General features: G+C 70.2%; 48 protein-coding genes, 1 tRNA gene and 1 pseudogene (1 of these 50 running past the window's edge). 25 read left to right on the forward strand and 25 right to left on the reverse strand.

The window, feature by feature from the left end; all coding sequences use genetic code 11:
- Positions 1-573: 573 nt before the first annotated feature.
- The 6 genes from fxlM to O3W51_RS27060 form a co-directional block, all read right to left on the reverse strand.
- Positions 574-2652: a methyltransferase, FxLD system gene (fxlM, locus tag O3W51_RS27035; protein WP_269287596.1), complete on the reverse strand. Its 2079-nt coding sequence runs from the start codon at positions 2650-2652 to the stop codon at positions 574-576.
- A gap of 30 nt (positions 2653-2682) precedes the next feature.
- Entirely contained in the window at positions 2683-3945 is a 1263-nt protein-coding gene (locus O3W51_RS27040) for a lanthionine synthetase C family protein (protein ID WP_269287597.1), read from the reverse strand.
- Positions 3942-7013 (reverse strand): lantibiotic dehydratase, encoded by a 3072-nt coding sequence (locus O3W51_RS27045; protein ID WP_269287598.1) that lies wholly within the window; start codon positions 7011-7013, stop codon positions 3942-3944. The genes O3W51_RS27040 and O3W51_RS27045 overlap by 4 nt, the downstream gene beginning before the upstream one ends.
- Before the next feature lie 86 nt (positions 7014-7099).
- The gene (fxlA, locus tag O3W51_RS27050) at positions 7100-7246 is read right to left on the reverse strand and encodes an FxLD family lanthipeptide (RefSeq protein WP_164294782.1); all 147 of its coding nucleotides are present in this window, start codon (positions 7244-7246) and stop codon (positions 7100-7102) included.
- Positions 7247-7703: 457 nt separating this feature from the next.
- Positions 7704-7859, reverse strand: a complete 156-nt coding sequence (locus tag O3W51_RS27055; RefSeq protein WP_269287599.1) for a hypothetical protein — start codon at positions 7857-7859, stop codon at positions 7704-7706.
- Complete coding sequence (locus O3W51_RS27060) at positions 7856-8053, reverse strand: hypothetical protein (protein ID WP_269287600.1); 198 nt, start codon at positions 8051-8053, stop codon at positions 7856-7858. The genes O3W51_RS27055 and O3W51_RS27060 overlap by 4 nt, the downstream gene beginning before the upstream one ends.
- Before the next feature lie 498 nt (positions 8054-8551).
- Here O3W51_RS27060 and O3W51_RS27065 point away from each other — a divergent pair, with 498 nt between their 5' ends.
- Both O3W51_RS27065 and O3W51_RS27070 read left to right on the forward strand, forming a co-directional pair.
- The gene (locus O3W51_RS27065) at positions 8552-9772 is read left to right on the forward strand and encodes a helix-turn-helix domain-containing protein (protein ID WP_269287601.1); all 1221 of its coding nucleotides are present in this window, start codon (positions 8552-8554) and stop codon (positions 9770-9772) included.
- Positions 9769-10419 (forward strand): GNAT family N-acetyltransferase, encoded by a 651-nt coding sequence (locus O3W51_RS27070; protein WP_331284095.1) that lies wholly within the window; start codon positions 9769-9771, stop codon positions 10417-10419. Before O3W51_RS27065 ends, O3W51_RS27070 begins: the two co-directional genes overlap by 4 nt.
- Positions 10420-10505: 86 nt before the next feature.
- Here O3W51_RS27070 and O3W51_RS27075 read toward each other — a convergent pair whose 3' ends face one another.
- Both O3W51_RS27075 and O3W51_RS27080 read right to left on the reverse strand, forming a co-directional pair.
- Complete coding sequence (locus O3W51_RS27075) at positions 10506-10874, reverse strand: hypothetical protein (RefSeq protein ID WP_269287602.1); 369 nt, start codon at positions 10872-10874, stop codon at positions 10506-10508.
- An 18-nt stretch (positions 10875-10892) separates the two neighbouring features.
- A complete protein-coding gene (locus O3W51_RS27080; protein WP_269287624.1) occupies positions 10893-14855 on the reverse strand; it encodes a polymorphic toxin-type HINT domain-containing protein in 3963 nt (1320 codons plus the stop codon).
- Positions 14856-15380: 525 nt separating this feature from the next.
- Between O3W51_RS27080 and O3W51_RS27085 the strand changes: the two genes are divergently transcribed.
- The 6 genes from O3W51_RS27085 (at position 15381) to O3W51_RS27110 (ending at position 23585) form a co-directional block, all read left to right on the forward strand.
- Positions 15381-15815 (forward strand): hypothetical protein, encoded by a 435-nt coding sequence (locus tag O3W51_RS27085; protein WP_269287603.1) that lies wholly within the window; start codon positions 15381-15383, stop codon positions 15813-15815.
- A 155-nt stretch (positions 15816-15970) separates the two neighbouring features.
- Complete coding sequence (locus tag O3W51_RS27090) at positions 15971-17626, forward strand: S1 family peptidase (RefSeq protein WP_269287604.1); 1656 nt, start codon at positions 15971-15973, stop codon at positions 17624-17626.
- 326 nt (positions 17627-17952) lie between these two features.
- Entirely contained in the window at positions 17953-19197 is a 1245-nt protein-coding gene (locus O3W51_RS27095) for an acyltransferase family protein (protein ID WP_269287605.1), read from the forward strand.
- 754 nt (positions 19198-19951) lie between these two features.
- Positions 19952-22381: a helicase-associated domain-containing protein gene (locus tag O3W51_RS27100; protein ID WP_138356222.1), complete on the forward strand. Its 2430-nt coding sequence runs from the start codon at positions 19952-19954 to the stop codon at positions 22379-22381.
- 176 nt (positions 22382-22557) lie between these two features.
- The gene (locus O3W51_RS27105; RefSeq protein ID WP_443048344.1) at positions 22558-23268 is read left to right on the forward strand and encodes a hypothetical protein; all 711 of its coding nucleotides are present in this window, start codon (positions 22558-22560) and stop codon (positions 23266-23268) included.
- Entirely contained in the window at positions 23223-23585 is a 363-nt protein-coding gene (locus tag O3W51_RS27110) for a hypothetical protein (protein WP_269287607.1), read from the forward strand. Before O3W51_RS27105 ends, O3W51_RS27110 begins: the two co-directional genes overlap by 46 nt.
- 69 nt (positions 23586-23654) lie before the next feature.
- Here O3W51_RS27110 and O3W51_RS27115 read toward each other — a convergent pair whose 3' ends face one another.
- Positions 23655-23858: a hypothetical protein gene (locus O3W51_RS27115; protein ID WP_138356224.1), complete on the reverse strand. Its 204-nt coding sequence runs from the start codon at positions 23856-23858 to the stop codon at positions 23655-23657.
- Between the two features lie 75 nt (positions 23859-23933).
- Here O3W51_RS27115 and O3W51_RS27120 point away from each other — a divergent pair, with 75 nt between their 5' ends.
- Both O3W51_RS27120 and O3W51_RS27125 read left to right on the forward strand, forming a co-directional pair.
- Positions 23934-24152 carry a hypothetical protein gene (locus O3W51_RS27120; protein WP_138356225.1) on the forward strand — a complete coding sequence of 73 codons (219 nt, stop codon included), beginning with the start codon at positions 23934-23936 and terminating at the stop codon, positions 24150-24152.
- Positions 24153-24411: 259 nt separating this feature from the next.
- Complete coding sequence (locus tag O3W51_RS27125) at positions 24412-24690, forward strand: hypothetical protein (RefSeq protein ID WP_269287608.1); 279 nt, start codon at positions 24412-24414, stop codon at positions 24688-24690.
- 29 nt (positions 24691-24719) lie between these two features.
- On the opposite strand, the gene O3W51_RS27130 is transcribed toward O3W51_RS27125, so the two are convergent.
- From O3W51_RS27130 to O3W51_RS27170, 8 genes and pseudogenes are all read right to left on the reverse strand, one after another.
- A complete protein-coding gene (locus tag O3W51_RS27130; protein WP_138356227.1) occupies positions 24720-25559 on the reverse strand; it encodes a serine hydrolase domain-containing protein in 840 nt (279 codons plus the stop codon).
- A 139-nt stretch (positions 25560-25698) separates the two neighbouring features.
- Positions 25699-27303: a D-alanyl-D-alanine carboxypeptidase/D-alanyl-D-alanine endopeptidase gene (gene dacB, locus O3W51_RS27135; protein WP_198358609.1), complete on the reverse strand. Its 1605-nt coding sequence runs from the start codon at positions 27301-27303 to the stop codon at positions 25699-25701.
- A 187-nt stretch (positions 27304-27490) separates the two neighbouring features.
- A complete protein-coding gene (locus O3W51_RS27140) occupies positions 27491-29941 on the reverse strand; it encodes a SpoIIE family protein phosphatase (protein ID WP_244809262.1) in 2451 nt (816 codons plus the stop codon).
- 380 nt (positions 29942-30321) lie between these two features.
- Entirely contained in the window at positions 30322-32178 is a 1857-nt protein-coding gene (locus tag O3W51_RS48950; protein ID WP_187144935.1) for a SpoIIE family protein phosphatase, read from the reverse strand.
- Positions 32179-32483: 305 nt separating this feature from the next.
- Complete coding sequence (locus O3W51_RS27155; RefSeq protein WP_138356231.1) at positions 32484-33791, reverse strand: mannosyltransferase family protein; 1308 nt, start codon at positions 33789-33791, stop codon at positions 32484-32486.
- 127 nt (positions 33792-33918) lie between these two features.
- Entirely contained in the window at positions 33919-34440 is a 522-nt protein-coding gene (locus O3W51_RS27160; RefSeq protein ID WP_138356232.1) for a hypothetical protein, read from the reverse strand.
- Between the two features lie 118 nt (positions 34441-34558).
- A pseudogene (locus O3W51_RS27165) lies at positions 34559-35029 on the reverse strand (SigE family RNA polymerase sigma factor); the annotation flags it as partial.
- Between the two features lie 214 nt (positions 35030-35243).
- The gene (locus tag O3W51_RS27170; RefSeq protein WP_138356290.1) at positions 35244-36884 is read right to left on the reverse strand and encodes a helicase HerA-like domain-containing protein; all 1641 of its coding nucleotides are present in this window, start codon (positions 36882-36884) and stop codon (positions 35244-35246) included.
- A 197-nt stretch (positions 36885-37081) separates the two neighbouring features.
- On the opposite strand from O3W51_RS27170, the gene O3W51_RS27175 reads away from it, so the two are divergent.
- Both O3W51_RS27175 and O3W51_RS27180 read left to right on the forward strand, forming a co-directional pair.
- The gene (locus tag O3W51_RS27175; protein WP_138356234.1) at positions 37082-37378 is read left to right on the forward strand and encodes a type II toxin-antitoxin system VapB family antitoxin; all 297 of its coding nucleotides are present in this window, start codon (positions 37082-37084) and stop codon (positions 37376-37378) included.
- A 144-nt stretch (positions 37379-37522) separates the two neighbouring features.
- Positions 37523-38167: a LytR C-terminal domain-containing protein gene (locus O3W51_RS27180; RefSeq protein WP_138356235.1), complete on the forward strand. Its 645-nt coding sequence runs from the start codon at positions 37523-37525 to the stop codon at positions 38165-38167.
- A 124-nt stretch (positions 38168-38291) separates the two neighbouring features.
- Here the strand turns inward: O3W51_RS27180 and upp are convergent, their stop codons facing one another.
- On the reverse strand, positions 38292-38927 hold the full coding sequence (upp, locus tag O3W51_RS27185; RefSeq protein ID WP_138356236.1) for a uracil phosphoribosyltransferase: 636 nt from the start codon (positions 38925-38927) through the stop codon (positions 38292-38294).
- Between the two features lie 167 nt (positions 38928-39094).
- On the opposite strand from upp, the gene O3W51_RS27190 reads away from it, so the two are divergent.
- The 9 genes from O3W51_RS27190 (at position 39095) to O3W51_RS27230 (ending at position 44334) form a co-directional block, all read left to right on the forward strand.
- On the forward strand, positions 39095-39331 hold the full coding sequence (locus tag O3W51_RS27190; RefSeq protein ID WP_138356237.1) for a hypothetical protein: 237 nt from the start codon (positions 39095-39097) through the stop codon (positions 39329-39331).
- A 207-nt stretch (positions 39332-39538) separates the two neighbouring features.
- Entirely contained in the window at positions 39539-40084 is a 546-nt protein-coding gene (locus O3W51_RS27195) for a tRNA adenosine deaminase-associated protein (RefSeq protein WP_138356238.1), read from the forward strand.
- 62 nt (positions 40085-40146) lie between these two features.
- Positions 40147-40602: a tRNA adenosine(34) deaminase TadA gene (gene tadA, locus O3W51_RS27200; RefSeq protein ID WP_138356239.1), complete on the forward strand. Its 456-nt coding sequence runs from the start codon at positions 40147-40149 to the stop codon at positions 40600-40602.
- Between the two features lie 10 nt (positions 40603-40612).
- Positions 40613-40699: transfer RNA gene (locus O3W51_RS27205), tRNA-Ser, on the forward strand.
- A 264-nt stretch (positions 40700-40963) separates the two neighbouring features.
- Complete coding sequence (locus tag O3W51_RS27210; RefSeq protein ID WP_187144938.1) at positions 40964-41128, forward strand: hypothetical protein; 165 nt, start codon at positions 40964-40966, stop codon at positions 41126-41128.
- Between the two features lie 28 nt (positions 41129-41156).
- Positions 41157-41450 (forward strand): Dabb family protein, encoded by a 294-nt coding sequence (locus O3W51_RS27215; RefSeq protein ID WP_138356274.1) that lies wholly within the window; start codon positions 41157-41159, stop codon positions 41448-41450.
- A gap of 233 nt (positions 41451-41683) precedes the next feature.
- Positions 41684-42511 (forward strand): RNA polymerase sigma factor SigF, encoded by an 828-nt coding sequence (locus tag O3W51_RS27220; protein WP_138356275.1) that lies wholly within the window; start codon positions 41684-41686, stop codon positions 42509-42511.
- Positions 42512-42679: 168 nt separating this feature from the next.
- Positions 42680-43510, forward strand: a complete 831-nt coding sequence (locus O3W51_RS27225) for an RNA polymerase sigma factor SigF (RefSeq protein ID WP_138356276.1) — start codon at positions 42680-42682, stop codon at positions 43508-43510.
- 44 nt (positions 43511-43554) lie between these two features.
- Positions 43555-44334: a hypothetical protein gene (locus O3W51_RS27230; protein WP_269287614.1), complete on the forward strand. Its 780-nt coding sequence runs from the start codon at positions 43555-43557 to the stop codon at positions 44332-44334.
- Positions 44335-44371: 37 nt separating this feature from the next.
- Here O3W51_RS27230 and O3W51_RS27235 read toward each other — a convergent pair whose 3' ends face one another.
- Positions 44372-44560 carry a hypothetical protein gene (locus tag O3W51_RS27235; RefSeq protein ID WP_138356277.1) on the reverse strand — a complete coding sequence of 63 codons (189 nt, stop codon included), beginning with the start codon at positions 44558-44560 and terminating at the stop codon, positions 44372-44374.
- Positions 44561-44709: 149 nt separating this feature from the next.
- Between O3W51_RS27235 and O3W51_RS27240 the strand changes: the two genes are divergently transcribed.
- From O3W51_RS27240 to O3W51_RS27255, 4 genes are all read left to right on the forward strand, one after another.
- Positions 44710-45645, forward strand: coding sequence for an aldo/keto reductase (locus tag O3W51_RS27240; RefSeq protein ID WP_138356278.1), 936 nt, complete (start codon positions 44710-44712; stop codon positions 45643-45645).
- Between the two features lie 186 nt (positions 45646-45831).
- Entirely contained in the window at positions 45832-46362 is a 531-nt protein-coding gene (locus O3W51_RS27245) for a MarR family winged helix-turn-helix transcriptional regulator (protein ID WP_138356295.1), read from the forward strand.
- A gap of 11 nt (positions 46363-46373) precedes the next feature.
- Complete coding sequence (locus O3W51_RS27250; RefSeq protein WP_198357203.1) at positions 46374-48839, forward strand: MFS transporter; 2466 nt, start codon at positions 46374-46376, stop codon at positions 48837-48839.
- A 309-nt stretch (positions 48840-49148) separates the two neighbouring features.
- Entirely contained in the window at positions 49149-49976 is an 828-nt protein-coding gene (locus tag O3W51_RS27255; RefSeq protein WP_138356280.1) for a YceI family protein, read from the forward strand.
- 25 nt (positions 49977-50001) lie between these two features.
- Here the strand turns inward: O3W51_RS27255 and O3W51_RS27260 are convergent, their stop codons facing one another.
- The 6 genes from O3W51_RS27260 to O3W51_RS27285 all read right to left on the reverse strand — a co-directional run.
- A complete protein-coding gene (locus O3W51_RS27260; protein ID WP_138356281.1) occupies positions 50002-50466 on the reverse strand; it encodes a PPOX class F420-dependent oxidoreductase in 465 nt (154 codons plus the stop codon).
- A gap of 69 nt (positions 50467-50535) precedes the next feature.
- A complete protein-coding gene (locus tag O3W51_RS27265; RefSeq protein ID WP_164294831.1) occupies positions 50536-51288 on the reverse strand; it encodes a TetR/AcrR family transcriptional regulator in 753 nt (250 codons plus the stop codon).
- 61 nt (positions 51289-51349) lie between these two features.
- Positions 51350-52825 (reverse strand): MFS transporter, encoded by a 1476-nt coding sequence (locus tag O3W51_RS27270; RefSeq protein ID WP_232484875.1) that lies wholly within the window; start codon positions 52823-52825, stop codon positions 51350-51352.
- Positions 52826-53007: 182 nt separating this feature from the next.
- Positions 53008-55278, reverse strand: a complete 2271-nt coding sequence (locus O3W51_RS27275) for an ArnT family glycosyltransferase (RefSeq protein ID WP_269287616.1) — start codon at positions 55276-55278, stop codon at positions 53008-53010.
- Positions 55275-56576 carry a bifunctional glycosyltransferase family 2/GtrA family protein gene (locus tag O3W51_RS27280; RefSeq protein WP_269287617.1) on the reverse strand — a complete coding sequence of 434 codons (1302 nt, stop codon included), beginning with the start codon at positions 56574-56576 and terminating at the stop codon, positions 55275-55277. Before O3W51_RS27280 ends, O3W51_RS27275 begins: the two co-directional genes overlap by 4 nt.
- Before the next feature lie 25 nt (positions 56577-56601).
- Positions 56602-57671: the 3' portion of a sensor histidine kinase gene (locus O3W51_RS27285; protein WP_269287618.1), read on the reverse strand. The gene runs 529 nt beyond the window's last position; the window shows 1070 of its 1599 coding nt (coding positions 530-1599); the start codon falls outside the window, past its right edge — the gene reads right to left on this strand; it ends in the stop codon at positions 56602-56604.

Here is a 57671-nt window from a genome sequence, read left to right on the forward strand (position 1 = left end):
CTGAAAACCCTCGGAGCCGACAACATCGCCAAGACCACCCGGGCGATCCGCGACGAACCCCAACGAGCACTCCCCATCCTGGGCATCACCAACGAACCGGTCACCTAAGGAACTTGATCAAGCCCTGGGCGCTGACCACACCGGGAAAGCGCCAAAACAGAACCGGCGGCCGGGCCCCTGCCCGGTCGCCGGTTCTGCTGTACGGAGCACCGGGTGCCTCACGCTGGATCTGCCCCCGACGGCCTCCGGTTGGACGGGGCTCGTGGAGGCTCGCCGTGACGCTGGGGGCGGCGTCGGCACCGGAGGTGTCCCGCGAACGCTGTCAGACGACGGTCGGAAGAGCCTGAAGCCGGTCGCGGAACTCAAGGACCGACGGCACCCCGGCGTACGGCTGCAGGTAGTTGCTGAACTTCGTCAGCCGGACGTATGCCCGGTCGAAGCGAACGCGGTTCTCCAGCAGCTCCAGGCCAAGGCGGCGTCCGGGGCGCCGTCCAAGTCCTGGGCGGCCAGGCGTGCCGTGGCGAGGCGGCCCGCCACCGGCCGCACCCCTCAGGTCTGCGCAATCTCCACTGATTACCAGTTGATGGTCAGGCGGGTATCAGGACGGGCAATTCGAGCGCCCGGGGCGATTTGGTCCTCGGGCGTGGTGGCGGGGTATGCGGTGACGATGGGTTGTGCTGGCCTGTCCTGGCTCCAGCGGTGCAGGAGGTCGTTGACCTGGCCGACAAGTTTGCTGCTGTCCGGGCCGTGCGCGATGAGGCCCAGCTCGTTGGCTGCGTCGCTGACGGGGCGGGCGGCGATGTAAACGATCGTGCCCTCGTCGTAGAGGCCCGCGCCGGCCCATCGCATGGCAGGGTCGGCCAGGCCGAGGGTGCGGGCGGAGGCGCTGACGGACAGGCGGCTGAAGCGCAGGCCGGTGGGGAAGGTGGCGAGCCACAGGTCGAGATGGGCGGCGGGTTCGTCGTGGCGGACTTCGATCCCGGTCCACTGCTGGTGGGCGGGGTGGGTCAGGGCTTTCGCGAGGGCAACTTCGTCGGGCAGGTCGTCGGCGCCGATCTTGAGGACGACCTCGTCGGCGAGCTGGACGTGGCGCTCGCCCATCTCGGAGGCGCCGCGCATTGGCACGAATCCGCAGACTTCGGCGTTGGTGCTGAGCATCCGGGCGTCTGTGGTGCGGTCGAAGGCGAGCGAGCGGGTCAGGCCGCTGCCGTGCAGGCGAAGCGGCACGACCAGGCGTCCGCCGACAGCGAGCTGCTGCCACCAGGCGGCGGAGATGTCCCACGCGCCGGCGGTGACGATGATCCTGTCGAACGTCTTACCGCTGGGGTCACCGAGGGCGCCGTCGCCGCAGATCACTTCGACCTGGTCGTATCCGGCCGCGGCCAGACCAGTGCGGGCGCCGGCGGCCAGGTCGTCGTCGAGTTCGATGGTCACCACCGAGCCGGTCGGGCCAACCAGCTCCGCTAGAAGCGCGGCATTGATGCCGGTGGCCGCGCCGATCTCCAGGACGCGCTGGCCCCGCCGGACGTCGAGCTGTTCGAGCATGGTGGCCACCATGCTCGGACTGGAGGCGGAAGAAATCGCGCTGCCGTCTTCCGCTCGTTTGGTCACCACGGGCTTGGGGGCGTAGGCGGTCGCCAGGTCCACGCCGGGCAGGAAGACGTGCCGGGGCACGGCGCGAAAGGCGTCCTTGACCTGGGGAGTGCGGAAGTTCCCGAGGCGGTCGATCCTGGCGATGAGGGCTTCGACCAGCTCGTGGGGGTCGAGGGCCGGGGCGTCGGTGGAGTGCATGGTCACGGGCCTGACTGTAGTGGGATGAACGGGATCGTTATGGCCGCTTTGCGGTAGTGAGCTGGGTATCGGTTCCCGGTGGAAGATCACGCGGCTCGCGGCAGTGGCCAGGGCGCTTTGGTGGGCTGCGGAGATGCCGTGCCGGTTGAAGGCGAACAGCAGATGATCGGTGAGCACGGCCCGCAGGCCACGGGCAAGGCGTCCGCAGCGGGCCAGATCGGCGATAGCGGCTCCCGCGTTCTCGAAAGCGGCGGGCCAGTCGGGCGCCAGGACGAGGGGGCTGTCTTCACTATCGCTTTTGGCGGTGATGAGCGTCTGCACCGCAGCGAGCGTGCCCGGGGAGGGCTCGATGTGTCCTTGGCTCCCGCGGTGCTCGGCGACCTGGGCCCAGATGTCGCCCTGCTCGTAGAAGTCCTGGCCGGCAGCGAGCATCATGCGGGTGGCCAGCCGGACACCCAGCTCGCGGCGAAGGTCTCCTTCCCCCTGCGTACCGGCGAGATGGTGCAGGACGTGGCGGCTGTCGGTGTGGAAGAGGTTATGGGCCACGTGCATGGCTTCCGGTCCGCCGAAGCGCCGAGTCTCCGGCTCGTAGATGACGCTTTCGGCGTGGTGGATCACGGCGCGGCCGGTGAGTGTCTGGGTCAGCTCTGCGAGGAAGAGGTCCGCGTCGCGGTCACCGGCAGGCAGGACGCGCAGTCGCCATGATTCGCCTTTTCGGATGAACCACCAGGCGGTGATCTCGCCGCTGTGTTCGGCGTCGATCAGCAGTGGTCCCAGGTGGCGGGCGGCCATCTGTTCGGCGGCCTGCCAGGTCTCGCACCACAGGTTGACCTGCCGCCAACGGCTGTCGGGTTCGCGCATCGTCGCAGTCCAATCGGTGTGAGGCGGTGTTCAGCCGAGGAGAAGGCAGGCTGGCCAGCCGCCGTGCGTGCCGGTTGCGAGGGTGTGCAGCGTCAGGGCGACGCCAGCGCTTCCTTCGATCAGGCCCGGCAGGGCTCCAGGCGGGACGTGGCGGGCCTGGGTGAGGAGCGTGTCGACCAGCCGCGGAAGGTGGGCGGCGATGTCGGGGGTGGCCGCGTCGGCGGCGGCGTGCCGGACCGTCATGAGCAGGCCGGCCCAGCCGTGGCACAGGGCGGGGTCGCTGATGCGGGCAAGCTGGACGGGGTCTGCCAGGCAGCGCGCCAGAGCATCTTCGGCCGCCTGCTGGCGTGCTCGGTCGCCGAGGGCGAGGGCGGCCAGTTGCTGGGCGCGGGCCAGGCCGGGCGTGCCGTAGCACCACGAGGGCCGCAGCGGTCCGCCTTGATGAGGCTGGCCGGCGTGGAGTTCGGGCAGGCTGATCCGCTCGGGCCACCACGGTCCCGCCGGTGCCTGTTGCCTCCAGTCCTCCAGCCACCGGCAGATCCGTTCGATGGCGGCGGCCTGCCCGTCGACGGTCACCGCCTGCCGCATCGCCAGGGACAGGAGCGCGAGGAGGCCGGAACAACCGTGCGCCATACCGAAGTTGGCCTCACCGGCAGCGAAGGCGGGATCGCGGTCGCGGGCGGAGCTGTCGGAGGTCCACCAGCCCGGCGCACCTGCTCCCGCCTCGTCGGCCGCCGCCACGGGCTCGGTCAGCCGCACCAGATAGGCCAGGACTTGGCGCACCAGGTCTCCGCCGGGGTCCCGGTGGAGGAGATGGGCACCCAGTCCGACGAGTCCGCGCGTGAGGTCGAACTCGTACTGTGAGGGGCGCTGCGCAGCGTCGATGCGGGCGTGGGCGGCTGCGATGCGGGTTCGCACCAGCTGGGTGACGCCGTCATTGAGGCGGCTTGTGGCGCCCGGGTAGCCGCCGGGGGCCGCGACCTGGAGGGCGAAGGCGAGCGCGGGGGCACCGAACCACAATCCGGCGCCTGGCCCGGCGGTCAGATCGTCGCGAGTGGCGCGGGCCAGCCACGCGCGCACCGGCTTGTCGTCGGCCAGACCGTACCGGGCGCGCAGTCCGTGCAGGACGGCGACGCCCGCGGCGCCCTTGGACAGTGACTGGTCGCGCCAGCGGGGACTGCCCGGGCTGTAGTCATCGCCGTGCTCCGACGGCGGCGGCACGGTCAGGTCAGCGGCGAGGTGGTCGGCCATGGCCTCGGCAGCGGCCTGCTGCCTGGTCTCCAGCACAGTCATCGGTTGATCTCCTCCCGCTCCATCCTCTGGCCTGAGGCCCAGGCCAGGGCGATGGCCCGCGCGAGTTTGTGCGTCATCGCCTCGGCGTCGAGGCCGTGGGCGCGGATGTGGTGTAGGTGCAGCAGCGAGGTGAGGACCGAGCCGGGCGTCACCCGGGTGGTCGCGGGAGTGAGACAGGCGGCATACCGGGCTGCGGCCTGGGCCCGCGCAGCCCAGGCGGCGACGATCTGCGGGCCGCCGGGCAGCTCATCAAGGACCTGGCCGCCGGCGATCAGCAACGTCTGCTGGCGCATGTCGCGATCCCGCACAGGCTCGCCGCCTGCGAGCTGGGGGTGGTCGATGAGCCAGCGCAACCCCGCCGATCGGCTGCCCGTCATCGCGACCGTCAGGTCGGCCAGGCTTGCTGCGGTCAGGGCCTGCGGATGCAGGTCGCCGGAGAGGGACAGCGCAGCGAGCTGGGTGCAGACGGCTGCGGAGTCGGCGGCGAACAGCGCTTCGGCCGCCGCCATGGCTGCCCCAGTCCCGTACCGCCCGATCTCCGGTTGGTAGGCGTCGAAGGCAATCTCTCCGACGAGGCCGCGCTGCCGCAGTCCGTTCGCCCAGGCCACCACCCGGCCGGCCGCGAGGGCACAGTCCGCATCGTGCAGCCGGACGCGCAGGTGCGGGGCGGGATGGCGGTAGCGGACGAACCACCACTGGGGCGGCGTGACCCACCGGGCCAAGAGGGCCGGCACATGGTCGGTCAGCAGGGTGTCGAAGACCTCCGGGCGCCCGTACAGCTTGACGTACACCACGCCCTTTCCCGGGTGGCGCGCTGCCAGCGGCAGCGGTGCCGGTCCGGTCAGGAACGCGGGCGCTGGGGCGGGCGGCGCGGTCGCGACGAGCGGAATGACGATCTCGTGCGCCCGGCCGCCGAACCATCCGTGGTCGGCTGCAGCGGGCGCCTCGGTCAGCGTGACCGGGCCGGTGGCCGCGTCCAGGTGTGCGCGGAGCAGGTCGCGGTCCATGGCCTCGTCCAGGTTCAGCCGCAACTGCCGGTCGCCGGAACCGACGGCGATGTTCGTGGGAAGGCGCCGCTGTTCGCGGATCGTGTCGAGGGCCGTAGCCCATTCGCGCCGTGGCGCCGTGGGGCCGGACAGGTCGGCCGGGCGCAGGCGCCACTGGGCAGGTGCCAAAATGCTGCGGCCGTAGCGCAGACGCGGCAGGAAGGGCAGGCCGGAGGCGGCGCCCCAGTCGAAGGACATCACCTGGGGGTGAGCGGAGCGCGGGATCTCGAACAGCAGACGCGCCAGGGGCGGCATCGTGTGCTGAGCCCCGGTATGGGGGAGCATCGGCTCCACCACCCGCCGCCGGGACAGCGACACCACGTACAGCCTGTGCTGGTCAGCAGCGACCGCGAGGTCCCGCACCGGGATGCGACCGGCGCCCGGCTCACGGTGCTCGGCCAGGGTGACCATGTCTGCCAGCACACTCGGGACGCGCAGGATGTTCTCCTGCCGTACCTCCTGGGGTGGAAAGGACAACTGCGCGGCGAGCGCGCCTGCAACCCCGGGCGGCAGCTGGGCATACAGGTCGGACACCTGCTGCCCCTCGGGCTCATCCAACAGGGCCAGGAACCTGCCGGTATTCGCACCCAGCCGGCCGAACCCCCGCAGGCCCAGGGCAAAGTCGCCGCTGTCCAAGGCGGACGTCGTGGTGGCGCGGACATCAACCCACAGGTCAACGGGTGATACCGGCCGCTGACTTTCCCCGGCGGCCAGCGCCTGAAGGCGCTCCTCGTTGAGGACGACCTCACCGGCGCCGTCCAGCGCGGCCTGCTGGGCCACAGTGAGCAGGGCCTCATCGCGTAGTGACAGTTCCCGGCCACCGGGGTGTGCGAAGTGGCGGGGAACGCCGAGCCCGGTCGTGGGATCGACGAGCTGTTCGACCGCCACCAGCGTGCCTGGCCCGTACCGGCCGAGGAACCGGCCGTGGTATTCGCGCCATGACGCGTTGCCTGCGGGGGCCGGGCTCAGCCGGATGAGTGCACTGGCCGCTTCGGCTGCTTCTCGCGCTACCGCCTGGGGTAGCACCACCGTGGTCCCGAGCCGCAGATCAGCGGTGAGGGGCTGGTCGACGGCGTCGGAGATCGCACGCATCCGCGCCGAAGTCTCGCGCCTGCCACGCCACTGTGGCCATGGCTCGGAACGGTCGGCTGCCCGTAACAGGGTGTGAATCGCGTGTAGTTCACCGGCCAGCGCTTGCGTCTGGGGAAGGTTGGCCGCGTCCGCCTCGTCCAGCCGGTCCAAGAGGTACGCGAGGGCGTCGGTGGCCGTCGAGGGGGGACGCAGGCTGCTGATCAGCACGCCCTGCGTGATCAGCTCGCCCACCAGCGCCTCCAGGGCCTGCACGGAGGCGCCGGGGTATTCGGCAGCGACCTTGACGACCAGGGCGCCTGCCCGAATAGGGGACGTGGCCAGCTTCCGGATCATCCGCACCACCGGGATGTGCCGCACCGACACCTCGCCCGGCGGGCGGGCGGAGGTGGCGTGGGGGGACCAGGACACGACGAGTCGCTCACCGCGGACGACGGCCAAGTCGTTCATCTGCACCGGCAGTCGGCGCCGCAGTTCCGTACAGGCTTCGAGACGGGCGATCACGTGAGCGAGCCACACCGCGTCCACCTGAGCGCGGGTCTGGTGGGCTTCCGTCCACCGCACCGAGGCGCGCGGGCCGAAGCGCGCCGTGCTCACACCGGCGAAAGCCCCGAAGGGGGTAGCCCGGCCGCGCATCCGCACAAGGTAGCGCGCCAGAGCCAGAGCCATGCGGCGCACCTGCCCGGCATCCGTCGGCTGTCCGGCGAGCGCAGCGTCGATCTGCTCGGCCAGTACCGGGCTGGCGATCGCGACAGCCTCGGCAACTGGCCGGTTCGCCCATGCCGCAGTGAGCCATCCGACCCACTGCGCGTCGTCAACGTCCGGGGACAGCCCAGGCCAGGGCGCGGTCCCCGCCTGATCGGTGTGCACGCTCGCCCGCAGCATCGCCGTCCCGGTCTGCCGGTAATACGGCATCCGCTGCGCTGCCTTCACCTCGCGCCTCCCGGGCAACTGGTCCTTCATTCGGTGACGGGGGCCTGCGGCGGGAACTCCCGCCGCAGGCCCCCGCAGTGACCAAGTCAGCAGTCGCCGTCCGTCTTGGTGTCACAGCCGTCGTCGGTGCTGCTCAGCAGCGCCGCCGCCACAGGCCCGGCTGTGACGATCCTGACGTCCAGGTCGAGGTCGACCGCGTCGGCCGCGGGGCGAGTGGTGGTGCTGGTGTTCATGGCAGTCCTCCTGCTCGTAGGTGTGTCGCGCATTTCGGTGCTTGATGGCCAGGTGCCGCCGCACGGAGCGTAGTGACGCAACCACGCCCCGGCGGCGGTTCCCGGCCATCCCCGCACGCGGGCGTCGTGCACCGCGTGCGGAGGTCTGGCGGCTCCCTTCGGCCCAGCCGCAGAGAGCGGGTCGTCCTGGGCACAGGCGTTGACCGGCCCAGCGACGGCTGCCGCGACGTCCACGGACATCAAGTGGTTCACCTTGCGGAACGGCAGGCAGCAGTGATGGCAGTCCAGCGGTTGGCACAGGGTCGTGGGCTGCATGATGACCGCGCTCGGGACCTCGGCGAGGCGCTGGACAGTGTCCGGCCAGTGCGTGGACGGCATCGTGACCGCCATGACGGCATCTCCATTCGTTGCATGCGCGCAGTGCGGACCAGCAGATCCCGTTCCGTGGAGCGGGTGGCTATGCGGCCGGCGGGTCGAGATCCGGTACGCAGCGGGGAACGACCGGCGGAGGAGCAGCCTCCGGCTGGCCGTGGACACTGACGCCGAGAGCGACCAGGCCGAGCACGTTGCCCAGGATGATCAGGAGTCCGGCCACCGCTCCATCGCGGCTCACGGCCGGGCCTGTTCGAGGTCATCGATCTGCGCCAGATGCTCCAGGCCGCCGCCGACGGGCCGCAGCCACACATAGGACGCCTGCGGGTCGACGCAGTTGTACCCGGAGCCGATCTGCGTGATCTCCCCCTCCACGCCGACGGTCCGGTCTCTGACGAAAGCGCCCTTGTGGATCCAGGCAGGTGCATCCGTCATTACGCCTCACCCCCGACCTTGTCGGGCCGGCGCTGCTGTTCCCTGCGCAGGAACCGAGTCAGGCCACGCTCGGAGCGAGCCGTCAGCGCGGGGCTGGGTGCGCCGAAAGCCCTCCACCCGGCCTCGGCGAGATATCGGCTTCGGATGAGGTCGCCGGGGGTCCGGCGTGGGAGATCGGGATCGTTGTGGTCGGGCAGCTTCCGCCGTTCGGCGCCGATCATCGGTCTACCTCCGTAGTAGCGGGTGCCGCCCCGCCCCGTCGGGGGTGGCAAGGCAGGACGGCGGAACGGGAAGCCGCGCCGCCATGGAGTAAGGCAGGCCCGGACTGCGCGGCTCCCACGATGCAAACGCAGAGTGATCGGACGCGTACAGGGCAAAGCCAGCGCGCGCGGGCCGCACCTCACCGGACTACTTGACCGCCTCTTTACCCGCCCTCTGTGATGCAGGACACGGCAGCTCTACCGTGAGGACATGAGGAATGCGGCCCTTCAATCCCGCATGCGGGAGCGAAAGTTACGCCAGCGCGAGTTGGCCGAACTGGTCAATGACGCGATCCGCCAGCTCACCGGAAGGCCCGGTGAAGTCTCCGAGCGCGTGGTCCGACGCTGGCTCACCGGACAAACCCGTTGGCCGCAAGAACGACAAAGGCTCGCGCTGGAGGCAGTATTCGGGTGCCCCATCCTGGAACTGGGCTTCATCCCGCGAGGGGCATCCGTACCCGTACCGCCGGAGGAACCCGTGCACCGCCGCTCCTTCATCACCGCCACCGCTGCCCTGTCCGCCCCTGCGCTTGCCGCCCCACGGGTCGGATCCAGCGACATCGAACGACTGGAGACCAAGTTCGCGGCGCTCATCGCCAGCGATCACCGGCACGGCGGACGCGTCACCATTGAAACCCACGCACTGGCCCTGGCCGATGAAGCCCTCACTCTCCAGCAGTTCGGCACGGCCAGCCAGCGCATCCGGGGCGGCCTCTACGCCTGCGCGGCGGCCTTCACCTCCAGCGCCATGTGGGCCGCCATCGACGGACGGCGTTTCGACACCGCCCTACGGCACTTCGACCGCGCCTCCAGCCTCGCCGCGATGTCCGGCGACCCGACCATCCAATTCCGCATCTGGTCCCACGCCGGCACCCTCTACCGGCACATAGGCCGGCCCGCCGACGCGCTGGCGACCAACGATGTCGCGCGCAACCTGAGCATCGGTCGGCGCGACCCGATGTTCGCCTCCCTCGGACACGCCCGCCACGCCGCGATCCACGCCGTCACCGGCAACACCGGCGCGACCCAGCGCGCCTTCGGCCACGCCCAGGAAGCCTTCGACCACGCCGACCCGCACGCCGACCGCCCGCTCTGGCTCAAAGCGTTCTATGACCAAGCGGAGATCGACAGCCTCGCGCTGTCCGCATACCTCAGCCTCGGCAACTACGAACAGGCCGAAGCCCACGCCCACCGCAGCCTGGCCATCCTCCGCCCCCACATGCACCGCAGCCGCGCCATCACCACCACCCGACTCGCGCAAGCCCAGCTAGGACAAGGAGACCTCGAACCCGCGGTCGCCACCGCCATGTCTGTTCCTGCCGACGCCGCCACCCGCCACGTCCGCGTCGCCGGCATGCTCCACTCCTTCACCACCAAACTCCACGCCACTGCCCCGAACAGCCCGGCCGCCCACGACTGGGACGAGTACGCCCACGACACCCGGAGGAACCCCGCATGAACACCGCCACCGGCCTCCGGCTTCGCCACACCACCACCGTGGCGCCCGTCTGGGACACCCTCATCGGCATCTACGCCGAAGTACGAGCCGACCTCATCCACCTGCCGCACTACTCCGTCGAGCGGTACAGCGAACGCCTCGGCCGCCACGCCGCAGAGCCCGGATGGGAAGCCGTCATCGGCTACGACGGCGAACAACCGGTCGGATACGCCTACGTCAACACCCTCCAGCCCGGCGACCGCTGGTGGACACGTATGACCACCGTCCTGCCCGACGGCTACACCACTACCCCGACGGTGGCGCTGAAAGAAATCATGCTCAGAGTGCCGTGGCGCGGGACGGGAGCGGCCCGGCGCATCCACGACGATCTCCTCGCCGCACGCGCAGAGGAACGGGTAACGCTCCTGGTCAACCCGAAGGCAGGCGAGGGGAAGGTCCAGGCGCTGTACGAGACATGGGGATACCAGCCGTACAGCGAACAACAGCCTTCCCCCGAATCCCCACGGCTCGTCGCCATGATTCGCAACCGGTCCGCGTCCCCGCTCCCACCCGCAAAGCTCAGGGGCGAGCCGGGTGGCGTCGGCAAGACCGAGGCTTCCGGAGACGATCATCAGGATATTTCCGGGTGCGGATCGCCGTCTGCTTGACGACGTTGACGCAACACCCGCTTACATTGTCGGAAGTCCAAGAAGCCCCGATGGAACATCGGGGCTTCTTGGACTTCCGGTCGAAACTACTGATTCAGCTGACGGATGGCTGAGGTGAAACCTGCAGCAACCGCGAGAAGATTCTCGCGATACGCTCCGACTCGCACATGGAATGTCTCCTCGGTTGCGAAGAGGGACGGTGTGCAAGTTAGAAGCGCATGGATTGCATGCGCTTCCTCGAGGGATACATCCAACATGACGCGACTCCCGACTTCGGCACGTTCCGCGCCAGCGAGAATCCCTTCCAGCCTTCCTCCAGTCGAACCCAGCATGAGGTCGACCTCGGCCGAACTTTGAACGCTTTCCAGGAAGGCGGAAAGGGAGCTGGCCAACAGCCAGTGCTGCGATTCCGTCAACCTGATGCGATACCCACCGGGAATTTCTTCAACCTGCACTTTAGTCCTCATTAGACCTCACGGAATCAGATCGTATCGGGCTGCGAAATCGGATGGACTCATCTTATACCCGTGAATCATACGAGTCGTCTTGATTATTGCCACACCCTTGTCGGCATCGTAGAGTGCGAACGCTTGCGACGAACCCGGTTCGATCCGATTGTCGATGTGAGTGTACTTCGCATTACGGAATCCCGCGAAGTAGTCGGCCAATGCTGCGGGATCGTGACCAATCCCCGGAATGTCATGACTCGCCGCGCGCCCCAGATCCGATCCGTGCATTACCTGTTCGTTATAGTCGACGCCATCGGCGATTTGAGGTCCGTATTTATCGTCGATCGCGTTATACGCATTGTTGGAAATACCCGCTGCGCTACCAGTGCACTTGCTGTTGTGGACAAGAATCGGCGTGGCACCTGCGAGTACGTAGTACGTATGGAGGTTTTCGACCGTGAGGTTATAGGTGCGTGCGTGTTGATCGTAGGCGCGGTTGACCTGGACGTGAACGGTGGTCTTCCCAGTACTCAGGAGAGTGTCACCGGATTTGAGATCACGCGCCTCGATCCAGCGGTGTGCGGCGGGGCTCCAGAACGGATGCTCGTAGGTAGCTGTGACCTTCTGAGGACCGCTGCGGGTCACGATGGTCAGTTCGTTGAAGTGCTTGTCCCCTTCGGTGACAATCAGACGGTCAACCGTGTGCGGTTGCGTCTCTCCTGTGACCGGATTGGTTGCAAGGACTTTATCACCTTGCCTTATGTCCTCGATGTTCCGAGTTGAGGAGTTGCCCATTAGTACTTTAGTGCCGGCCAAGAAGCATTTTGTGCAACTTTGCTTCAGTGCCTGCAGTTCTTCGTATGTCCGCGCCAGGAGCTTCAGCTTTGATGCGAATATTACGTCCGTAGTAAGTTGTGCGCACGCATCAAGATCACGATATCTAGCGCAGTTTTCTAGCTCACCGAGGCCGAGTATATTCTTTTCTATTTCGACCAGTTTGCCGGCCGCATCGTAGATTGTGGGTCCCATGGAGAGAACTTCACAAGCGACCTCGTTGTGCTGGCACCACCGTCCGGGGTTCTCCATGGCATCGCAGCCCAGGACTCCGCACCGATACTGCTCCCGCGCCTGCTCGCCAGGGTCCGACTCAGCTTTCTGCTTGGCTGTGATCTCGGCCTGCCGTTGCGCTTCCTCTTCAGCTTTTGCCTTGGTGACGGCTGCGGTGAGTGCCTCCCACGCCGCAGCTTTCGCAATGGTGGCGTCCTCGCCAGCGGCGACGGCGAGAGCGTGGGCTTGTTGCGAGACGGTCCAAGCAGCGGATGCCGAGACATGCGCCAGTTCCGATGAGGCCGATGCGTCGGCGGCTGAGACCGCCGCATCCGAAGCGGATTGCTTTGCCTCAGCTGCCGCCTTGCGGGCGGTCTTGGCCGAGGCAGCGGCATTGGCGGCGGAAGTTGCAGCGCTTTTCGCATACGAGGCTGCCTGGTCGGCGGAGGTCTTGGCGTCGACGGCCGAGGACTGGGCCTGCTTGGCGTATTCGGCGGCTTCCGCAGCGGCCTTGCGGGCGGTGGCGGCGACCACGCCAGCTTCAGCGGCATTCTGCTGTGCGGTGGCCGCGATGCTGGCTGCATCGGCGATCAACCTATCGATCTGCGCAACGTGAGTGGCAGCCAGCAGATCCTCTCGCAGTGCCTTGTACTGGCCGGCCTGGATGAAATCGTGCAGCAGCTGCGGCGGATCCTCCAGAGCGATACGGGCCGCGGCCTGGACTTCGGGACCGCCGCTGTCGACGAGCTGGGCGGCGCGCACCCGCTCGTCCTGTTTGCGGGCCTCATACTGGCCAGCGGTGATGAACGCACGGTACTTGTCGAGGGACCCCGAGGTCAGCGCGGCATTGCCCGTTTCCTGGACGACGGGCCCGCCGACGGCGACGACCTGGGCGATGTACACGCGGAAGCCCTGTTCGCCAGCTGTGTACTGACCTGCGGTCAAAAACGCGGAGACCTGGGCGTCGTCTCCCTTGAGAGCCGTATCGGCGGCAGTGCGGACCGAGCTGAGGCTGCTCTCCACCGACAGATGCACGACCCGAGTGCGATCGTCCTGCTGCCCGGCCTGCTTCCACCCGGTGCGGATATACGCCACAACGTCGGAATCCGACCCAGCGAGGGCGGCCTCGGCCGTGGCACGACTCCACGGGCCACGGGTCTTCACAGCCTCAAGCGCGATCTTGCGTCCCTTCGTGGCAACGCTCGCGACGTCGGCGCCGGGCTGGGATGCCTCGGTGGCCAGATTCTGCGCCGCGGTATCGAGGTCCTTGTCCTGCTGTGCCGCACTGGCATCGGCGGCTTTGCTGGCGTCGTCCGCAGCCTTCAGGTCTTGGGCCGTCGCGATGCCCTCGTTGGTGCGGGTGGTGAGTTCCTCGGTGTCGACCTGGCGTGCGAGGTCGTGTGTCGCCTTGGCCTGGACGACCGCCGCACTGGCCGTGTTGGCAGCTTCCTTGGCAGCCGTGGCGTGGCGGGTGGATTCAGCTGCAGCGGTGGCGGCTTCGCCGGCGTGAATAGCGGCAAGATCGGCGGCGGCTGCTGCCCCCCTGGCGTGAGTGGCCGCCGATTGGGCAGCATCATGTGCCTGGTTTGCGGCAGTCGCGGCCTGGCGGGCCAGAGCCCCGGCAGCATTGGCCGCCCGAGTGGCTTCCTTCGCATGGCGGCGCGCGGATGCGGCTGCGGCTTTGGCCTCAGTGGTGCGTCGGTCGGTCTGATTGGCATATCCGCTGGCCTCGTCAGCCGCATCCGCGGCGGCCGTGGCGTTGGCACCAGCACTGGCGGCTGAGGTTGCGGCAACGGCTGCGTCTGTTGCTGCGATCCCGGCCTGTTTGGCAGCCTCCGCAGCCGTGTCCGCGCCGGTGGCGGCAGCGCGGGCAGCATCGGCCGCCGTACTTGCGGCATGACCCTGGGAGGCGTCGGTGGCTGCTGCGGCGGCGGCGCTGCGGGCCCGCGAGGCGGCCTGCGCGGCACCCGCTGCGGCCGAAGCGGCCTGAGAGGCTGCGGTTGCTGCGACACGGGCCGACCTGTTGGCCGCGCTGGCGGCATCGACCGCCTGCTGGGCAGCGGTTGCGGCCTGGCGCGCGGCCGTGGCGGCGCGCTGGGCGGCCGACGCGGCCTTCTCGGTGTCTCCCTTGGCTGCGGCTGCTTCCGCGGCGGCCTGCTTGGCGGCGTCCTTGGCCAGCTTCGAGGCGGTTACCGCGCGCGCCGAAGCGTCCTTGGCTGCCTGAGTCTCGATGCCCGCCTGACGGCCTGCCTCAGCGGCCTGGGCGGCGAGTTGCGCCACCGTGGCGTGTTCCTGGTCACGAGCACGTGCCACGTATTGGCCGACCTGGAGGAACTCGCTGATGTCGTCGGCTGAGCCGTTGAGCGCGAGGTCGCCAGCTATCTGGACATTGGTTCCACCGGTGCTGATGATCTGCGCGACCTGCACCCGGTTGTCCTGCGCGCGCTGGGCGTACTGGCCAGCGTTCAGGAACTTGTTGATGTCATCGGCCGTACCGTTGAGCGCAGCATTGCCCGCCGCCTGAACGTTTGGCCCACCAGCGCTGATGATCCGCGCGACCCGGACCCGCTTGTCCTGCCCCAGCGGAGCTTGCCAGCCATCACGCAGGAATGCTTCCAAATCAACGGGAAGCCCCGACAGAGCCTTGTCAGCGGCTGCCTGCACGCTGCTGCCGCCTATGCTGGCGATCTGGGCAGCAGCAACCCGCTCATCTTGGACGGTGAGGGCTGCCGCCTGGCTGAGGAATTGCAGAACGTCGTCGTCACTGCCTGTCAGAGCGACTTCCGCAGCAGACTTGACCCCAGGACCTCCAGATCTCCAGAACTCGACGACCTTGCCGCGATTTGTGAGCCCGTACACGCCTTGGCTCGCACCGGCGGTGTCTTCGGCGGTAGCGGGGCTAGATCCGAGCAGGCCCAGAAGGAGCGCCATGGGCAGCAGGCTCAAGCATATCGACCGTATCGCGAGGGCCATCCTCCTCCTGGTGTCGTGTGGCTGGACTCTTCGTCTCAAGGGGTCGCCCGTCTCTTCGATTGGCAACTTCCGTTGCCGGATGCCGAATATCGGCCCGCTGAGCATAACCATGCGGGCTTTACACAGACTTCACACTTCAGCGCAATCGAAGGGGATGAATCGGGATCTCTCGCCTATCCGCTGAGACGTCTCGACGTGTGCCGGGCAGTCCCGGCGATCAACTTCCACCCTCCCTATGGATGTCGCTGACCTGCAAAGATTCCCATTCTTCCATCGCATGCGGCGTTGGTTGTGCCGCGCGGCAAGCTGGACCGGTGATCAAGTCGTGCTATTTTCCTACAGCATCTTTACTCGCTCATTACATCTGTGGGGGGCCGCGGATCGGCGCTCACCCATGCCCGGAAGGATCCGTCGGTGTCATCTCGCGCCCGTAGATCGCTACTTACTGCTGCACTCCTCAGCGCAGTTGCTGCCTTGGTGGGGGGCATTTCCTTGGCCTCGACCGCTTCCCCTGCCGTCGCAGCCGACGACACCGCACCGCCCTCTGCGGTTGAGGACTTCGCGTACCCGAATGCCGCAAAGGTTCTGGCGGACAAGGGCATCAAGCTCATCAAGGGAGACGGCCACATCCTGCTGGTCGACTGCGCCGACGCTGCGGCACAGATCAAGGTCATGACCGTCGAGGACGAGACGGTAGGCAGGGCCGGAACCTACTGCTTCAAGGTGAACGCCAAGACTGGTTATCTCGCCTTGGAAGTCCCCCGGGTGTTCTACCTCAAGACCCAGGACCACCCGATCACTGCCGGCCTCACCGCAGGGGGCGAGACTCAGACGGTCGACGTACCCCAGGGCGGCTTCAAGGGCGTCGGCGAAGGCACCGTCGGGGGCGCCCAATCCGTTCTCGTGGCACTCCACGTTACTGGCTGATCGGCCCTGTGTTGCCTCCTTGGGTGTTCGCCCCGCTGACACAGCGGCGCGCCGTCCGACCTCGCAGGCAGTGGCTCGTACCCGCCCGCAGCTTTTGCTGACGCGCGTCCCTCTCCTGCCTTCGAGCAGATGTGCAGATGTAAGGAAATAACATCGTGTTTGACAGACGCTCACGCGCCCCGTGGATACCCGGGCTTCTCGCCACGTGTGCCCTGGCCGCCACCTTGACCGGTGCCCCCGCTGCTCACGCGATTGACGGCGACCCGGCCACCGGCACGTCGTCCGCGTTCACCGCCAAGCTCGCCATTGGTACCGCTGACACCAGCCGCAGCTGCACCGGCACGCTCCTGAATAACCAGTGGGTCATCACCGCGGCAAGCTGCTTCGCCGACGACCCGGCCCAGCCGCTTGCGCTGGCCGCCGGGGCGCCGAAGTTGAAGTCCAGCGCGACGATCGGCCGCATCGACCTGACCGGTAGCGCCGGCGTGGTGCGCCAGATCGTGGAGCTCGTCCCCCGGACCGACCGGGACCTGGTCCTGGCCAAGCTCGACACCCCGGTCCCCGGTGTCCTTCCGCTGCATCCAGCTACGACGGCACCGGTCGTGGGTGAGGCGCTCAAGGGGGCCGGTTACGGCCGTACCAAGGACACCTGGGTTCCCGACACCCTGCACACTGCCACGTTCACCGCCACCCAGGTCAACGCCACCTCCGTGAACCTCGACGGCACCGCGGTCTGCAAGGGCGACACCGGCGCCCCGGCCTTTCGGGACGTCAGCGGCCGTCTCGAACTGGCCGCGGTGGCCAGCACTTCGTGGCAGGGTGGTTGCCTGGGATCGGACGAGACCCGTACCGGAGCCGTCGCCACCCGCGTCGACGACATCGGTCAGTGGATCAAGGACAGTACGGCCAGCACGCTGACGCCCTGGAAGCTGCAGATGCTGACCACGACCAGCAGCGGCCTGTTCCACACCTTCCGCGACAGCAACGGCGACTGGTCCGCGTTCGGTGACGTCCAGCAAGCAGCCGGCAGCATCGGCGACGTCAAGGTCGCCGCGGATGCCGCGATCTCGGGGCAGAACTACGTGTTCGCCATCGGCGGGGACGGTCACCTGTACGAAGGAACCCGGCGCCCCAACGGAACGTGGGTGAAGTTCCGCGACCTCACCGCCGAGACCGGCGCCCTGCCCGGACTCACCCGCATCGCGGTCACCTCCACCGGCAGCGGCCTGGGCTTGATCGCACTCGCGAACGGCCGGATCTACCACAACGTCCAGGACCCGGCCGGGAAGTGGATCAAGTGGGGTGACGTCAGCGCGGCGGTCGGTGTGCTGGGCAATGCCACTCAGGTCACCACCGCACAGGTCGGCACTGAGACGCATGTCGGCGTCGTGGCGGACAAGAAAGCCTTCCATGCTGTCCGGCACGCCAACGGCACCTGGACCGCATGGGGCGAACTCACCCCGAAGGTCACCACCGTCGTGGGGCCGGTCGCTGGCATGGCCTTCGCCGGCACCGGCACCGACCTGCAGACCGTGATCACCGGCACCACCGGTGGCATCGCCCACGGAGTACGTGCCGCCGACGGCACCTGGACCGCGTTCGGAGACCTCAGCGGCGTCATGGGCCACAACGCCGGCACCAGCATCGACGCCGCTGCCGTGGACGGGGAATTCCAAACCGCCCTCGTCACCACCGACGGACACATCCGCCACACTCTGCGCCACGCCAACCGTCAGTGGGACCCCGCCGACGAACCCACCGGCATCCCCGGCACCCCCACCACCGTCGCCATCACCGGCAGCTGGAACTAACCCCCACGCTGTTCGCCGACCCCACATACGAGGCGGGCATGCTCTCTGGAGAGCATGCCCGCCTCGTATGTGCGCCTCCGGCCGGACGACGCTTTACAGGGTCAGCCACTATGCCGACGAGCCGACGCTGGGCGAAGTCATGTCTGGGAGCGTTCTGTCTTGGGTGGCTGGGAGCGGTGGCCTGGGACCGGGGACGCGGTAGGTCGCGACGGTATAGGGCCCGCAAGCTGTGATCTTCCTTTGACACCCATACGTTCTCCACACAAACTGATCATTCCTGTCACAACAGCAGAGCGCCCCTCCGGGAACCGTTCGCGAGGAGCGCCATGCACGGCCGCAGTGCCCTTTTGTCCCGTTTCCGCTGGTCGCATGGCCCGGTCTCAGATTTGTTCTCCGGTCGGGCCAACAGCCTGGGCCTGTTGCGGCTGCTGTTGGCTTCCGCCGTCGTGGTGTCACATGCGCGGATCCTCGGATTCGGTGGCCGTGAGTTCGGCCACACGTTCTCGGGCGGGCAGATCGACCTCGGAAAGATGTCCGTGTTCGGATTCTTTTTCCTGTCCGGCATTCTCGTGACGCGCAGCGGAAACCGGCTCCCCGTCGGGCGCTTCCTGTGGCATCGCGGACTGCGACTGCTGCCCGGCCTGTGGGTATGCCTGGCGGTCACGGCGTTGGTCGTGGCGCCGCTCCTGTACTGGCGCCAGCATGATGACATGGCGGGCTTCTGGGACCACGCGCACGGACCCTTTGCGTATCTGCGGGCGAACTGGGCAGTCGGCGTCGATCAGTGGGGCGTATCCGGTGTCATGGAGACGGCCAGGGCCAAGGGATTGGCATTCAACGATGCCTTCGACGGGGCGCTGTGGTCGCTCAAGTACGAGGTGCTCTGCTACCTCGGTGTGGCGCTGCTCGCCCTGACCGGATCCTTGACCCGCGCCCGGCGCGCCGTCCTTGCCGTGACCGTCCTCATGGGCTGGCTGGTCCTGAGCGATGCGATAAACAACCGCTACATGTCCGGAGCCGCCGCCGCACAGCACGGCGGGCCCTTCGACGTTCCGCTGATGGGCGTCCTCGACGTGGACTGGGTTGTCTACCTGGGCTTCGCCTTCGCCCTCGGTGCGCTGATCGAGCTGTACAAGGAGCGCGTACCGGTCAGCGATCCATTGGGCGTAGTTTGCGGCCTGGTTCTCCTTCTGACGCTGCGCTACGGCGGTTTTTTCGCTTTCGGTGTCCCGGCCTTCGCCTACCTGTTGTTGTGGCTGGCGATCCGGCTGCCGAAGCCGTTCCAGCGAATAGGCCGCAAGCACGACTACTCGTACGGCATTTACATCTACGGCTTCGTCGTGGAACAGGCCCTCGCCGCGCTCGGTGGCGCACGCTGGGGATTCGGCGCCTACCTGGGACTCGCCCTGGGCGGCACCCTGATCGTGGCCATGCTCTCCTGGCACCTGGTCGAACGCCCGGCCATGCGGCTGAAAGACCTCGGAGCCCGCCGCCAGAGCGTTCGACACCACCAGGCGGCAACGCCGGACCACAACACCCAGACGGTTCCTCAACCCTCACCCGTGAATTGAGGCGGAGACTGCCGCGCACCTGCTGATCGCCGGCCATCGAAGTTGTGGGCCTTCCTACCGTTCGACACCGTCCGAACGACCATGCCGAACCACTCGGCCAGAGGTCAGCATGCCCCTGATCTTGCCCGGACCCCCGGGCGGACAGTTGGAAGGTCGGGGACTGCACCGCATCGCCGCCGCGATCCACCACTCCAACGAACAGGTCCGCGCCATCCCCACCAAGGCCCCTCCTTACGAAACGGCACTCGGCACTCCACATCCCGGCGAATCCGGATGAGCGCCTCGCAGCTCGGAGGGTTGCAGTTCGGGTTGCATTCGCCCCCGTTCAAGTGCGTCCAAGTGGCGCTCTGGCCAGTGCTGCTCCCCAGCTCAGAACGGTGACGAACCCAGGCGTACCTCAGGACGAACAGTTGGAAAGCGTGTTGGGGGCAACCCCTCACGAGTTCGAATCTCGTATCCTCCGCACTTGCCTGAACAGGCAAAACGAGAAGCCGAGCCGCGACCCCGGCTCGGCTTCTTGGCGTGCACCGGTTGCACTCCTGGTTGCTCTTACCAGCTCCCAATCGGGACATTTCGGTGAACGGTCGGCTCGCTCGCGGCGCAATTTGGAGGTGGCCGACAAGCCGCCAACGCCCGTCAGCGGTGAACCTGCCCTCATGCGGCACCGAGGATCCCGGTGATACGCCATCCTTGAACCGGTCCCGGGGGCTTCGGCCCCGTCACGAATTTCCCTGGTCTGGCGAGGTGTCCCCGCATGAAGTCCCGATCAACGCTGGCGACATGGCTGGGCAGCCTCGACGGCTCTCATCTGGTTCGCGTGCTCGGGACACGGCAGGACGCCGTTTCCCCTCCGGAGCCGCGCTCGGTGGGGGAGTTGGCGGACCGGCTGCAGCGCCCGGGATCGGTGGCACTGGCTCTGCCGCGACTCGCGCTGCCGCACTTCCAGGTGGCCGAGGCGCTGGCAGCGCTGGGGGTGCCCGCATCGCGCGATGCTCTGGCGGAGCTGCTGGGAGCGGCGGACGACGAAGCCGCTCGCCAGCTGGACGACGTGCTGGAGGTGTTGGCCGATCATGCTCTGGTCTGGCCGGACGGCGCGGGGCAGCTCCGCATGGCCGGACCGCTGCGGCAGGCATGGGACGCACCCCTGGGGCTTGATGCTCCGCTGAAGGAACTGCTGGCGGGCACGACGTCCCAGGAGCTGCGCGGCATGCTGGCGGCACTGGGCGTCAAGCCACCGGGCACCAGGCCGCAGCGACTGGCCGCGCTAATGGAGCACCACAGCGACCCGGAACGGATTGTCTCGGTGGTCGCGAAGGCCCCCGCGGCGGCGCGGAAGCTGCTCGAACGCCAGGCGGCGGCCGGGCCGGGGCAGCCCTCGCAATTCGTCGTGTTCGGCACTCCCGATCCAGGGCTTGAACCGGGCGAGCGATGGGCATCGGACCGGGGGCTCCTGATCCAGGACCGTCACCGCTACGGTCCGGCCCGTATGCCCGCCGAGGTGGCGCTCGCGCTGAGGGGGCCCGGCCGGCACGCCCCGTTCGAACCCGTTCCGCCCTACGCGCCGCTGACGCCTGTCACCCCGCAGGAGGTGGACCGCGAGGCGTCGGCCGCGGCTGCGGCGTTCACTTCCCGTGCTGTCTCGGTCCTGTCGGTCTGCTCGGCGACTGCGCCGGCCCGGCTGAAGTCCGGCGGGATCGGTGCGCGTGAACTGGCCCGGATCGGCAAGGCCGCCCAGGCCGACGACGCCGTCGTGCGCCTTACTCTCGAAACTGCGTACGCTGCCGGGCTCCTGGACCGGAACGGCGATCGCGTGGCTCCCACCGAGGCGTACGACGCCTGGGCGGAACAGGAACCCCCGGAGCAGTTCGCCGTACTGCTTCAGGCGTGGCGGAACCTGCCGCTCACCCCCACCCAGGCGCGCGACGAGGACAACAAGGCGCTTCCCGCTCTCGCCGGAGCACCGCCCTGCAACGGCTGCGTGCAGGCCCGCCACGGGCTGTTGGCCGCAGCCGCACAGCTCCCGGCAGGGCAGGGCGCGAGGGTCACGGCGGATTTGGGACCCCTGATCGCCTGGCAACGCCCGCTCGCCGACTCGTCGCCCCAGGACGGAACGCCGTTCGCCGCCGTGATCCGTGAGGCCGAGCTCCTCGGCGTACTCGCTCGCGGCGTCGTGTCCGTCCTCGGCATCCACCTGCGGACGGACGACACGGAGGGGCTGAGCGCCGAGTGCCGGCGTTTGCTGCCCGCGGCCACCGCAGTGGCCCGGATCGGCGCCGACCTCACCGCCGTCGTCACCGGCACACCGTCCGCGCGGCTTGCCTCGCTCCTGGACTCCGTCGCCGAGCGGGAGGCCAGCGGCACGGCATCAGTGTGGCGGTTCAGCGCCGGCAGCGTCCGCCGAGCCCTGGACGCCGGCCGTATCCCCGACGACATCGCGGCCGACCTGGCCGCCATCGCCGCCGGGCCCCTGCCACAGCCCTTGTCCTACCTCATCGCCGACACCGCACGCAGCCACGGCCGCGTGCGCGTCGCCCCCGCCGTCTGCGTCATCCACGGCGAGGAGCCCGCGCTCCTGGCCGAACTCGCCGCCCACCGCAAGCTCTCCAGGCTCGGCCTGCGGCAGCTCGCCCCGACGGTGCTGCTCAGCCGCAGCCCGGTCGAAGCGACCCTCACCGCCCTCCGTGCCGAGGGCTACGCCCCCGTCGCCGAGACGGCCGAGGGAACCGTACGCATCGAGAAAGCCCGGCCTCAGCGGGCCGCCACTCCCATCCCGGCCCCCCGCAGAACAGGTGGTAGGGCGGCCCTCCGGAGCGCGGCCAATCGCGCGGCGAAGGCCCCGGCACCTGTCGACCTGAACGCCGTGGCCGCCCAGCTGCTCACCGCCCCACCGACCGCCCCGGCCCCCGACCCATTCGGCAGCGGAGTGCCCTACGGCACGGACACCGAAGAAATCGTCTCCGGGTATGCGAAGCAGCTGTCGTACAGCGATGTCCGCCAGCTCGCCCATGCCCTCGACGCCGGTACGGCCATCACGGTCGAATACGTCGCCGCCTCAGGAAGCCGCACCGTACGCACCCTCAGCCGCCTCGCTCTCGACCCGCCCTTTCTCGACGCCTGGTGCCACCTGAGGGACGACGAGCGAGTCTTCACCCTCTCCCGGATCCACGGCGTCATGCCCGCGTAGACCGCGCATACGTCCGCGTACAGCACATCTCGCCATGGGCGAGATACCCCATAGGCGGCGTTACGCGCATCGAGCCGAACGAAGCCGGTCTGGCCGTCGCGCTCACCGATCCGACCGGGAGCACCGAGCGCTACGACCGGGACGCGTTCGGCCGGGTCGTCGGAACGCGCGACCCGATGGGCGGCCTCACCCGCCTGGGCTGGACAGTGGAGGGCCTGCCGGCGTGGTCGGTGGCGTCCGACGGTGCCCGGGAGACCTGGACCTACGACGCGGACGGCAATCCCGCGGAATACCGCGATCCGGCGGGTACGGTCACGAGCACCGTCACCGCCGGCTTCGGCCTGCCGGCTTCGCGCACCGATCCCGACGGCACGGTTCACTACACGTACGACCGGGCGACGCGGCTCGTCGCCGTCTCGAATCCGGCGGGAGCGACGTGGTCGTACACGTACGACGCGGCCGGCCGACTGATCCGTGAGGTCGACTTCAACGGACGTGCGGTCGAGTACCGCTACGACGCGGCGGGGCAGTTGGTCGAACGGGTCAACGGCGCGGGCCAGAGCGTGCGTTACACCAGGGACGCCCTGGGCCGGGTGGTCGAGAGCCGTACCGACGCGGCGACCGCGTCCTTCGCCTTCGATGCCGCGAACCGCCTGCTGCGCGCGAGCAACCCGGACGCGGAACTGACATACCTCCGAGACGCCGCGGGCCGGATCCTCACCGAGACCCTGAACGGCAGCGCGATCAGCAACACTTACGACCGGTTGGGCCGTCGCACCAGGCGGAGCACACCGGCCGCACTGGGGACTGGCGGTTGTTCGAGAAATTCAGCAACCTGGCGGTGGACACCCACCCCGAGGGACTCGCCGCCGTCATCATCCCCGTGATCGCCGACGGAACGGCGCCGGCCAACTACGAGGACCTCGTCGAGATCCTCGGCGAGGTCGCCAGCGACGACGCGGACCCGAATGCCGTACCCGCCCTGCATGCCCTGCTGACGGCTCGCCTGCCGACCGAGACTCCTCCGTACGCCCTCTCTCTCAAGACCCTCCAGGCGCTCGGTGCGATCGGTGGCCGGCGCGCCGAGGAGATCCTGCGTGCCGTCGCCATCGGCGACCACCCCAAGGTGCTGAAGTGGGAGGCGGCCGTCGAGTTGGGCATCGAGGACGACCTCGGCTTTGACGAGGACGAGATGACGAGCTGACGAGCTGACGGGCCGTGGCTTCGGCGCAATCGGACTCGCCGGCTTCGGCGTCGGCTGTTGTGTGTGGCGTCAGTACCGCAAGGCGCTGAGGACTTCGGCGGTGACCGTACCGGTCAGGGTCCGGTTGCTCCGGGCGGTGGCGTCGGCGGTGGCGCCTGCGGCGACCTCGGGAACGTTGAGGGCACTCACGTCGACCACGGTGCCTGACTGGTTCTTGAAATTGACCAGGACGGTGTAGCGCCTGGACTTTGCGTCGTGGTTGGTGACCTTCACCGGGACGTCCGTCCGGCCGTCGGATCCGGTCGTCAGGGGGCCGAGAGTGACGTCTGCCTTCGCGTCCAGGCCGCCTTGACGTTGTCCAGCGCGGACGACGCGGCCGCTTGGGCGGAGGCGGCCGCGGATGCCGCCGCGCTGCTGGCGGCGGAGGCGGCGGACGACGCCCCCGACCTGACCGCGGAGGCTGCCGAGGACGCCGGGGCGCTGGCAGGGCTGTCCGACGAGCAGCCGGTCAGTCCGGCCCAACCGAGCATGACGGCCAGCGCGGCAGCGGCGCATCAGTTGATCTGACGTTTCATGGCTTCTCCCGGCTCGACGGCATTCTCCCGTCCAGCGTCGGCCAGCCCGGCCCTCCGTACGAGCAGGGCACGCGCGGCACCCGGGTGACGTCGGGGGCCGGAGGACCGGTACGGAGACTCGCGTAGCCATCGGTCGGTCAAGATCTCTTGAAGACCGTTTCACTGATTCCGCCGATGTCATGCCCTGCCGCCGGAACGACGACGCGACGCGATGCGCGCGGTGCGCCGAGAGGTCGATGGCACAGGAGCCGATGAGAGACCGAGAAGACGTCGGCCCGGCCGGGGGCGCTCGCGCGCGGATGGTGCGGAGCCGGGTCGGCGAGGCCTGGGACTTGGCGTTGTCGGCCGAGGAGTTCGCGGCGATCAAGGGCGTCGTGGTCGGGGAGGTCTGCAAGGAGGTGCGCGGCATCGTGCTTACGCGGCGCCAGGTGGGCCTGGACGAGTGGATCGACGCCCTGGCCCAGGCGCTGGCCGACGCCGCGGCCTCGAACGCCCGCGCCCGCGAGGCCATCGAGCGCTTCCTGTCCTGACCGGCCGGACCGGGGTGAACGAGCAAACCTCAGGTGGCGGCTTCGGCCCTCCTGAGGTGCTCCACCGCGGCTTCATCGGTGCCCTCGGAACTTCCGCCGAGTCGGTGGACCACCACCCAGCGGCCCGTCTCAGGGAACGCTCCGGCGAAGACGGAGGCGTCGCGGGTGGCGCCGTTGTGCCACTTCAGCGGGCCGGCCGACTGCCAGGACAGTGCGGGCGGGCCCAACGTCCGGTCCAGGAGCAGGCCGGTGAGCAGGTCGGCCGTGGCGCGGGGGGTGGCCCACAGTCCTCCCGCGGGCAGGATCGCTCCGGTCATCGTCCACGGCGCGCGTTCCCTCCCGAACCACCCGGTGGCGCACAGCCGCCGGTCGGCGGGCGGCCGGGCCGTCACCTCGTCCACGCCGAGCGGGTCGAGCACGTGCTCCCCCACGAGCTCTTCGTAGGGCCGGCCGGCGGCGGCGACCAGCGCCGCACCGAGGACGGCGTAGCCGAAGTTGGAGTACTCCTCCGTCTGCCCGGCGGGCCTGACGGTGAGCGAGTCGAGACGGCTCAGGAGTGCCGACAGCGCATCCTCGTCGAAGGGCGCGTAAGGGTCTCTGCGCGACAGGCCGGGCGGCAGCCGGGGCAGACCCGAGGTGTGCTCGGCCAGGTGCCGCAGGGTGATTCCGGTGCCCGCCGGCACCCGGTCGAGCCGGCGCTCCACGGGATCGTCCAGGTCGAGCAGTCCCGCGGCGGTCATGCGCGCGAGCACGGTTCCGGTCAGGACCTTGGTGAACGAACCGATCTCCACGAACCGGTCCGGGTCGTGCCCGCCGTCGGCGAAGGGCGGAGCGCTGCTGCTCAACACGCAGGTGGGTATGGGGCGCACGATCGTTGAGATCCCTTTCCTGAGGGTGGTGGGAGCCGGCACGAAGCTCAGGATCTCGCACCTTCATCGACGAAGGCCCGCACCGCACAACGCGGTCCGGGCCCTCGTCGATCCGTCGATGCGTCAACCGGCGAATCCGTCAGGAGCGGCTCCTGGCCTCCGCCTGCTGCTGCAGGAGGCCCGCGATCCGGGCCACGTCGTTGCCGATGTCGAGGACTCCGTTGATGTCCGGGGCGGAGCCGCCGGTCATGGCGATGTAGAAGGTGTTCAGCTGTCCGTGGCCCGCGGAGAGGTAGCCGCCGAGGGTCCATGCGCCGACGGTGGCCCGCTGGTTGACGGCGTCGTAGCCGGCGAAGGTGCCGGGCTTGCCCCATACCTTGCCCTTGCCCGGGCAGGTGGGAGAGCCCTCGCAGACGGAGGTCAGTGAGCCGTCCACCCCGAGGATCGGCAGCGCCTCACGGAAGCGCTTCGCCTCCTCGGTCCCCTGCCAGTAGTGCAGGATCTCGTCCTCCACGCGCGGGGTGACCCGGTCATTGGGGTTGCCGCCGCGGCCGTCGAGCATCTGTACCTGGGTCGGGTCGATGCCGGCCTGGCGCAGGAAGCTGTTGATCACGGGGAAGCCGTCCGCGCACGCGTGGCTGCCCGTCGAGACGGCCATCAGGCAGATCGTGAGGTTCGCCCCGAGGTTGTGGCTGACCTTGAAGATCAGCTTCGTGTACTCGGCGAAGATCGGCGAGACGTACGCGGCGACGCGCTGCGTACCGTCGTAGGAACGCGGCAGCAGGCCGGACGGGTTCGGTCCGGTCGGCCGGGCGGTGACCGTGACGCCGGCCCGGGCGAGCGCCTCGATCAGTGCCGTGCGCCCGAACGCCGCCGGGTCCTGGACGGGGGAGATCCGCAGCTCCGGCTTCGCGCCGGCCGCGATCGTTCCCGACAGGCTGATGCGGGTGCCGTCCGGCGAGGCGTTGACCACGATGTTCGTCGTGCCGCCCGCCTCGACCGTCTTCACGGTCGACGTCACCTGGTAGGGCGCGACCTGGGGCCGCCAGCTGAGCTGCGCGGGGCGGCCGGGGGTCGTCGCGGTGGTCAGCAGGTCGATGACGTTGTCGTTGATGATGAGCGGGGTCGGGAGCGGGTCCAGCTGCGGGGCGGAGGCGGTGCTGAAGATCCGGGAGTCGATGGCGACGTCGCCCTGGATCTTGGTGAGGCCCGACCGGCGGACCTGATGGGCGATCATGTCCAGCCCCGCGAGCGGGTTCTCGGGCGTGAGCGTGGCGCCCGGAACATCGTTCGCGTACGTGTGGTCGATCGGGGTGTAGGCGACGGAGCCGTCCGGCTTCGTCCGGCCGCCCATGGTGAGGTCGCCCTGCGCGACCAGCGCCAGCGACCCGTTCAGGACGCTGCCGGCCCGGCGGCCGAGGGCCTGCACGGGAGTGGTGAACCGGTGCTCGCCGCCCAGCGCGTGCCAGGCACTCGACACGCTGACCAGCTTGCCCGTCGAACCGGGGATGAAGAACTGGTCCGGGTACTGCGAGTGGACGACGCGTCCGGTCGAGCCCTCGACCTCGAGCAGGCCCCACTGGGCGTGCTCATAGGCGGGCTTCTCCATGATCGCCCTGATCTCCGGGCCGAGGTCGTCGTGGTGCCCGGGTACCGGACCCGCCGCACCGAGCGTCGCGACCGTGGCCATCACCGTGGTGACGATGCCGGCCCAGGTACGCCGGCCTCGCGGAATCGATCTCATGAACCCTCCAGTGCAGGGCCGGCGCACCAGCCAGTTCTGACGGTTGATCAGTTGAGCAGCACCGGGAGGCATACCGTGCGGAGGTCGGTCGTCGAACGTTCCAGCGAGCTGTTCACCCGCTTGCGCGGTGCTATTACCAGCGCGGTGTTCTTACTGGTACGGCTGTTCGTGGTCGGTCGGACAGCCCCTAGGCGTCGAACGCGGTGAGCAGCAGCGCCACGTCGTCCGCGCGGTGCGTCGACAGGCGGGCGTCGGCCAGCAGCCGGTCGGCGAGGTCCTCCAGCGAGCTCTCGTCGGCGTGCGCGAGCGAGACCCGCAGCCGGTCGATGCCCTCGTCGATCGGGATCCCCGGCTCCTCGACCAGCCCGTCGGTGTACAGGGCGAGCACCGAGCCCGGCGGCGGCACCAGTTCACTGATCGGGTACTCCGCCAGCGGATCGACGCCGAGCAGGGCGCCGCCCGCGAACTCCAGCACGTCGGTGTGGCCGTCGGCGTGCCGCAGCAGCGGGGGGAGGTGGCCGGCGCGCGCGATACGGGCCCGGCTCGCGGTCCTGTCCAGCTGGATCAGACAGCAGCTGGCGAGCAGGCCTGGGTCGAGCTCGGACAGCAGACGGTTGGTGCGGACCAGCACTTCGTTCGGCTCGCAGCCACTGGTGGCGAAGGCCCGCACCGCGCTGCGGAGTTGGCCCATGGTGGCGGCGGCGGCCACGCTGTGACCCTCGACGTCGCCGATGACCAGGCAGAGTCCCTGCGCGGTGACGATCGCGTCGTACCAGTCCCCGCCGATCTCCATGCTCTGTGTCCCCGGCAGATAGCGGGCGGCGATGGCGACACCGGGCACCTCGGGCAGTCGGTGCGGCAGCAACGCGTTCTGGAGGCCGCGGGCGAGGGCGAACTCGGTGTCGTACAGCCGGGCGCGCTCCAGCGCCTGGGCGATCAGACCGCCGAGCGCGGTCAGCACGCCGCGTTCCTCGGACGTGAACGGGTGGGGCTCGTCGAAACCCAGGATGCAGCTGCCGACGGGGTGCCCGGAGGCGATCAGCGGGAGGAAGGCCCAGGCGCACATCTCGTCCAGCGGTATCCCGGGGTAGGCGCCGGACAGCTCGTCGACGGACGCGAAGAAGATCGGCGCACCGGTGCTCAGCGTCTCCACCCCGGGCAGCCGGGCCCCCATCGGCGTGCCCTCGAAACGGTCCAGGAACGCCTCGGGGTAACCCTCCTGGTGGGCGAGGTTCAGCCGGTTCCCCGCGACGACGTAGATCGCCAGTTCCTGGCCGCCGAAGGCCGGCAGTATCTGCTCCGCGACGGCCGTGCACACCTCACGGACCGTGACGGCCTGGGTCAGCGTGCTGGCCAGTTCCAGCAGGCGGTAGATGGCCCCGACGCCGGCGCGCCGTGCGGGGGTCGACGGCCCGAACGCCGAGGCCGGGGTCTCCGCGTCCTCGGTCGGCTGCGGCGCCGGACCGTCGTGCTCGGGGGGCCCGCTCGCCGGGACGACGGTGCCGGTGACCCCGTGCGCGTCGGGGTAGAAGGCGAAGGCCAGCCACCGGTCGGGCGGGCGGCAGGCGAGATACGCGGTGGACTGGCGGGAGATCATCGCGGCTCGGTGGCTGTCCTCGTACGCGGGGTCGGAGAGCCAGCTGAGGCAGTCCCACAGCTGCCGCCCGAGCATTTCCTCGCGATGGGCCCCCAGCAGCAGCTCGGCGCCGAGGTTGGCGTAGGTGATCCGGCCGTCCGGGTCGAGCGAGAGGATGCCCTGCCGCAACCGCTCGACGGCCTCGGCGGCGGCGACGCCGGTCCCGGTGTCGAGGACGGTGCCGACCAGATGATCAGCGTCCTGACCAGCAGCTGTCCCGGAGGTCCTGCCCCGTACCTCGATGGTCCGCGACCGGTTCGGCCCGGCCGTCACCCGCAGTCGCGTGGCGAGCACCCGGCCGTCCAGCAGCGCGCTGCGGGCGGCGGAACAGAATCCCGGCAGGTCCTCCGGGTGGATCCGGGCGGCCAGGGTCTCGGCCCGGCCGTCGAACTGGTCGGAGGCCCAGTCGAAGATCGCGCACAGCTCGTCGTCGGCGGCGACGGTGCCGGTGGTGAGGTCCCAGTCGAACAACCCCAGGCGGATCGCCGTGCCCGACGCGGTGGGCAGCTCGATCACCGCCGTGTCGCCCCCGCCCTCCACCCGGTCCCCCCGGGCGGTCAGTTCCGCCAGCAGGGCCCCCAGCCGGTTGGCCGCGGACCGCAGGTGCCGGCGGGCGCCAGGCGGCAGCCCGACGGACGAGGGCGTCCACAGCCCGCACAGCACCCCGAAGCTCTCCTGACCTGCGACGATCGGCGCGCAGACGGAGGCGAACGAGTACGGCAGGCCCACCAGCAGCTGCGGGAAGCGCCGCAGCGTCTCCTCCGTCCCCGACAGGCACACACTGCGGCCGGTGCGATAGGCCATCGGGGCGGGCAGCGGGCTGCGCACGGAGATCCGGCGGAACGACCCCAGCGCCGACACGGGGACGCCGGCGACGGTGCTCAGCACGAGCGAGCGCCGGTCACGGGAGCGCAGGTACACCATGCCGCAGTAGGCGTCGGTGTCCCTGAGCACCTTGCGCACGGCAGCGGCGAGCAGCTCGTCCCGCTCCTCGGTCTCCACAGGCGGGAGGGCAGGGGCAGCGCCGCCCACAGTGGCCTGTGATGTCGGTGCGGTCGGTGCGGTCTGCGGGGCCTGTGGTGGGTCGGGCCCGCGCCGAAAACGGCGGACACCATCGGGACCGATCCCGGTGCGCGTCGCCTCGGTACTGCCGGTCACTTGCGTCCCTCGCGGGTCCGCCGGCACACCCTGGCGCATCTCTTCTCTGTACGCCCGCCCTCCAGGGGTGTCAAGGCGAACCAGGAGTGGCGGGGCCATCTTCCGTCACCGAGCGTTACCGAATCCTGGCCCCGACCGAGGTGGTCGGGGCGGAAGATATCGCCCGTCACAGGGCCCTGAGGCGGGCAGTCGGCCGTGTATCGCCGACGCCGGCGACGCGCTCCTCATGCGTCAGGGTTCGGTGCCACGTGCTTCGTGGGGATGCGCTGTTCGGACCAGATGATCTTTCCGGCGCTGGTGTAGCGGGTGCCCCAGTGTTCGCCCAGTTGGGCGACGAGGAACAAGCCGCGGCCGCCTTCGTCCGTGGTGGCCGCGTAGCGGAGGTGGGGGGAGGTGCTGCTGGTGTCGGTGACCTCGCAGATCAGGCTGCGGTCCAGCAGCAGGCGGACGGTGATCGGGCCTGCGGCGTGGCGGATGGCGTTGGTGATCAGCTCACTGAGGATCAGCTCCGTGGTGAAGGCCAGTTCGTCCAGTCCCCACTGCTCCAACTGCCGCTCGGCGGCGGCCCGTACGGCGGAGACGGCGGAGGGTTCCGACGGTACGGACCAGCGGGCGATCCGGTCCTCCGGCAGCGCGCGGGCCCGGGCGACGAGGAGGGCGACGTCGTCCTTCGGTTCTGCGGGGAGCAGGGCGTCGAGCACCGCGTCGCAGGTCTGCTCCGGGTCGCGGTCGGCGCCCGCCAGGGCGGTGCGGAGGAGGTCGAGCCCGACGTCGATGTCCCGGCTGCGGTCCTCGACCAGGCCGTCCGTGTAGAGGACCAGCTTGCTGCCCTCGGGCAGTTCGTGTTCCACCGCTTCGAAGGGCAGGCCGCCCAGGCCCAGCGGCGGGCCGGCCGGCACGTCGAGGTACTCCACCGATCCGTCGGGATGGACGAGCGCGGGCGGGAGATGGCCGGCGCGGGCCAGCTCGCAGCGCCGCGAGACCGGGTCGTAGATCGCGTACAGACAGGTCGCGCCGGCGGCGGGGGTGCCGGTGCCCGGGGCCACGTCGTCCTTGTCCATCCGGCTCACGAGGTCGTCGAGGTGCGCCAGCAGATCGTCGGGCGGCAGGTCCAGCATCGAGAAGTTGTGCACCGCCGTCCGCAGCCGGCCCATGGTGGCGGCGGCGTGCATGCCGTGCCCGACGATGTCCCCGACGACCAACGCGACGCGGGCGCCCGGCAGCGGGATGACGTCGAACCAGTCGCCGCCGACTCCCGCCCGCGCGGGCAGATAGCGGGTGGCGACGTCGAGAGCGTCCTGCTCGGGCAGTCCGTGCGGCAGCAGGCTCTGCTGGAGGGTGACGGCCATCGCCTGGTTGCCGGTGACGGCCGAGTCGATCTGCTCCTGGGTCGTGTACTTCGTGTCGAAGAACCCGGTGTTGCGGCCGACGCGCAGCACCGCCACCCGGTCCGTGACCGCACGGACCTCCTCCATCTCATGGCTGACCAGGAGCACCCCGAGCCGCTGGTCCCGCAACCGCTGGACCAGTGCGAGGACCACGGCGGCCTGTTGGGGGCCCAGCGCGGCGGTGGGCTCGTCCAGGATGACGAGTTCCGGCTCCCCGAGCAGCGCCCGCGCAATGGCGACGCCCTGCCGCTGCGCGGCGGAGAGCGAGGCGACCGGGACGCGCAGGCTCGGGATCCGGACGGACAGCACGTTGAGCAGCGCACGGGAGCGCTTCTCCATCTCGACCTCGTCGAGCCTGCCGAACCGGCGGACTTCGCGGCCGAGGAAGAGATTGGCGACGGTGTCGAGGTTGTCGCAGAGCGACAGGTCCTGGTGGACGGCGACGATGCCCAGCTTCTGCGCGTCGAGCGGCGTCCGGAGGTCGACCGGCCGGCCCTTCCACTCGATCACCCCGCTGTCCGGCGGGGACACCCCTGCGATGACCTTGACCAGGGTGGACTTACCCGCCCCGTTGGCGCCGACCAGACCGATCGCCTCGCCCTCGCCGATCTCGAGGTCGACCCCGCTCAGAGCTTGTACGGCGCCGAACCGTTTGGAGATTCCGCGCACGGCCAGCAGGGGGGTGTCTCGCACCAAAACTGCCTCCTACCCCGGGCCGGCCGGACTCGGGGACAAATATGCCCGGCGGACTCCGTCAGTGCACCGCGACGCCCTCGGGCGTTCGGATTCGCGATCGTAGAGGACATCGGCACGGATCGTCCCCATCTGGATGATCCTGAGGCCGAACAGATGAAAGCCCCGACCGGGAATCCGGTCGGGGCCCTCTATGAGCAACGGCTGCGGCCGTTGCTACAGGTACGGCTCAGTGAAGTTGACGATGGCTCACCTCTAGGTGGTCGGCACCGACGAAGGGGTTCCGGCGAGTCGGCAGGTGTTCGTCAGCCGGCCCAGCGGCCGGAGGTGAAGGCCACCGCGAGGACGGTCATCAGCGGGGCGGACAGGCAGACGTAGGCGGTACGGATCCAGGGGTGGTGGAGGGCCCAGCGGGCGAGACCGGTCCACAGGGGCCACCACAGGAGGGTGGCGCGGGGGATGGACATGTACCAGTACGAGGTGCCGAGTGCCCAGAGGGTGAGGGCGATGTAGGCGGCCTCCGGCCACCGGCGGCGTTGCAGGAGGCGGGCGAGGAGGAGCAGGCCGACCACCATGGCGACGAGTTCGGCCCGGAACATGAAGGCGTAGCCGGTGGTCTGGGCGTGGGAGAAGGCCGAGTCCCAGGTGTTCTGCCAGGCCTCCCTCGGGGTGTGGAACTGCCGGAACCAGCCGCGTTCCTGGGCGTGCTTCCAGGCCATCCAGTCGCCGGTCCTGGCGTGCAGGTACCAGGTGTAGGCGAAGGCGGGCAACGCGGGAAGGGCCAGCCAGGGGAGTGCGCGCAGGCGGTCGCGGAGGCCGGTGGCGGTCAGGAATTCGACGGCCAGGGCGGCCGCGAGGAACAGTCCGCTGATCCGGACGGTGGTGGCGCAGCAGGCCAGGACCGCCGCCAGCGGCCAGCGGCCCTTCTTCGCGGCCAGCCAGGCGGGCAGGGCGAGGGCCAGGAAGAGGGCTTCGGTGTAGCCGACGGCCAGGAACACCGCGCAGGGCGACAGCAGGAGGAAGAACACCGCGTGCTCCCCCGGGTCGCCTTCGCCGGTTTCCGTGTTCTTCGCGGCGAGGTGGAGGCGGGCTATTCGGGCGAGGGCCAGGACCGCGACAGCCCCGGCGACGAGCGAGATCAGCAGGCCCGCCACCGTCCAGCTGGGCACGACGGTGTGCACGGCGCGGAGCAGCAGGGGAAGGCCGGGGAAGAACGCCTCGCGGTTGTCGGGAGGGGCGGAGGCGGACCCGTCGGGGCTGCCGAAGTAGCCGTACTGGGCGATGCGGACGAAGTACGACCAGTCCCACTGCTCCCACCGCGAGAGCAGCGGTGGTGCATCCTTTGCCCGGCCGTCCCCGGTGAACAGCCAGCCGGTGCAGTAGGCGGTGATCCAGATCCCGGCCCGGGTGAGCAGATAGAGCGCGAGCACCTTCCGGTCATTGGCGCTGACCGAGGCGAGCAGCCGGTGTACGGCCGAACGCGCCGGTGCCAGTGCCGGTGGACGGTGCTCACGTGGGCGGCCGCTCTGGCCCCGCCTGGGGGAGGGCAGCAGCTGGTGCGGCCCCGCTTCGGCCTCGGCCTCCCGCGTCCGCGGGGCTGGTACGACGGACATGTTCGGCTCCGGACGGTGAGGTGGGAGGGCGGGGGCGGGCGTTTTTGGGCATGCGGGATCGCCCGGCGGCGCGACCGGTTCGTTCAGGAGGTGGTGCGGGAGGTGGCGGAGATCAGCCGGGCGGAGATCAGCCGGGCGGCGAGGTGGTCCGCAGCGTCGACTGCGTCGTGCTGCCCGGCGGCGGGACCGAGGTGGCCGTACCGGCGGGCGGCCCGCCCGGCCCGTAGGTCGCCATGCCGTGGGAGTCCGTGCCGTGTGTCGTCCCGGTCGCGGTCGGCGAGTCGCTGGGCTGCCCGGACCTCGACTGCGTCGGCAGCGGTTGTGGCGGGGTCGGTGATGCACCGTCCGGGTACGAAACGGAGGGCGATGTCGCGGGAGCGACCGTTCCGCCGCCGAACGGCAGGACGGCTGCCGCCGCGATGCCCGTACCGCCGACCATCAGGCAGGCGGCGAGCGCGTACGCGGCCGTCCGGCGGCGCCGGACCCGGTCGCCGCGCGCCATGATCACGGCGACGGGGACGGGGGCCGCCGCGGTCTGCCCGGCAGCGGCGGCGTTCTTGAGCGCGCTCGTCAGCGCGTCCTCCGGCGCATTCGGACCGTGCGGGTCGTGCCGGTCACGGGGGTCGTGGGGGTCGTGGAGCTCAGGCACCGGGAGCCTCCTCGGCGTGCGAATCGTGCGAACGATGCGAAGCGTTCGGATCGCCAGGACCGCCCGGACCGCCCGGATCACCGGAACCGCCGGAACCGCCCCGGCCGCCCGGATCGGCCGGATCCGTCAGGCGGTCGGCGAGCGCCGCCCGGCCCCGGTGCAGATGCGTCTTGACGGTGCCGCTGGAGACTCCGGTCTCGGCCGCGATCTGGTCCACGGACAGATCGCAGACGTAGTGCAGGACCACCGTGCGCCGCTGCCGCGGCGACAGTTCGCGCAGCGCCGACACCAGGGCCACCGGCTCGGGACCTGGTCCCTCGACGGACGGCGTGCCGCCGTGCCGCTGCCAGGCGTCGTCGGAGCGCCGGCGGCCGCGCCACCGGCTCACCGCGAGCCGCCAGGCGACCGTACGGATCCAGGCCTCCGGAGCCCCGTTGCGGTCCAGCTGCCGCCGCCGGCTCCAGCCGCGGACGAAGGCCTCCTGTACGACGTCCTGCGCCTCGTGCAGGTCGCCGAGCATCACATAGAGCTGACCCGTGAGGCGTCCCACCGCATGCGCGTAGAACTCCTCGAACTCCTCGACGGTCAACACTCACTCCAGATTCTCCGCGGACTCACCAGGCATACGCCTGGGCCCCCGCGTCCGGTTGACAGTGAACGCCGAAAAGTTTTTCCGGGGAGCCAAAGTTCTTCCGGGGAGCCAGGAAGGGCGGGATGCAGCGGACTCCTGGGGCCCCGACTGGGGCGCCGGCTGGGGCGCCGGCCGGGGCGCCGGCACCCGTCCGACCGGAGCCCCGATGATGTCAGCGCTTGCGCGTGCCGAAGAGCGAGCGGCTGATCTCGCGGCCGATCTGGGTGCCCAGCGAGCGCGTCAGTGATGTGAAGACGCCGCTGCCGACGACCTGCTCCACGACGCTCTTCTCCCCCTCGGCCGCTTTCCCCGCGGCTTTCCCGCCCGCCTTTCCAGCGGTCTTCGCGGGCGCCTCGGCGGCTTGCCGGCCGGCCGCCGGGGCCATGGCGGCGTCGGCGGCCGCGTTCAGCTTCTCGTAGGCCGATTCGCGGTCGACGGCCTGCGCGTAGCGGGCGTAGAGCGGCGACGACTTGACGGCCGTGTCCATCGTGGCCGCTTCGATGGGTCCCATCAGGGACTGCGGGGCCCGCAGCCGGGTGGCGGCGACCGGGGTCGGCGCGCCCTTCTCGCTGAGGACGGTGACGACGGCCTCGCCGGTGCCCAGCGCGGTCAGCAGCTCGCCCAGGTCGTAGGCGGAGTTGGGGAACGTCGAGACGGTCGCCTTCAGGGCCTTGGCGTCCTCGGGGGTGAAGGCGCGCAGGGCGTGCTGGACGCGGTTGCCGAGCTGGGCGAGGACGTCGGAGGGCACGTCCTTCGGGGTCTGGGTGACGAAGAAGATGCCGACGCCCTTGGAGCGGATCAGCCGCACCGTCCGGGTGATGGCGTCGAGGAACGCCTTCGACGCGCCGTTGAAGAGCAGATGGGCCTCGTCGAAGAAGAAGACCAGCTTGGGCCGGTCGATGTCGCCGACCTCCGGGAGGTCCTGGAAGAGGTCCGCGAGCAGCCACATCAGGAAGGTGGAGAAGAGCTGCGGCTGGTCCTGGACGGCGGGCAGTTCCAGTACCGACACCATCCCGCGCCCGTCCGGCGCGGTCCGCAGCAGTTCGCTGGTGTCGAACTCGGGCTCGCCGAAGAACGGCTCGGCGCCCTGCGCCTCGAACGCCGTCAGGGTCCGCATGAGGACGCCGGCGGTGGCGGACGAGATGCCGCCGATGTTCTTGAGCTCGCCCTTACCGACGTCGGAGGTGAGGAAGGCGATGACGGCCCGCAGGTCCTTGAGGTCGATCAGCTCCAGGCCCTTGGTGTCGGCGTAGTGGAAGATCAGGCCGAGCGACTGCTCCTGCGTCTGGTTCAGCCCGAGCACCTTCGACATCAGGATCGGGCCGAAGCCGGTGACCGTCGCCCGCAGCGGGATACCGGCGCCGATGCCGCCGAGCGCGTAGAACTCGGCGGGGAAGCCGGACGCCGCCCAGCTCTGGCCGACCTCGGCGGTGCGCTGCGCGACCTTGTCGTTCGGCTGACCGGGGGCGGAGATCCCGGAGACATCGCCCTTGACGTCGGCGAGGAACACCGGCACCCCGTTGGCCGACAGCTGTTCGGCGATCAGCTGCAGCGTCTTGGTCTTGCCGGTGCCGGTGGCGCCCGCGACGAGGCCGTGCCGGTTGAGCATGCCGAGCGGGATGCGGATCTGGGCGTCGGCGTGGCAGGTGCCGTCCCACAGCAGCGCGCCCAGGTCGAGCGCCGGCCCGGTGAAGGTGTAGCCGGCCAGGATCGTCGCGGCGGGGCCCGGCAGATCCGCCGCGGGGCCGGGCCGGTCGGTGGAACGGACGGCGGACGCCCCAGCGGACGGGACGGATGGCGCATCGGGAGACATACCGGACGGCGCATCGGCGGACTGCGCGGGGGACGCGCCGACAGGCGAATCCGCGGGCGGATCGGCCGGAAGTGCCGCCTGGGCTTGCGGATCGGTCATGGCAGGCTCCCGCTAGGTCCGGCTATCGACGTAAATACCACCTTTGCACTCCTCCGCCACTGCTGCGCCCGCACGGGCTCGCCCGGTAGGCTTTCCGTGTGATCTTCAAGCGCATCGGAAACGGGCGGCCGTACCCCGACCACGGCCGGGTCAGCACGCGAGAGTGGGCGGATGTCGCTCCACGTCCGGTACGCCTCGACCAGCTGGTCACCACCAAGGGCCAGCTCGACCTGGAAACCCTGCTCGCCGAGGACTCGACGTTCTACGGCGACCTCTTCGCGCATGTCGTGAAGTGGCACGGTGACCTGTATCTCGAGGACGGTCTGCACCGGGCGGTCCGGGCGGCGCTCCAGCAGCGCCAGGTTCTGCATGCCCGCGTCCTGGAGATGGACTGACCGAGGCGGCCGTACGGACCCGCCTGCGGACCCGCCCTGTGGGGGCGGCTGTTCGGAGGCGGGTGTTCGCCCTTTCGGGTTCGGCTGTCCGCCATTCATTGATCATTTAGTACGCTCCGGCGATGAGCGCACTACGCTGCGCCCATGAGCATGCTCACCCCTTCCGGCATGGGCGGGAAGTACCGGATCACCGGAAACCAGTACCCGAGAATGGGCCGGCCGCGAAGGCGCGGCCGTACCGCCCTGGCCATCGTCGCCTCGGTGGTGGTACTCGGCCTGATCGGCTGGGGCACGCTACAACTCATCGACGTCTTCACCGGCGGCAAGGACAAGGGCCCCGCCCAGGCCCACGCGGCCCCGGCGAGCTGCAAGCCGACGGCCGCCGCCACGCCGAAGCCGACCGGCAAGCCCGCCCCGCTGCCCCCGCCGGCCTCGATCGGGGTCACGGTCTTCAACGCGACGGCGAAGGGCGGGCTGGCCAAGACCACGGCCGATGAGCTGGCCAAGCGCGGCTTCCGCGTCATCAAGTTCAGCAACGCGCCGGTCGAGTACGACAAGAAGGTCACGGTGCCGGCGCTGATCGTGGCCGGCCCCGCCGGTGCGCAGGCGGCGAAGGTCGTCGGCACGCAGGTCGCGGGCTCCACGGTGAAGATCGACCCGAAGCGGGCGGGCCCGGGCGTGGACCTGCTGATCGGGACGCCCTACACGAAGCTGGCCGACCCGAAGGACGCCGCGAAGGCCCTGGCCGTCGCGGCCAACCCGACCCCGGCGCCCTCGCCCAGCTGCTAAAGGCCGCAAGGGCACGACAGCCGCCCGGAAGACCGAGAACCCCGAGAACGCCGAGAAGCCCCGGCCCACCAGGTCCGGGGCTTCTCGCATCCGACGTCCAGTTCGTGTCGCGGCCCTGCGGCGGCTATCCGGCGGTGCCGTAGAGCCGGTCCCCCGCGTCGCCCAGGCCGGGGACGATGTAGCTGTTCTCGTTGAGCCCCTCGTCGACCGAGGCGGTGACGACGGTGACCGGCTTGCCCGCCAGCTCCCGCTCCATGACCTCGATGCCCTCGGGCGCCGCGAGCAGCACGATCGCGGTGACGTCGTCCGCGCCGCGCTCGATGAGCAGGTTGATGGCGGCGACCAGCGTGCCGCCGGTGGCCAGCATCGGGTCGAGGACGTACACCTGGCGGCCGGAGAGGTCCTGCGGCATCCGGGTGGCGTAGGTCTTCGCCTCCAGGGTCTCCTCGTCACGGATCATGCCGAGGAAACCGACCTCGGCGGTCGGCAGCAGCCGGACCATGCCGTCCAGCATGCCCAGGCCGGCCCGCAGGATCGGGACGACGAGCGGACGCGGGTAGGAGAGCCGTACGCCGGTGGTCGGGGCGACCGGGGTCCGGATGTCGACCTGCTCGGTACGCACGTCGCGGGTCGCCTCGTAGGCGAGCAGGGTGACGAGTTCATCGGCCAGCCGACGGAAGGTCGGCGAGTCGGTGCGCTCGTCGCGCAGGGTGGTGAGCTTGTGCGCGACCAACGGGTGGTCGACTACGTGGATCCGCATGCACCCGACATTAACCGAGTCCCAGGGGTCCCCGCCGCCGCTCGCTCTCTCCACCGATGCTCTGCCGACTCTCCGCCGAACACGCATCAAACCGCACGGTAGAGGGAAACTGTGCACATACGCCCGGAGCGCCCCCGGGTGCCCCGACCCCCCACGGGTGGTGCCACATGCCGGAGCGGAGCGAGAACGGTGACAAGCCGGAAGAGCCCGGTCAGCCGAAAGCGCGGAACAAGCAGACCAAACGCAAGACCCAGGAAGAACGCGACGCGGAGCGCCGCAGACGCCGGGTGATGTTCCTGCGCGAGCTGAACGAGGCCAAGGAGCTGCGCGAGCGCGTACAACCGCGCAGGGCGCGCGCGGCACGCATGCGGCAGGCCATGCGAATGCGGACGTTCCGCTGGTGACCGGCCGGACCTCCGGAACGTCCGGAAACGGTGCGGGGGCGGGCCGGAAGCCGCCTCCTGAGGGTGTTCCGCAGCCCGACGTGATGAAGACCTGGCACGTCGGAGTGCGGAAGACCCTTCGCAAAGCCCAGCTTTCTGCCACGATGCCGAGTGGGTGGGGTGCTCCCCGCCCGGTCCGGACGGCCTGAGACCTGTGGGAGAGTCACGGTGTACTTCGCCGCACTGCTCGCGCGCAACGAGAACGGTTGGCAAGCGAGCGAACCTGATCTCGACGATGTGGAAACCCTCGGCGACCTGAGCGACCTGGCCCGTGCGGCCATCGCCGAGGAGGAAACGGTTCTGGTCTTCATCGAGCAGGAGGACGCCTGGTTCGGTGTCATCCGCGTCGATGGTGAAGAGGACCCCAGGATCTATGTGTCCGATGCCGCCGCGGCAGCCCGTAGTTCGTACGGAGAGATCCTGCTCACCGACGAACTGCTCGGCCGGGACCCCGAGGACCCCCTCGACGTCCTGGTCGACCTCGACGGTACCGAGGACGGCGACGACGACGATGCCGACGAGGACGTGGTCCCCGGCCCCACCGAGGACCATGTGCCGGCCGGCCCGCTCGGCGAGGCCGGCCTGCTGTCCGATCTCGGTATGAGCGACAAGGAGCTGCTGGACCTCAGCGGTGACGGCGCGCTCACCGGAGAGGCGCTCGGTGAGATCGCCGAGGCGATCGGCTGTGCCGACGTTCTGGAGGCGGTCCGCTGAGCACCGCACCACCCCCGCCCGGTCCTCCCCGCGATCCGCTGCGCGACCCGTGGACCGGGCCGATGCGCCATGCCCTGGAAGAGGCCGGGCTCGCCCCGCGCACCGGCGATGTGCCGGTGGGCGCGGTCGTACTCGGCCCGGACGGCGTGGTCATCGGCAGGGGCCGCAACGAACGCGAGGCGACCGGTGACCCGACCGCCCACGCCGAGGTGCTCGCGATCCGCGACGCCGCTCAGGCGGTCGGAGAGTGGCGGCTGACCGGCTGCACGCTCGTCGTCACGCTGGAGCCCTGCACCATGTGCGCGGGCGCGATCGTCCTCTCCCGGCTCGACCGGGTCGTGTACGGGGCACTGGACGAGAAGGGCGGCGCCGTGGGCTCCCTGTGGGATGTCGTCCGCGACCGCCGGCTCAATCACCGCCCCGAAGTCATCCAGGGAGTGCTCGCCGAAGAGTGCTCCGCCCTCCTCACCCGGTTCTTCCGCTCGGGCGATTTCGGAGCACGGCCCCACGTGGGCTAAGCTCTCTCTCGGTAGCGTGTCCGAGCGGCCTAAGGAGCACGCCTCGAAAGCGTGTGTGGGGGCAACTTCACCGTGGGTTCAAATCCCACCGCTACCGCTCTTGAGCAGTACCGAGCAGTACCCAGTAGTAACGACGAAAGCCCCGGCTCGTGCGAGCCGGGGCTTTCGTCGTTCCCGGCTTCTGACGGCGCGTCCGGGCGGGCCGCCGGATGTGGGCAGGAGGAAGGGGACCTTCGTGCTAAAGCGCCGGTTGAACCGCTGGCGGGGCCGCTGAATAGGCCGTTCGATGGATAGACTCCACCAATCGCACGCTGGGGACAGCCGGTGGGGGCTGCCACTGCTGCCGGGGAGGGCAAGGGGCATGGCGCAGGCGAAAAAAGTCACCATGTACGTACTCGTGGTCTTCGTGCTCTACACGATCATCACGCAGCCAGCGCGCGCCGCCGATCTTGTGCAGGTAGGGTTCGAGGGCATTTCGAACGCCGCAAGAGGCATCGGAGAGTTCATGCACGAGCTGGTCAACTGATCGGCGCGCTGCCGGTGAGGAGTCCCGCGTGATCCGCCATCTGGTCCTGTTCAAGCTCAATGACGGTGTCGGCCGTGACGAGTCCCGGGTCGCCGCCGGAGCGAAGGCGTTCGAGGAGCTCGGCGGGCTGATCCCCGAGCTGACCTCGTGGGAGTGCGGCTGGAACATCACCGACCGGCCGATCGCTTACGACTTCGCGATCAACTCCTCGGTCGCGGACGCCGCCGATCTGAAGACCTATCTGGAGCACCCCGCACACCAGGCGGCGGCGGGCCAGTGGCGTGAATTCGCGACCTGGGTGATCGCCGACTACCCCTTCTGACGGTGCCTGGCCGCCGGTCCGCCCGGTAGCCGCCGCCACCCGTCCCGGCCCGTCCCACGGCCGGTCACACGGCCTGTCGCTCAGCCCCCCGCCCACCGGGCGGGGGGCTTTGTCGTGTCCCGCCAAGGTCAACTCACCGCCCAACACGGCGTTATTAGGTGCTTGCGTACAGTGCACATGAATTGTGATGCTATGACCGCTTTTGCCGGATGAGTGGACCGATGAGGGGTGGTGTGTCCGTGTCGGCCCGAACGGCGTCAACAACTTTCGCCCGCAGTAGGACGAGTACGCCCAATACCAATGCCCTGGAAGCGCGTGCGCTGACGACCGTGCTGTTCGAGGAGATCTCCGGGCTCGAACCCGGAACACCCGAACACGCACGCGTACGCGCCGCGCTGATCGAGGTCAATCTGCCCCTCGTCCGCTACGCGGCAGCCCGCTTCCGCAGCCGGAACGAGCCCATGGAGGACGTCGTCCAGGTCGGCACCATCGGGCTGATCAACGCGATCGACCGGTTCGACCCGGAGCGCGGGGTGCAGTTCCCGACCTTCGCCATGCCCACCGTGGTGGGGGAGATCAAACGTTACTTCAGGGACAACGTGCGGACCGTTCACGTACCCCGCCGGCTCCATGAGCTGTGGGTCCAGGTGAGCGGGGCGATCGAGGACCTGACGGTGCTGCACGGCCGGTCGCCGACGACCGGAGAGATCGCCGAGCGGCTCAAGCTGGCCGAGGAGGAGGTGCTGGCCTGCCTGGAGGCGGGGCGGGCGTACCACGCCACCTCACTGGAGGCCGCACAGGAGGGCGACGGCGCTCCGGGGCTGCTGGACCGGCTCGGGTACGAGGATCCGGCGCTGGTCGGGGTCGAGCACCGCGACCTCGTCCGGCATCTGCTCGTACAGCTGCCCGAACGGGAGCGGCGGATCCTCATGCTGCGGTACTTCGGCAATCTGACGCAGTCCCAGATCAGTGCCGAGCTGGGCGTCTCGCAGATGCACGTGTCCCGGCTGCTGTCCCGCAGCTTCGCCCGGCTGAGGTCCGCAAACCAGCTCGAAGCGTAACTCTTGGGGAGGAACGGTCCTGCAGAAATATGTCGACTTGGCGCTACAGCGTGTTGCCGACATGTGACATTCTGCAGGAACCGCGTTTGTCGCGACCCGGCCTCCGGTATTCAGGTGGAGGAACAAACCGTCGCTCGCGACACCCGTCCGCGACCTCAAGGGGGTGGCATGTCCGTTCAGGTGGGCAGTCCTCAGGTGCGCCGTACCAGCGCACCAATCGATGCACGCACCGGCGAAGCCATCGACACCCGCACACTGTCCCGTTCGCTGTTCCTGCGCCTTGCGGAACTGGAACAGGACAGCCCGGAACGAACCTATGTGCGTGACACGCTCATCGAGCTGAACCTGCCACTTGTTCGGTATGCGGCAGCCCGCTTCCGCAGCCGCAACGAGCCGATGGAAGACATCGTCCAAGTGGGCACGATCGGCCTGATCAAGGCAATCGACCGCTTCGACTGCAACCGCGGCGTGGAGTTCCCGACGTTCGCGATGCCCACCATTGTCGGCGAGGTGAAGCGGTTCTTCCGCGATACGTCGTGGTCAGTGCGGGTGCCGCGGCGGCTGCAGGAACTGCGGCTGGCGCTCACCAAGGCGAGCGACGAACTCGCGCAGAAGCTGGACCGGTCGCCGACGGTGGCCGAACTGGCGGTCTGCCTGGGCGTGTCCGAGGAGGACGTCGTCGACGGCCTCGCGGTCGGCAACGCCTACACCGCCAGCTCGCTCGACTCGCCGCCGCCGGAGGACGACAGCGGTGAGGGCACCCTCGCGGACCGCCTCGGCTACGAGGACACCGCGCTGGAGGGCGTGGAGTACCGCGAGTCGCTCAAGCCGCTGCTCGCCCAACTCCCGCCGCGTGAGCGCCAGATCATCATGCTGCGGTTCTTCGCGAACATGACGCAGTCGCAGATCGGCGAGGAGGTCGGCATCTCCCAGATGCACGTCTCCCGGCTGCTCACCCGCACGCTCGCCCAGCTCCGGGACGGCCTGACAGCGGAATAGACCGGCCCGCTGGTTCGCTGACGTTCCGTCAGTAGACTGGCGCGATGGTCGCGATAGCACGGATGTCTGGCCGCCGGGGCGCGGCACTCGCCGTCCCGGCGGTTGGCGTGGCCCTGCTGCTGGCGATGACGACGGCCGGCTGCGGAGCGGCGGGCGACGACGGGTACGTGGCGGTCGGCGGGGTCGGTCCCTCGCAGGGCGGCGCGACGGGGGACGTACCGCCGGTCGGTCCGGTCGTGATGGTGCCGCTGGACGGCCCGGCACCGCCGGGACCCGGCAGTGGCACACCGTCCGCACCGGGCTCGACCCCAGGATCCGGATCAGGCCCCAGCGCTCCCGGATCGGCTCCCGGTTCGACGGGGGGCCAGGGGACGACCCCTGGAACCACGCCCGGGGGCTCCGGCACGCCGGGGAACGGTTCACCGGGGACGTCGCAGCCGGGAGGCGGCGGCTCGACGGCACCCGCACCACCCGGCACGACCCCACCGCACACGCCACCACCGGGCACGACGCCGCCGGCATCGCCCGCGCGGCTGACCGTGAGCACGCCGAAGCGCGCTCCGGCCGCGGACCGGTGGTGCGAGAAGGTGACGGTCACCTTCACCAATTCCGGCGGCAGAGCGGCGACTTCAGGCAGCGTCACCTTCGGCACCCACATCATCGGCGGCCTCGGCATCGACTGGGCGACGATCGAGACCACGAAGCCGGTGCCGGTGCCCCTGGCGGGCGGCGCCTCCAAGGTGCAGACCTGGGAGATCTGCGTGGATGCCTGGCGGGTTCCGCTGGGCATGCACATCGAGACCCGGGACGTCACCCTTACGTGAGCGACGCGGTCCGGTCCCGTGCCGTCGGGCGGTGCCGTCAGCGCATCGCGAGCGCGACGACTCCGGCGATCACCAGGACGGCGACGACGATGCCGATGATCAGGCCCGTGCGCTTGCCGGACCCGGTCTGGGCCTGCTGCTGCTGGAGTTGCTGCGGCTCCTCGACGAAGGCGCGGAACATCTGGGTGTCGCCGGCGGGGTCGTAGTTGTTCTCAGGGTTCGACATGCTGCCCGACCCTAGCGAACAAGCGGAATCCCGGGCACCCCCGGGTGCGCCTGGGAGACCGACGCCACGTCCCCGTCACGTCCGCCGGAACCTCCCCCTGTCACCTCCCCGCAGGAATACCGCCGGCTCCCGGCCGGTTGTAGGTGCCCATGGCACGCATCGGAACATCTGATCTGGACGTCTTCCCGCTCGCCCTGGGCGGCAACGTGTTCGGCTGGACGGCCGACGAGGCGCAGAGCTTCGCCGTACTGGACGCGTACGCGGCGGCCGGCGGCAACTTCGTCGACACCGCCGACGGCTACTCGGCGTGGGTCCCGGGCAACTCGGGCGGTGAGTCGGAGACCCTCATCGGGAAGTGGCTGGCCTCCCGCGGCAACCGGGACGCGATCGTGGTCGCCACCAAGGTCAGCAGCCACCCGGACTTCAAGGGACTGCGGGCCGACAACATCCGGGCCGCCGCCGAGGCGTCGCTGCGCCGGCTCGGCACGGACCACATCGACCTCTACTACACGCACTTCGACGACCCGCAGATCCCCGTCGAGGAGATCCTCGGCGCCCTGGACGAGCTGGTGCGCGAGGGCAAGGTGCGGCAGATCGCCGCGTCCAACATCTCCGCGGAGCGGCTGGCGGAGTCGCTGGCCTTCTCCGAGCGGGAGGGGCTGGCCTCGTACGTCGCCCTGCAGCAGCTCTACAACCTGGTGGAGCGCACGGACTACGAGGGGGCGATGGCCGAGGTGGTCGCCTCGCACGGCCTGTCGTCGGTCCCCTATTACGCGCTGGCCTCCGGCTTCCTGACCGGCAAGTACCGGACCGGCACCGTGGTGGACAGCCCGCGGGCGGGCGGCGCGGGGAAGTACCTGGCGACCGGCCGCGGACAGCGGGTGCTGGTGGCGCTGGACGAGGTCGCGCAGGCGCATGACGCCGAGGTCGCGACCGTGGCGCTGGCCTGGCTGGCGGCGCAGCCGACCGTCGCGGCGCCGATCGCGAGCGCGCGCACCGTGGAGCAGCTGCCGGCGCTGCTGGCGGTGGCGGATCTGAAGCTGACGGCCGAGGAGCTGGACCGGCTGACGGCCGCGTCCGCCTGACCTGCGGATATGACGTAGCACTCGCTTATCCCATCGGGGGGATCGCCCGTCTCGCTTTACTGGAGGCGGGCGATTCCTTTGGGGATTCTTGACCGCCTAGGGCGCAGATTCATTTGCCTGTAGCAACCAACCACCCCTACAGTTGCTCAAGGCAACCAATTGGACGATGAGACGATCGGCGGGGCTGTGGCGACGAAGGAGCACTGCGCGGAGCTCGCCCGCCAGTTGCGCGTCGTCATGGGCGTCGGCAGGGAAGTGGGCCGGGCACTGCCGCCCGAGACCCCGCCCTCGACCGTCGCGGTGCTCACCGTGCTCGGCCGGTACGGCGAGATGCGGATGAGCCGGCTCGCCGAATATCTCGATATCGATATATCGGTCACCAGTAGACATGTCGCCTATCTCGCCGAGCGCGGCTGGATCGACCGCACTCCCGACGCCCTCGACAAACGATCCCGGCTGCTGCGCCTGAACCCGCACGGCGAAAAGGTGCTGGCCGCCTCTTCGGACCGTGCCGCCGAGGTGCTGGCGGCCCATCTGAGCGACTGGTCAGACGACGACGTCGACCTGCTGTCCGGCCTGCTGGACCGGCTGCGCCTGAGTTTCGGCGACTGCCGGCCCAAGGCCCACGCCCCGCACGCCCGGACGGCCCACGCAGCGCACCCGGCCACCACGGCCGGCACCGGCACGGCCCACACACCCCGTACACACGCGAATTGACGAGGACGAAGATGGCTACAACCACACCGACCGGTGTGCGGGAGGCGGAAGCCCACGGTGGGCCCGCGGCCCCCATGTCGCACCGGCAGATCATGGAGGCGCTGTCCGGGCTGCTGCTCGGCCTGTTCGTGGCGATCCTGTCGTCCACGATCGTCTCCAACGCCCTGCCCACCATCCTCGCGGACATCGGCGGCGGGCAGAGCGCGTACACCTGGGTGGTCACCGCCGCCCTGCTCGCGGTCACCGCCACCACCCCGCTCTGGGGCAAGATGTCCGACCTGGTCAGCAAGAAGCTGCTGATCCAGATAGCCCTGGTCATCTACGTACTCGGCTCGATCATCGCCGGGTTCTCCACCAACCCCGGCATGCTGATCGCCTGCCGGGTGCTCCAGGGCGTCGGCGCCGGCGGTCTGTCGGCCCTCACCCAGGTGATCATGGCGGCGATGATCTCCCCGCGGGAGCGCGGCCGTTACAGCGGCTACCTCGGCGCGGTCTTCGCCGTCGCGACCGTCGGCGGCCCGCTGGTCGGCGGCGTCATCGTCGACACCGACTGGCTCGGCTGGCGCTGGTGCTTCTACGTCGGTGTACCGTTCGCGATCATCGCGCTCATCGTGCTGCAGAAGACGCTGCACCTGCCGGTAGTCAAGCGGAAGGTCAAGATCGACTGGTCCGGCGCGTTCTTCATCTCCGCGGCCGTCAGCCTGCTGATGATCTGGGTCTCGCTCGGCGGCACCAACTACCCGTGGATGTCCTGGCAGACCTATGTGATGGTGCCCGGCGCCTTCCTGCTCGGCCTGGTCTTCCTGTTCGTCGAGTCCAAGGCGTCCGAGCCGATCATTCCGCTGCGGCTGTTCCGCAACAAGACGATCACTCTCACCTCGCTCGCGAGCCTCTTCGTCGGCGTCGCGATGTTCGCCGGCACCGTCTTCCTGAGCCAGTACTTCCAGCTCGCGCGCGGCAAGACCCCGACCATGTCCGGCGTGATGACCATCCCGCTCATCGCGGGCCTGTTCATCTCCTCGACCGTCTCGGGCCAGATCATCACCAGGACCGGCCGCTGGAAGGGATTCCTGGTCGGCGGCGGAGTCCTCCTCACCGCGGGCGCGGCGACGCTGGGCCTGCTGCGCTACGACACCCCGTACTGGCAGGTCGCGATCTACATGGCGCTGCTGGGTCTCGGCATCGGCATGATGATGCAGAACCTCGTGCTCGCCGTGCAGAACCAGGTCAAGCCGGAGGACCTCGGCGCGGCCAGCTCGCTCGTCACGTTCTTCCGCTCGCTCGGTGGCGCGGTCGGCGTCTCGGCGCTCGGCGCCGTCCTCGGCAGCCGCGTCACGAGCCTGGTGTCCGACGGCCTGGCGGCCCTCGGCATCAAGGGCGGCGACGGCGGCGGCATCCCGGACGTCGCCAAGCTCCCGGCCCCGGTCAAGGGCGTCGTGGAGAGCGCGTACGGGCGTGGCATCGGCGATGTCTTCCTGTACGCGGCACCGTTCGCACTCATCGCGCTGCTGCTGGTGATCTTCGTCAAGGAGGTGGCGCTCAAGACCAACAGCGGTCTGCAGCAGGTCGCGGGAGCGGAAGCGGCTGCCGCCGCCGGTGGAAGTGCCCGTGGTGCCGAGGTGACCCTGCCCGCGACCTCCTTCGCCAAGGAGGTGGCCGCCATGACACCGGTGGCGATACTGGACGACCGGCCGGTGTCGTCCGGCGACGACGGCACGCCCGTGCACGGCATCGTCAGCATCACCGACGGTACGGCCATCAACCACGCCAAGGTCACGCTGATCTCGCTCCAGGGACAGCAGCTGGGCAGGTCCGTCACCGGCTCCGACGGCCGCTACCTTCTCGAAGCGCCCGGCGCCGGCTCGTACGTCCTGATCGCGGCGGCCGACGGCCACCAGCCGCAGGCGTCGACCGTGCTGGTCGGCGACGCGCCCCTGCCGTTCGACGTGGTGCTCAGCGGCGCCGGCGGGCTCACCGGGACCGTGCTGGGCGCGGTCGACAGCCTGCCGGTCGTCGAGGCGATGGTCGTCGTGACCGATGTGCGCGGCGAGGTGCTGGGCACCGGGAAGACCGGTGACGGCGGCGGGTTCGCCTTCGCCGAACTGCCCGCGGGCGACTTCACCGTCGCCGTGAACGCCCCCGGCTTCCGGCCGGCCGCGCTGCCCGTCGAGGTCGGCGGCACCGGCGCCACCCGCGTCGAGGTCGTGCTCCAGCCCGGCGCGCAGGTGCGCGGCGTCGTACGGGCGGGCGCCGACCGGCGGCCGCTGCCGGACGCCAAGGTCGTCCTGGTCGACGCGGCCGGGAACGTGGCCGGTACCACGACCACGGGTGCGGACGGCGCGTACGCGTTCACGGACCTCGACGCGGGCGAGTACTCGCTCGTCGCGAGCGGTTACCCGCCGCTGGCCACCGCGTTGAGCGTGCAGGGGCGCGGGGCCGAGGAGTTCGACGTCGAGCTCAACCACCCCGAGGGGTAACGGGAACAGCCCCCAGCCCCCGGACTCCGGACCGTCGGACTTCGGACTTCGGACTTCGGGGGACAGGCTTCCGGACGATCGGCCCGCGTGCCTTGCGGAGAGGTGCGGGCCGGTCCGGAGGGATCGGGATCCGAGCGACGGCCGGAGCAGGGGACGGCCGAGGCCGTCGCACCGGATCCCCTCGCCGGGCGGGCGCCGTCGAACGGGCCCGCCCGGCGATCGACAGCAGCGCGGCACCACTGCACCACCGCACCAGAGCACCACGGCCGGGCCCACGGGACACCGGCACGTCACGGGAGGCGAACCTCGATGAGCAGCCACGGCCTGCGGGCCCGCGTACGCACCAGGGACGGCTGGGCCGTCTCGCACGCGGTGCTGACCGTCACCGACATGACGGGCAGTCAGGTCGACCGCCAGGAGGCCGATTCCGACGGCGTCGTCCGTACCGGACCGCTGCCCGCCGGCTCCTACACCGCCATCGTGACGGCGATCGGGTATCTGCCGGCCGCCTCGACCGCGATCGTCACCGCGTCGGGGTCCGCCGACGCGGGCACCGTGACGCTCAACCGCGCGGGCGGCGTGGAACTGCCGCCGCCCGGCACCTGGACCATCGACCCGGCGCACTCCTCCGTCACCGCGACCGCCCAGCACCTCGGGATCTCCAGCGTGCAGGGCCGGTTCACCGTGTTCGGCGGGCGGATCGAGATCGACGGGCGGACCGCCGCGTCATCCGTCGACGCCGTCATCGAGGCCGCGTCGATCGACACCGGCAACGCCCTGCGGGACGGGCATCTGCGCTCCTCCGACTTCCTCGACGCCGAGGTCCACCCCAAGATCACCTACCGCAGCACGGGCGGCCTGGAGCCGGCCGGCGAGGAGCGCTGGACCGTGCAGGGCGAACTGACCCTGCACGGCGTCACGCGGCCCGTCGATCTCGACCTCGCGTACCTCGGCACCGGCCCCGACCCGTGGGGCGGGGTGCGCACCGCCTTCCGCGCCACGACCGAGCTGCGCCGCGCCGACTTCGCGATGAACTACAACCAGGTCGTCCAGGCCGGGATCGCCGCCATCGGCACCACACTCAAGGTCGAACTCGCCATCCAGGCGGTGCGCGGCACCGAACTGCCCGGGTCGTAGCGCGAGAGCCAGGGTGCCGGGGGCGTTACGCGAGGCGGGCCGGGAATCCGCCGGTCGCGATCGGGCCCCAGCGCTCCGGGGTGATGCGGATCAGCGACTTGCCCTGCTTGATCATCGCGGCCCGGTACTCGTCCCAGTCCGGGTGTTCACCCGAGATGTTGCGGAAGTACTCGACGAGCGGCTCGACGGAGTCCGGCGGATCGATGACCTCGGCAGAGCCGTCGATCTGCACCCAGGGCCCGCTCCAGTCGTCGGAGAGGACGATGACGCTGGCGCGCGGATCCCGCCGGGCGTTCCTCGTCTTGGCGCGTTCCGGGTAGGTGGACACGACGATCCGCCCGGAGTCGTCGACACCGCAGGTCAGCGGCGAGCCCTGGGGCCGGCCGTCCGCGCGGGTGGTGAGCAGGATCGCGCGGTGGCGTGGGCGGACGAACTCCAGCAGCTCGTCGAGGGACGCCTTGGTGTTGGTGGCAATCGTTTTGGGAGCCATGCCAAAACACTAGCGGCGCGGCTCCCTGCCGGGCCGGTGCGCACGCCGGTCCCCGGAGGCCTCAGGTCTTCAGGTCCGCAGGTGCCGGTCGCGCATCGTCTCGATACCGGCGATCACGCACTCCAGCCCGAAGGTGAAATCCCGCTCGCGCTGCTCGGCGACGGACACGGTGCGGTGTTTGAGCAGATCGAGCGACTCCTCGAAGCCGGGACGGTCCGCGACGGTGCCGGCCCAGTCGGCGTAGAAGTCGTCCTCGTCCTGGCCGCTGGCCCGGAACCGTTCGCCCCACCGGCCCTCGACGGTGCCGTAGCCGTAGACGAACTGGAAGACGCAGCCGAGCGCGCCGGTCATCTGCTCGGCCGCCAGGCCGGAACGGGCCAGGGCGCGCATCGAGAGGTTCGCGAAGTCCATCGCGAACGGACCGATGTTGAGGTATTCGCCGATCAGGTGCGCCGTCCAGGAATGGCGCACCAGCATCGCGCGGTAGCCGACGGCGAGTTGGCGTACCTCGTCGCGCCAGTCGGCGTCCGGCTCCTCGGCCGGCAGCGCGATCTCGCCGTGGACCGCGTCCAGGACGCGCTCCAGCAGGTCGTCCTTGCTGTCGACGTACCAGTAGACGGACATCGCGGTCACGCCCAGCTCGGCGGCGAGCTTGCGCATCGAGAACTTGGCGAGACCGTCCGTGTCGAGCAGCCGGACGGCGGTCGCGACGATCCTGTCGCGGTCCAGTCCGGCCGGCTGCTCGCTGCGGCGCTTGGCCGCCGGACGTTCGTGCAGCCACACGCTGGCACCGGGCGTGGTCGCGCGGCTGTCCTCGGCCATGGCGGGCGGTTCCCTTCGGGTGTTCCGGGTCGTCGGGCCTGAGGGCTGCCCGCCCCCGATGCTATGCCGCTTCCGAACGCTCGGCCCTGCGCAGCAGGAGTGCCGCGAGGAGACCGCCGAGCAGTACGGCGGCGGCGCCGATCAGCTGGCTGGCTTCGAGGCCGGCGGAGAAGTCGTCGACCAGCCAGGTGCGCTCGGCGGCCGTACGGGCGCCGGCCAGGGCGGCCGGCAGCGAGCCCGCCGCGAAGGAGGAGGCCAGGACGGCACCGAGGACGGCGACGCCGAGCCCGTTGCCGAACTCGGTGAGCGTTCCGTTGACGCCCGCGCCGATACCGGCCCGCTCCACCGGGATGGCACTCATGATCGCGTTGGCCATGGCGGGCATCGCGAAGGCGATACCGGCGCCCATCAGGACCAGACCCGCGCACATCCCCGGATAGCCGTGGCCGCCGAGCAGCGCCACGGCGGCCAGGCCGGCGGCGAGCATCGACATCCCGGCGAGGATGGCGACCGGGGTGCCGGCCTTCGCCAGCAGCCGGGCGCCGATGCCCGCGAGGTTCAGTACGACGATGCTCAGCGCGAGCGGCGCGGTGCGCAGCCCCGCCTCCAACGGCGTGTACCCGAGCACGAACTGCAGCTGCTGGGTGAGCAGGAAGAGCGACCCCGCCATGCCGAACGAGACGAGGATGCCGCCCGCGACGGCGCCCACGAAGCGGCGGTCGCGGAAGAAGGTCATGTCGAGCATGGGGTGCGGGGTGTGCAGCTCCCAGCGGACGAACGCGGCGAGCCCGGCGCAGCCGGCGACGGCCGGGAGCAGGACGTCGGCCGAGGTCCAGCCGTGCCCGGGACCGGAGATGATCGCGTAGACGATGCCGGTCATCCCCACCATGGAGAGCAGCGCGCCGAGGAGGTCGGGGCGGTCGCCCGACGGGTTCTTCGACTCGGGGACGAGCCGTGCCACGGCGGCGCCGCCGAGCAGTGCGACGGGGATGTTGACCAGGAAGATCGCACCCCACCAGAAGTGATCGAGGATGACCCCGCCGATGAGGGGTCCCGCGACGAAGCCGAGCGAACTGATCGCGCCCCACAGGCCGATCGCCTTGGGCCGTTCCTCGTCGTCGAAGATCTGGACGACGACGGCGAGGGTGGTGGTCATCAGCAGCGCGCCGCCGATGCCCATGCCCGCGCGGGCCGCGATGAGCTGCCCGGCGGAGTGCGCGAAGGCGGCGCTGCACGAGCCGGCGCCGAAGAGCGCCAGACCGACGAGCAGCATCCGCTTGCGGCCGTAGCGGTCGGCGGCGCTGCCCGCGGTGAGCAGCAGGCCGGACTGGACGAGCGCATAGGCGTTGATCATCCACTGGATGTCGGAGGTGGTCGCGCCCAACTCGGTGCCGAGGGACGGGATCGCGACGTTCAGGACCGTGTTGTCGAGCAGCACGGTGAGCTGGGCGAGACAGATGACGCCGAGGATCAGCCAGCGCTGGGGGTGGCGTTCCTTGGCCGCTCGCGGGATGGCGGTGGTTGCCGTGGCTGGCAAGCGGACTCCTTATACGGTGTACGGGGCAATACGTTGTACGCCGTACAGCTGTCCCTGTACGGTGTACAAGAGATTTCACGGAAAGGGCGGTACCCGCAGGTCACGATGCCTGCGGATACCGCCCTACCCCTCTCGATCGTCCTCTCGGGCGTCCTCTCGATCGCTCTCCCGAACGCCCTGCGTCAGCTCTTCGCGGGGCTCGTCAGGTCGTAGACCGTCGTGCTGCCGACCGTCTTCGCGGTGAACGCGGAGGTGACCCAGGTGGTGATCGCCGAGGACGTGCCCTGGCCGCCCATGCCACCGCCCATGCCACCGCCCATGCCGCCGGAGGAGGAGATGAAGTAGTGGATCTTCCCCTCGGCCACGTACTGCTTGAACCGCGCGAGCGTCGGTGACGGGTCGCTGCCGTTGAAGCCGCCGATCGCCATGACCGGGTCGCCGGTGGCCAGTTGGTAGCTGGCGGAGTTCTGCGAACCGATGGCCGCCGCGACCCAGGTGTAGTCCGAGGCGTTCTGCTCCAGGAGCGTCTTCATCGCGGAGCTGACGGTGGCGCCGCCGAGCAGCCCGCCCATCCCGCCGCCACCGCGACCACCGGCCGTGCCGCCGTCGCCGGTACCGCCACCGGCCGTACCGCCGCGTGGGAAGCCCTGCGCGCCCTGGCCGGGCTGACCCTGCTGACCCTGCTGGCCGGGCCGGCCGTTCTGGCCGCCGCCCGGAACCGTCGGCGGCTGCCCGCCGCCGCCGGGCAGGGCCTGGCCGTTCTGGCCCGCCTGCCCCGGCATGCCGCCGGGAGCGCCGCCGCGCATCCCGCCGGGACCGCCCCTGCCGCCCTGGACGGCGGGGCCCGCCGTCACGATCGAGCCGCTGTGACCGGTGTCGACGGTGTTCAGGGTGTACGCGAACGGTGCCGCGAGCGCCGCCGCGATACCGAGACCCGCCACGGCGGCCGCGAACCGCCGGCCGAGCCGTACGGCGAGCAGCAGTCCGGCCGCCGCCAGCAGCCCGCCCGCCAGTACCGTCCAGCGCAGCCACGGGTGCCAGTCGGTCGCCCGGCCCAGCAGGACGTACGCCCAGTACCCGGTGCCCGCCGACGTCGCGGCGAGCGTGGCCGCCGCCGCGAGGTGCGTGCGCTTCTCCCAGAGCAGCGTCGCGCCCATGCCGACGAGGGCGGCGATGTAGGGCGCCAGGGCGATGTTGTAGTACTGGTGGAAGATGCCCGACATGAAGCTGAAGACCCCGAAGGTCATCAGCAGCGAGCCGCCCCAGACGAGGAACGCGGCGCGCCGGGCGTCGGTGCGCGGCGCCCGCCGGGTCAGCCACAGCCCCGCGGCGAGCAGGACGAACGCGGCCGGCAGCAGCCAGGCGATCTGACCGCCCATGTCACCGTCGAAGAGCCGGGTGATGCCGGTGGCTCCCCACTGGCCACCGCCCTGGCCGCCGCCCGCTCCCCCGCCGCCGACGCTGCCCGTCTCGTTGCCGGTGATCCGGCCGAAGCCGTTGTAGCCGAAGGTCAGCGACAGGAAGCTGTTGTCCTGCGAACCGCCGATGTACGGGCGGGACGACGCGGGCCACAGCTCGACGATCGCCACCCACCAGCCGCCGGAGACCAGCAGGGCGAGCCCTGCCAGGGCCAGTTGGCCGACGCGCCTGCGGAAGGCCGTCGGCGCGACGACCGCGTAGACGACCGCGAGCGGCGGAAGGATGAGGAAGGCCTGCAGCGTCTTGGTCAGGAAGGCGAGACCGAAAGCGACACCGGACCAGACCAGCCACTTCGTCCGGGCGCCTTCGAGGGCGCGCAGCACGCAGTAGGCAGCGGCCGTCATCAGGAGCGCGAGCATCGCGTCCGGGTTGTTGAAGCGGAACATCAGCGCGGCGACCGGGGTGACCGCCAGGACGGCGCCCGCGATCAGTCCGGCGGCCGGGCCGGAGCGGCGGCGGACGGCGGCGTAGAGCACGCCCACCGTCGCGACGCCCATCAGCGCCTCGGGGACCAGGATCGACCACGAGTTGAGGCCGAAGATCCGGACGGCGATCTCCATCGGCCAGAGCGAGGCCGGGGGCTTGTCGACGGTGATCGAGTTCGCCGCGTCGGACGAGCCGAAGAAGAGCGCCTTCCAGCTCTCGCTGCCCGCCTGGACGGCAGCGGAGTAGAAGGAGTTGGCGTATCCGGACGCGCTCAGGTCCCACAGGTACAGCGCGGCGGTCACCGCCAGCAGCGCCAGGAACGCGGGACGCACCCAGCGGGCGTCCTCGGCCCGGCCCCGCCAGACGCGCGCCGCGAAGCCGCGGGGGCCGGACGGGGCGGACGGGGCGGACGGTGCGGCCGCCCGGTGCCCGCCGGGCTGCGGGGCGTGCTCGGGCACCGGGGTCCGGGTCACCGGACCGGGCAGGTCGGCGGGCTCCGGCGGCGGACCGGCCGGGAGGCCGGCCGGGGTTCTGTACGGCGCGGTCATCGTGCGCTCCTCGGGTCGGAGTCGTAGTCGTAGGTGGGAGTGGGAGTGGAAGTGGCGTCGGACGGGACCGCTCCGGACGGGAAGACCCAGGCGCGGAAGAGCAGGAAGCGCAGCACCGTCGCCGCGAGGTTGGCGGCGATGAGGACGGCGAGCTCCGTGCCGTGCGAAGGACGGGTGTTCGCCGTCTGCAGGGCGGCCAGCGAGCCGCTGGTCAGGGCGAGGCCGATCGCGAAGACGACCAGGCCCTGCGCCTGATGGCGGACGGCCTGCTCCCGGCCGCGGACGCCGAAGGTGAGCCGGCGGTTGGCGGCGGTGTTGCCGATCGCGGAGACCAGCAGCGCCGCCGCGTTGGCGGGCTGTGAGCCGAGCCCGAGCCGGAAGCCCGAGTACAGCACCAGATAGACCAGGGTGCTCAGCGCCCCGACGACGCAGAAGCCGACCAGCTGGCGGGCGAGGCCCGGTGGCACACCGCCCAGTTCGCGGTCGCGCGGATCGTCGCCGAACGGCCGGCGCAGCCGGTCGAGCGCGAGCGCCCCGGTGGCGAGCGCCCGGCCCACGCGCCAGACCCCTTTGAGGTCGTCGGCGGCCGTGCGGACGATGTCCACGGTGCTGTCGGGGTCGTCGACCCAGTCGACCGGCACCTCGTGGATCCGCAGTCCGGCGCGCTCCGCGAGCACCAGCATCTCGGTGTCGAAGAACCAGCCGGTGTCCTCGACCATCGGCAGCAGCCGCTCGGCGACGTCCTTGCGGATCGCCTTGAAGCCGCACTGCGCGTCGGAGAAGCGGGCGGCGAGCGAGCCGCGCAGGATCAGGTTGTAGGTGCGGGAGATGAACTCGCGCTTGGCGCCGCGCACGACGCGGGAGCTGCGGGCCAGCCGGGAGCCGATCGCCAGGTCGGAGTGGCCGGAGATCAGCGGGGCGACCAGCGGCAGCAGCGCGTTCAGGTCCGTCGACAGATCGACATCCATGTAGGCGAGCACCGGCGCCTCGGACTCCGTCCAGACGGCCCGCAGGGCCCGCCCGCGCCCCTTCCGGTCGAGCCGGAAGGACTCGACCTCGGGGATCTCCGTCGCGAGGCTCTTCGCGACGGCCTCCGTGAGGTCGGTGCTCGCGTTGTCCGCGATGGTGATCCGGAAGGGGTAGGGGAAGGTGTTTGCCAGGTGCGCGTGCAACCGCCTGACACAGGGCTCCAGGTCGTTCTCCTCGTTGTGGACGGGGATCACGACGTCGAGCACCGGGTCGCTGTGTGCGACCGGCAGGTGCTGCCGGGACGGCAGAGTGCCGAGGTGAGTTCGCATACCCCGACGCTCCACCGCCGCGCTGTCACGACCTTGTGGTGAACCTGAGTCCCGGCTGTGAGTCCGGCCGCGCGTCCGGCAGTTCGTCCGTCCGCACGTCGTGTGCCGTCATCTGGCGTACAGGTGACGGGAGTTGGACGGTGAACGCGGTGCGGCCGGGGGCGCTCTCGACCCACACGCGGCCGCCGTGCGCCGCGACGACCGCGTACACGATCGCCAGCCCGAGGCCCGTGGAGCCCGATCCGGCACCCCGGGCGCGTGACGCGTCGCCGCGTGCGAACCGTTCGAAGATGTACGGCGTGAGGTCGGGCGGGATGCCCGGACCGTCGTCCACCACCTGGAGCAGCACCCCGTGGTGCCGGTCACCGGTGACGCGCGCGGTCACGGTCGTGCCCGGCGGGGTGTGGGTGCGGGCGTTGCCCAGCAGGTTCGCCAGCACCTGCTGCAGCCGGTCGGCGTCTCCGTGCACGGTGGCCGGCTCGTCGGGCAGGTCCAGCCGCCACACGTGGTCGGGCCCGGCCGCCCGCGCGTCGCTGACCGCGTCCACGACGAGCGGTGACAGATCCGTCCCGGCGAGGCTCAGCGGCCGCCCCGCGTCCAGCCGGGCGAGCATCAGCAGATCCTCGACCAGCGACGTCATCCGTCCGGCCTCGGACTCGATACGGCCCAGCGCGTGCCGGGTGTCGGGGCCGACGTCCTCCCGGCCACGCCGGGTCAGCTCCGCGTAGCCGCGGATCGAGGCGAGCGGCGTCCGCAGTTCATGGCTGGCGTCGGCGACGAAGCGGCGGACCCGCATCTCGCTCTCCTGCCGGGAGTGCAGCGCGGAACCGACGTGCCCGAGCAGCCGGTTGAGGGACGCGCCGACCTGCCCCACCTCGGTGCGCGGATCGGTGTCCGCCTCCGGCACCCGCTCGTGGAGCGCCACCTCGCCCCGGTGCAGCGTCAGTTCCGACACCCGGGAGGCGGTCGCGGCGACCCGGCGCAGCGGCTGGAGGGAGATACGGATCAGGGCGGTGCCGGCGAGCCCGGCCGCCGCGAGACCGGCGGCGGTCACGCACACCTCCACCCAGACGAGGGTGTTGAGGGTGTCCTGCG

The sequence above is a fragment of the Streptomyces sp. H39-C1 genome, assembly GCF_027158125.1.
GTDB lineage: Bacteria > Actinomycetota > Actinomycetes > Streptomycetales > Streptomycetaceae > Actinacidiphila > Actinacidiphila fildesensis.

Bases quoted from the DNA above. Each gene is read 5' to 3' on its own strand.
- fxlM (WP_269287596.1), bottom strand. From the start codon at position 2,652: ATGCGCGAACCCGACAGCCGTTGGCGGCAGGTCAACCTGTGGTGCGAG.
- O3W51_RS27040 (WP_269287597.1), bottom strand. From the start codon at position 3,945: ATGACTGTGCTGGAGACCAGGCAGCAGGCCGCTGCCGAGGCCATGGCC.
- fxlA (WP_164294782.1), bottom strand. From the start codon at position 7,246: ATGAACACCAGCACCACCACTCGCCCCGCGGCCGACGCGGTCGACCTC.
- O3W51_RS27060 (WP_269287600.1), bottom strand. From the start codon at position 8,053: ATGACGGATGCACCTGCCTGGATCCACAAGGGCGCTTTCGTCAGAGAC.
- O3W51_RS27065 (WP_269287601.1), top strand. From the start codon at position 8,552: ATGCGGGAGCGAAAGTTACGCCAGCGCGAGTTGGCCGAACTGGTCAAT.
- O3W51_RS27070 (WP_331284095.1), top strand. From the start codon at position 9,769: ATGAACACCGCCACCGGCCTCCGGCTTCGCCACACCACCACCGTGGCG.
- O3W51_RS27095 (WP_269287605.1), top strand. From the start codon at position 17,953: ATGCACGGCCGCAGTGCCCTTTTGTCCCGTTTCCGCTGGTCGCATGGC.
- O3W51_RS27100 (WP_138356222.1), top strand. From the start codon at position 19,952: ATGAAGTCCCGATCAACGCTGGCGACATGGCTGGGCAGCCTCGACGGC.
- O3W51_RS27105 (WP_443048344.1), top strand. From the start codon at position 22,558: ATGGGCGGCCTCACCCGCCTGGGCTGGACAGTGGAGGGCCTGCCGGCG.
- O3W51_RS27125 (WP_269287608.1), top strand. From the start codon at position 24,412: ATGAGAGACCGAGAAGACGTCGGCCCGGCCGGGGGCGCTCGCGCGCGG.
- dacB (WP_198358609.1), bottom strand. From the start codon at position 27,303: ATGAGATCGATTCCGCGAGGCCGGCGTACCTGGGCCGGCATCGTCACC.
- O3W51_RS27155 (WP_138356231.1), bottom strand. From the start codon at position 33,791: ATGTCCGTCGTACCAGCCCCGCGGACGCGGGAGGCCGAGGCCGAAGCG.
- O3W51_RS27170 (WP_138356290.1), bottom strand. From the start codon at position 36,884: ATGTCTCCCGATGCGCCATCCGTCCCGTCCGCTGGGGCGTCCGCCGTC.
- O3W51_RS27180 (WP_138356235.1), top strand. From the start codon at position 37,523: ATGAGCATGCTCACCCCTTCCGGCATGGGCGGGAAGTACCGGATCACC.
- upp (WP_138356236.1), bottom strand. From the start codon at position 38,927: ATGCGGATCCACGTAGTCGACCACCCGTTGGTCGCGCACAAGCTCACC.
- O3W51_RS27190 (WP_138356237.1), top strand. From the start codon at position 39,095: ATGCCGGAGCGGAGCGAGAACGGTGACAAGCCGGAAGAGCCCGGTCAG.
- tadA (WP_138356239.1), top strand. From the start codon at position 40,147: ATGCGCCATGCCCTGGAAGAGGCCGGGCTCGCCCCGCGCACCGGCGAT.
- O3W51_RS27210 (WP_187144938.1), top strand. From the start codon at position 40,964: ATGGCGCAGGCGAAAAAAGTCACCATGTACGTACTCGTGGTCTTCGTG.
- O3W51_RS27225 (WP_138356276.1), top strand. From the start codon at position 42,680: ATGTCCGTTCAGGTGGGCAGTCCTCAGGTGCGCCGTACCAGCGCACCA.
- O3W51_RS27230 (WP_269287614.1), top strand. From the start codon at position 43,555: ATGGTCGCGATAGCACGGATGTCTGGCCGCCGGGGCGCGGCACTCGCC.
- O3W51_RS27235 (WP_138356277.1), bottom strand. From the start codon at position 44,560: ATGTCGAACCCTGAGAACAACTACGACCCCGCCGGCGACACCCAGATG.
- O3W51_RS27240 (WP_138356278.1), top strand. From the start codon at position 44,710: ATGGCACGCATCGGAACATCTGATCTGGACGTCTTCCCGCTCGCCCTG.
- O3W51_RS27250 (WP_198357203.1), top strand. From the start codon at position 46,374: ATGGCTACAACCACACCGACCGGTGTGCGGGAGGCGGAAGCCCACGGT.
- O3W51_RS27255 (WP_138356280.1), top strand. From the start codon at position 49,149: ATGAGCAGCCACGGCCTGCGGGCCCGCGTACGCACCAGGGACGGCTGG.
- O3W51_RS27260 (WP_138356281.1), bottom strand. From the start codon at position 50,466: ATGGCTCCCAAAACGATTGCCACCAACACCAAGGCGTCCCTCGACGAG.
- O3W51_RS27265 (WP_164294831.1), bottom strand. From the start codon at position 51,288: ATGGCCGAGGACAGCCGCGCGACCACGCCCGGTGCCAGCGTGTGGCTG.
- O3W51_RS27275 (WP_269287616.1), bottom strand. From the start codon at position 55,278: ATGACCGCGCCGTACAGAACCCCGGCCGGCCTCCCGGCCGGTCCGCCG.
- O3W51_RS27280 (WP_269287617.1), bottom strand. From the start codon at position 56,576: ATGCGAACTCACCTCGGCACTCTGCCGTCCCGGCAGCACCTGCCGGTC.